Consider the following 56,945-nt stretch of genomic DNA (forward strand, 5'->3'; position numbering starts at 1 on the left):
CCTCAGAGCCATGGGTCGCAACTACGCAGCGATGGCGATGTCACAAACGTTTTATCGGGACGAATTATGGCGTAGCGCTGGATTCTCGTCACTCGAAGACTTTTTGGTCATGTCTTGGGAAGCGAACTTCCTGAAACGCGATGCCAACAATCTGTTGACGCATTTGTGGGCTTGGCAGAATGCGAACATTGCTGCCAATGAGAAATACAACGGTGATTTCAAGGCGGCGTTGCGAGCGATTACGGCTGATTCGCTGATCATGCCTGGCTCAACCGATTTGTATTTTCAAGTTCAAGACAATCGACTTGAAGTTGAGCAGATGCCTAACGCTAAGCTCTTGCCCATTGAGTCAGATTGGGGGCATCGTGCTGGCTTGCCGTCTGCCAACGTTCAAGACGCTGCATTCATTACACAGGCGATTACAGGGTTGCTCGCGAAGGTCTAACGTCAAGGCAGGAAGTGCGTTGCAATCTCTTACAAAATAGACGTTGAGTACGGATTGAAATCCAGCTACTCCATTCGTTAAAATGACTGAATGGAAACTCGCCTCAGCCGCTTAGAAGCCCTCATACCAACGCTCGCCACACGTGAAGATCTTGCACATCTTGAGGGCCGAATGAACTGCGCTATTCAAAAGGTTGAGACCACGCTTCACAAAGAGCTCACCACTCAAACTTGGCTGATTGTTAAATGGATGTCGGGTTTACTCGTTACGCTCTTGCCGAGCCTCTTTGCCGCAGTTTTTTACGCGGCACGCTACACTCACTAGCCAAATGCAAACTCGTCTCACTCGCTTAGAAGCCCTCATACCAACGCTCGCCACACGCGAAGATCTTGCACATCTTGAGGGCCGAATGAACTGCACGATTCAAAACATGAACTGCGCTATTCAAAAGGTTGAGACCACGCTTCACAAAGAGCTCACCACCCAAACTTGGCTGATTATTAAATGGATGTCGGGTGTACTCGTCACGCTTTTGCCGAGCCTCTTTGCCGCAGTTTTTTACGCGGCACGCTATACCCCTTGACGACGCCTTGAAGCTGCTTTGTCATCATTACCACGATGGTGAAATCAATTAAAGCTCAGACCTGACGTCTAAGCTATCCCAAACTGGAAGCCACGACCCGGTGCTGCTGCCAGCAACGTTTGCGTGTAGATGTGCTGAGGGTTAACAAACACCTCCTGGGTCTTACCCTCTTCTACAATCTCGCCTCGTTGCATCACAATGATGCGATCACAAATCTGACTGGCAACCCGCAAGTCATGCGTGATAAAGAGAATACCGATGTTCAATCGTTGCTGTATTTCGGCGAGCAACTCAAGAATCTGTGCTTGCACCGACACATCAAGGGCAGATACCGCTTCATCGGCAATCAATACTTTAGGTTTGCAAGCCAGCGCTCTTGCAATTGAAATCCGCTGTCGTTGACCGCCTGAAAACTCGTTAGGATAACGGTGCAGGGCATCGGGACTCAACCGTACAAGATGCATGAGTTCTTCGGCCTGCTTCCAGGCCTCGGCATGTGGCACACCAAAATTCAACGGGCCTTCAATAATCGCCTCGCCCACCGTTCGACGAGGATTCAATGAACGATAAGGATCTTGAAACACGATTTGAACAACTCGCCGAAACGGATAAAGCGCACGCCCTGTGACTTTCGCGATAGATAAACCATCTGCAAAAATCTCACCAGCGCTGGGATCGATGAGCCTGGCGATACAACGAGCGACGGTCGATTTACCTGACCCGGACTCGCCCACAATACCGACGGTTTCACCGGGCAACACTTGCAGTGAAATATTTTTGGCGGCATCGACACGATGTTTGCGCTTAGGCCAAGCGCCTGTCCAATAAGTCTTAGACAAACCCACGGTCTGCAATAAAGGGTAAGCCTGCGTCACCGGCTCGCGATGTTTGGGCACTAACCCTGGCACCGCCGCTAAAAGCATTTGTGTGTAGGGTGCTTTCGGCTGTTGCAAGACATCGAGCCGATCCCCTTGCTCGACCATCTCGCCGAGCTTCAGCACAACCACACGATCAGCGATTTCTGCCACCACCCCTAAATCATGCGTGATGAACAACACCGCAGTATTGCTCTGCGCTTGCAGCTCTGCAATCAGACTGAGAATCTCAGCTTGTGTGGTGACATCGAGCGCAGTGGTTGGCTCGTCGCAGATCAACAACGCCGGTTTCAGAATCAGCGCCATCGCAATCACGATGCGTTGTCTTTGCCCACCAGACAACTGATGCGGATAAGAACGAAACATACGTTCTGGGTAAGGTAATTTTACCCGTGCAAAAATGTCCAAGACTTTTTGTCGGCGTTCGCTTGTCGATAATTTGGTATGTTGCCAAAGTTGTTCATCCACTTGGTCGCCACAGGTCATGATAGGGTTCAAGGCCGTCATTGGCTCTTGAAAGACCATCGCCATTTTTTCGCCGCGCAACTGTCTAAGACGCTCGCCACTTGCCTGCACCACAGACTCGTCTAACAGAGAAATATCACCCGCTGTCGTCAACAAAGTTCTAGGTAACAGGCCCATGATTGCCTGAGCTATCACCGACTTACCCGACCCCGACTCACCCAACAAACAGACAATCTCGCCTTGCTTCACATCAAAGCTGATGTCATGCACGGCATAAGGTCGATCAGCCGTTGCGGGCAAACGAATACTCAAACCCTTTACCGATAATACGAGAGAGCGACGCTCAGTCATGTGCTTACCTTAGCCTGTGCGCTTATTGAACTTTGGATCAAGTGTGTCTCGCAAACCATCACCCAGAATATTCACGGCCAGCACCGTTACCGCAAGGAAAGCCCCCGGAAACAAGACGGTTTGTGGATACTGGTTGAACTGCGTTCGGCCGTCAGACATGATGTTGCCCCACGTCGGAATCTCTGGCGGCAAACCCACCCCTAAAAACGACAAAATCGCTTCCACCAAAATCGCAGAGGCACAGACGTAAGTCCCCTGAACCAGCAAGGGTGCAATTGCGTTGGGCAAGATATGGCGCCACAAAATATTACCCGTTGATGTGGCAAGCGACACGGCTGCCTCGACATAGGGTTCTTCGCGAATGGTCAGCACGATAGATCGAACAAGTCGAGCCACGCGGGGGATCTCAGGGATGGTGATTGCAATGACCACGGTGACCACTGTCGGGCGCCAGATGGCCATCAGCGTGATGGCAAACAGAATTCCAGGGATAGCCATCAGACTATCCATGACTCGCATCAGGACGTTATCGAGACGCCTGAAATACCCTGCAGCCACACCACAGCAAGTCCCGCCAATCAGAGCTAGCACGGCCACACACAATCCCACGGTCAATGAAATGCGTGCGCCGTAGGCCACTCTGCTCCAGGTGTCACGCCCAAGACTGTCTGTTCCCATCAAAAAATAGTGCTCGAAGGTGTCGCCTGATAAATCAGAAAACTCTGCTTGAGTACCTGGCAGTATGTTCGCACTCGATGGGTCCATGGCGGTGGGCTCAATGGTATAGAGCCAGGGGGCAAAGAGAGCCATACCCAGCAACAACACCAACGCCACTAAACCAATGCGTACTGACGTATTGTTGAGGATTTTGTTTTGCTGCTTGCGCTTGGCCATGAGTTTTTGCGCCACGTTAATAGCGGATACGGGGATCAAGCAAAACATAGCTTAAATCCACGAGTAAATTAATTAAGACATAAGCAAACGAGAAGAACAAAGTGATCCCCTGAATCAAGGGAAAGTCTCGTCCCAACACGGCGTCAACCGTCAACTGGCCAACCCCTGGTATGGCGTAAACCGTTTCTGTCACCACCACGCCCCCAATCAGCAAGCCGATTCCAATGCCGATCACCGTCACAATCGGCACCGCTGCGTTGGTCAAGGCGTGCTTGACGAGTATTCGTAACTCACTAATCCCTTTGGAGCGAGCCGTTCTGATGTAATCCTCTGTTAGCGCTTCAGCAACAGAAGCACGGGTCACTCGGGCGATCAAGGCGAGGTAGACAATCGACAGCGTCAGCGCGGGTAAAAAGAGATGTGACAACCACCCCCCGAAGCTCTCGTTCATGGGCACGTAACCCTGCACCGGAAAAATCTTCCAGTGCAGCGCAACGGCCCAAATCAGGAGGTAGCCGATGACGAAAGTTGGGACTGAAAACCCCAAGACAGAAAAACTCATGAGAGACCGATCTAACCATCCCCCATGCCGCCACGCTGCCAAAATCCCCAAAGGGATTGCAATCAATAACGTCAGCAGCATCGTGAGCGCAGACAAAGAGAGGGTCGGGCCAATCCGTTGCGCAATTAAATGGGTCACGGGTTGTTTCATGTAATAGGATTCACCCAAATCACCCATCAACGCTTTGCTCGCCCAGCTTGCAAATTGCACGGGCAGAGGCTCATCCAAACCAAGGCTTTTACGGATACGCGCAATATCCTCGCTGTTGCTGTTATTACCAACCAAGGCTGCCGCAGGATCGCCCGGTGTCAGTCGCAACATCGTAAAGACAATGACGGCAACGATGAGAAGCACGGGTACCGTGGACAGCACCCGTCTGAGAATAAACAGCATCAGTTCTTCTTTAAATTCCAGAACGCATTGACCGTTGAAGGTACTAAGCCCGTCACAACGCCTTTACGAACAACCGTCAGGTAATCGAAGTCACCGACTTTGGCAAAGATACCTGTTTTATAGGTTTGCATCTGAAGTTCTGCTGCAATCTTTTTGCGCTGCTCGTCAGTTGAGGCTGCCATGAAGTCTGCTTTCAACTGCTCAAGTTTGGCGTCTGTTGTCCAGCCGAACCACCCTTTCTCACCATTACCTGTGAGCGGGGGGAAGAACAATGGATTCATCATATCGCCAGGACCCCAACCCGTAATAAACATGTTCCAACCGCCTTTGTCCGCCGGCTCTTTACTCGTGCGACGGGTGACCAGAGAGGCCCAATCCATGGTTTGCATATCTACGTTAAAACCAGCCTGTTTCAACAGCTGAGCAAGCACCGGTGGGAATTTATTCAACACCGCAAAATCTGCAGGAAACAACAGCACAACAGGCTTGCCGTCGTAACCGGCCTCTTTCAGCAGCTTCTTGGCGGCTTCAAATTGTGGCTTACCGGTGAAATAACCTGTTTCAGTCGATGCTAATGGCGAATCGCATGGGTAGATAGAGACGCAAGGACGGTAAAGATCCTTGTTCACCATTTGCGCCTTCATCAACGCCTCTTGGTTCAGTGCCATGATTGCCGCTTGAGCGATTTTTGGATTATCAAACGGCGGTACAAAATGATTCAAGTGCAAATCAAATGAACCTGCCGGGGTTGGTTTGATCAGCGCTATCTTCGGATTGTCTTTAAGCGCCGCATATTGATCAGCAGGCATCCATTCGATCATATCGACTTCGCCGTTGGCAATGGCATTTGCTTGTGTCTGAGCGTCTTTCAAGATGACCCATTCAACGCGATCAACAAAGACGCGCTTGCCGCCGGCAGTGCCCGAAGGCTCTTCTGCGCGTGGGACGTATTTCTCGTTCTTAAGATAAACGATCTTTGCGCCTGGTTTGTACTCATCCATCTTAAGGACGTAAGGGCCAGAACCAATGTATTCAGTGATCTGCTGATCGGCGGGTGTCATCGCCACACGCTTAGGCATGATGAAGTTTGCATTGCCGGAGGGCTTGGACAGCGCATCGAGCGTCATGGGAAACGGCGTTTTAAAGGTCATTTTGAACGTGTTCGAATCAACGGCCTCGAACTTGTCGAGCGCAGTTGCCATGACTTGACCAAACACATCGCGTTTGGCCCAACGATTGACCGAAGCGATTACGTCATCAGACGTGACCGGCTGCCCATCACTAAAACTTAGCCCTTTGCGAAGGGTAAACGTCCATTCTTTGAAGTCAGCACTCTTGGTGTAGGTATCGACCATCTGCGGTTGGATCTTACCGTTGGCATCAATACCAAATAATTGGTCGTACACCATATAGCCGTGATTGCGGCTAACAAATGCTGTCGTCCAGATGGGATCCAGTATTTTTAAGTCTGCCTGTGGGACGATGCGCAAGACTTTCGAATCGTCTTGAGCGTGCGAGTTGCCAGCAAAACCGATCATTGCAAAAGACACGGCGACTAACAAACGACTCATCGACCACTTAACCATATACACACCCCGTCAAGACCGTGATTCAAGATTGATATTCGATCATATACGCAATCATCATGCCAAGTTTTCAGGGTTTACCTGATTGAGTCGACCAGATGCCAGAAAAAACGCCACCGATAGACGTAAAAAAAGGCGCAAGCTTAATGCTTGCGCCCTTAACTTAACGAACAGCTAAAACTTACTCAGCCTGAACTGCTGGCGCCTCGGCCTGAGGGGCTGCTGGCCCGCCTTGCTCTTCAATACCACCAATGGCCTTTACCGAAAGACGCAAACGACCTTTGTCGTCAGCCTCGATCACTTTAACGCGCAAGCTTTGACCGACCTTGATCACGTCATTGATGTTGGCAATTCGGTAATTGGCAATCTCAGAGATATGCAGCAAGCCATCGCGGCCTGGTAAAACTTGAACAATCGCACCAAAATCGAGCAGACGAAGCACGCTGCCTTCATAGACCTGCCCCACTTCGACATCAGCTGTCAGCTCAGTAATACGGCGCTGTGCCTCTTTCGCTTTGTCCAAATCCGCACTAGAAATCACGATGGCACCATCATCCGAAATATCGATTTGGCAGCCGGTCTCTTCGGTTAAGGCACGGATGGTTGCGCCACCCTTGCCGATCACGTCACGGATTTTCTCTGGATTAATCTTCATCGACAGCATGCGCGGTGCGAAAGCAGAGAGTTCGCCACGACCACCATTGATGGCTTCGCGCATTTTTTCGAGAATATGCAAGCGACCATCACGAGCCTGGGCCAACGCGACCTGCATGATTTCTTTAGTAATGCCCTGAATTTTGATATCCATTTGCAAGGCGGTGATCCCGTTTTCGGTACCCGCTACTTTGAAATCCATATCACCCAGGTGATCTTCGTCACCCAGAATGTCGGTCAAGACAGCAAATTTACCGTCATCAAGGATCAGACCCATGGCGACGCCAGCGACGTGATCTTTCACCGGTACGCCAGCATCCATCATAGCCAATGACCCACCGCAAACCGACGCCATTGAAGACGACCCGTTCGATTCAGTAATCTCTGACACCAGACGAATCGTGTACTGGAAATCAGCAGCAGCTGGCAGCAAAGGCACTAGTGCACGTTTAGCCAAACGGCCATGACCGATTTCACGACGCTTAGGCGTGCCCACGCGACCAGTTTCACCCGTCGCAAACGGAGGCATGTTGTAGTGCATCAGGAAACGGTCACGGTACTCGCCCATGAGCGCATCAATGACTTGCTCATTTTGCTTGGTACCCAGCGTCGCGATAACCAGCGCTTGCGTCTCACCACGGGTGAACAAGGCACTGCCATGGACACGGGGCAATACACCGAGACGGATGCTGATTGGACGAACGGTGCGAGTGTCGCGACCGTCAATACGCGGCTCGCCACTGAGAATCTGGCTACGGACGATACGCGCTTCGAGGTCGAACAAAATATTGTCGACAGCAACGCTATCGGGTGCTGGGGTACCAGCCGCAGCCGCTTGCTCAGCAACGGCAGCATGCACCGCGCTGTAGACATGTTTGAGTTGAGCCGTACGCTCTTGTTTCTGACGAATTTGATAGGCTGCGTTCATGCCTTCTTCACCCGCCGCTTTTACGACAGCGATCAAGGCTTCGTTTTTTGCTGCGGGCTGCCAATCCCAAGCTGGTTTACCCGCTTGGCTCACCAAGTCATTGATGGCGCTGATAACGGTTTGCATTTGGGTATGACCAAATACCACACCACCAAGCATCACTTCTTCAGAGAGCTGATCAGCCTCTGACTCAACCATCAATACCGCAGCTTCAGTACCAGCAACAACCAAATCCATTTTAGAGGTCAGCAGTTGGCTAGCCGTTGGGTTGATGACGTACTGGCCGTCAATGTAGCCCACGCGTGCGGCACCGATCGGACCGTCAAAAGGAATGCCAGAGATGGCCAGCGCTGCCGAAGCGCCAATCATGGCGGGGATATCGGGATCGACCTCTGGGTTCACTGACAAGACGTGGATCACGACCTGAACTTCGTTATAGAAACCCTCTGGAAACAGCGGACGCAGAGGGCGGTCAATCAGACGCGAAGTCAAGGTTTCTTTTTCGGAAGGCTTGCCTTCACGTTTAAAGAAACCGCCGGGAATCTTACCAGCTGCGTAAGTTTTTTCAATGTAATCGACTGTCAGTGGGAAAAAATCCTGACCGGCTTTCGCATCTTTTTTTGCGACAACAGTCGCAAGCACAACGGTGTCGTCAACAGACACCACCACAGCACCGGAAGACTGGCGAGCAATTTCGCCGGTCTCAAGGGTGACGGTGTGCTGACCGAATGAGAACGACTTAGTAATTTTATTAAACATGGCAAATAATCCTTACAAATGAAAAACCGTGCTCGACGCGACCAAAATGGCGCATGCGGCACGGTTGATTCACGGGGTAACTGCCCCACAAATTGCGATCACTTACGCAGACCGAGTTTTTCGATCAGCGAACGATAGGAATCTGGGTTGCGGCCCTTGAGATAATCGAGCAGTTTGCGGCGACGGCTAACCATACGCAACAAACCACGGCGTGAGTGGTGATCTTTCATGTGTGTTTTGAAGTGACCCGTCAACTCGTTAATACGAGCAGTTAACAGTGCCACTTGAACTTCTGGGGATCCGGTATCGCCTTGAGCGCGTTGATATTGCGCAACGATGTCGGATTTATTGATATCAGCTACAGACATTATGGCCTCTCATGAACATGCGTTGGGGCCGAGGTGCCCGAACGTGGTGGAAAAAAAGTATAACCCTGCTAGTATAACTGAATTGAGCCAATAAAGCCCGCTTGCTGTGAATAGGGATTTTTATCATGAAGCGTCGATATCCTTTGAACCTAACCGCCTTTTTTGCAGCGCGACGCACCAGCTTGTTGACGGGCCTTGTCTTAACTGTCAGTTTCACCCTAACGGGCTGTGCGCTGGTTGATACCGCTAAGCCGGGTACCCCGCTCAATGAGGTCATCGCGAAATTCGGCAAACCATCGACCGATTGCGCAAACACGGACGGCACCCGACATCTCGTTTGGACCCAGCAACCGCTTGGGCAAACGGCCATGGGCACGACTGTCTCGAAGGAGGGATTGATCGGCGAGGTGACTCAGCTGCTGACAGACGCCAACTTTAATCGCCTTGGCACTGGTCAATGGACACCTGAAAAGGTGATTTGTGAATTCGGGCCGCCCGAACATGCTGGCGAATCAGGGATGTATGAGCTTCGCAGCTATGTTCTGGATTATCGCTACAAGCAATACGGCACCTGGAACACCCTGATGTACATTTACTTCGATCTGAACACACACACACTCACCCACTTCAATGCGGGCCCTGATCCTCTATTCGATATGGGCAGATCTGGCAGACGCTAGCATTCGCTTGGCTTTGCGAACCCGAAAAAGCCAAACACCCCAGCCAGACAGCCCGTAAACGATAAATAGACCGAACAAGACCACTGGTGGGTCACTTGAAATAAAGACAAAACTCGCCACAAAAACCAAAATCGCCCAGAAAGGGACGCTTTTACTCAGGGCGAAACTTTTTCCGCTGTAAAAAGGCAGGTTCGTGACCATCGCAATGCCGGCATACAGTGTCAGTGTGAAGGCCGTCCAGGACACCATTTTTGGTGACACCTGAAGCCGGTTATCGACCACCAACCAAAGGAATCCCGCCACCAGCGCTGCCGCAGCCGGGCTGGGCAAGCCTTGGAAGTAGCGCTTGTCGACGACCGCAATATTAGTATTAAATCTTGCCAAACGAAGTGCTGCGCCGCTGACGTAAACAAAAGCAGCCAACCACCCCCAGCGGCCTAGGTCTCGCAACGCCCATTCGTAGACCACCAAAGCAGGCGCCACACCAAAAGAGGTCATATCCGAGAGCGAATCATATTGTTCGCCAAAGGCCGATGTGGTGTTTGTCAACCGTGCGACCCTACCATCCATCCCGTCGAGCACCATGGCGGCAAAGATAGCAATCGCCGCCATCTCAAAGCGCCCGTTCATGGCTTGAACGATGGCGTAGAAACCAGCGAAAAGAGCTGCGGTCGTGAAAGCGTTTGGCAGCAGATAAATGCTACGCCGCTTTAAATCTGGATCGCGAAGCGGACTAGTCGGCATAAATGTCCTCAGGATATTTCAGTCGGCAATTCAGCCAGCACGGTCGAAGTGGCCGAGACCTTATCACCAATTGACACCCGTGGGGTCGCGTCAATCGGCAAATAAACGTCAACACGAGAGCCAAAACGGATAAACCCATAACGCTGCCCCCTCGCAAGGTGGTCACCCGCCTTGGCATAGCACAAGATCCGCTTGGCAACCAACCCTGCCACCTGAACGGCAGTGACGGTATGACCCGTCTTAGCGCGCAACACCATCGCGTTGCGTTCATTTTCGAGTGACGCTTTCTCTAGTGCGGCATTAAAAAACTTGCCTGGGAAATACGTTGTGCTGAGAACCTCGCCATCGACAGGTGACCGATTACTATGAACGTTGAATACATTCATAAAAACACTGATCTTCAGCGACTCTCGGCCTGCATAAGGATCTTGTGCACGCTCAACCACCACAATGCGACCATCGGCGGGGGATAAGACGGCGTTGGGTTCTGTCGAGCCCATCCTGGGCGGATCTCTGAAAAATTGCAGCACAAAGAGCGCAATAATCCAAAGCAGAATCGACCACGAAGGGAACCAATACGTTGCTAACGTAGCAAGAATGACTGAGCCAGCCAAAAATGGCCAACCTTCTCTCGCAATAAGCGGATGGGGATAATGAGGTGTATGCATAGTGGATGAGAGGTTAACCCAAAAAAAACGCCCCGAAGGGCGTTTTCGACTGAGCGTTCAAAGCCAAGGCTTAGTTCTTGCTCTTGTCGACCAATTTATTGGCTGCAATCCAAGGCATCATCGCGCGCAATTTGCCACCGACGACTTCGATCTCTGACTCAGCATTGATACGACGACGCGAAGTCAAAGTAGGTGCACCTGCCTGATTCTCTAAGATAAAGCGCTTGGCGTACTCACCGTTCTGAATGTCAGCCAAGACTTGACGCATGGCAGCATGTGTCTCGTCAGTGACGATCTTCGGACCTGTCTCGTACTCGCCAAACTCAGCGTTGTTCGAGATCGAGTAATTCATGTTGGCAATACCACCTTCATAAATCAGATCGACGATCAATTTCAGTTCGTGCAAGCACTCGAAATAGGCCATTTCAGGTGCATATCCCGCATCCACCAAGGTCTTGAAACCAGCCTTGATGAGTTCAACAGTACCACCGCACAAGACCGCTTGTTCGCCGAACAAATCGGTTTCAGTCTCTTCACGGAAGTTCGTTTCAATCACGCCCGCACGACCACCGCCGATCGCGCAAGCGTACGACAGAGCCACATCACGGGCGATGCCTGACTTGTTCTGATGAACAGCGACCAAACATGGCACACCGCCACCCTGGGCATACGTGCCGCGCACGGTGTGGCCAGGTGCTTTGGGGGCTACCATGACGACATCGATATCTTCGCGCGGGACCACTTGACCGTAGTGAACGTTGAAGCCGTGTGCAAACGCCAGTGCCGCACCTGCTTTGATGTTGGCGTGCACGCTTTCACGGTAGACCTGGGCGATGTTCTCATCGGGTAACAACATCATCACGAGGTCAGCCGACTTCACGGCGTCAGCCACTTCAGCGACTTGCAAACCGGCGTTGGCTGCTTTAGACCAAGACGCGCCGCCCTTGCGCAGGCCCACAATCACTTTAACGCCTGACTCATGAAGATTCAGCGCGTGTGCGTGGCCTTGTGAACCATAACCAATGATGGCAACAGTCTTGCCCTTGATCAGGGACAAATCACAATCTTTATCGTAAAAAACTTTCATATCGGACTCCGTCTTTTATATATTGGATTCAGAAAATCAAAAAATTAATGGGTATTAACAAGTCTTCAAAACAATCAATCTCAATCCACTCGGATTTCAATCACCTCACTGCGGACTAAACCTTGAGAATCCTCTCGCCTCGCCCGATACCAGATACACCAGTTCGGACTGTTTCAAGAATGGCACTACGATCCAACGCATCGATAAACGCTTGGACTTTATCTTGATCGCCTGTCAACTCAATCGTGTAAGACTTGTCAGTGACATCGATAATGCGTCCGCGAAAGATATCGACCATGCGCTTGACCTCTTCGCGCTCTTTACCTACGGCGCGAACTTTAATCAGCATCAACTCACGTTCGATGTGAGGTCCATCTGATAGATCGACCACCTTGATCACTTCGATCAGGCGATTCAAATGCTTGGTGATCTGCTCGATGACATCATCCGAGCCCGTAGTGACCAGCGTCAACCGCGACAGGGTGTTGTCTTCAGTTGGCGCCACCGTTAATGTGTCGATGTTGTAGCCACGTGCCGAGAACAAACCTACGACGCGTGACAATGCGCCGGATTCGTTTTCCATCAAAACCGAAATAATATGTTTCATCTGGATCTCCTTACAGGTCTTCAGCGCCAAGCAGCATCTCGGTCAAGCCGCGACCTGCTTTGACCATGGGCCAGACGTTCTCTGATTGATCTGTGATGAAATCCATAAACACCAAGCGGTCTTTGAGTTTGAAGGCTTCAATCAATGCCCCCTCAACGTCTGCCGGCTTGTCGATTCGCATCCCCACATGCCCGTATGCCTCAACCAGTTTGACGAAATCCGGCAGAGCATCCATGTAAGACTCTGAGTAGCGCGACGAGTAATCAATCTGTTGCCACTGCCGCACCATCCCCAGGTAGCGATTGTTCAAACAAATCACCTTGGGCGTCAGATGGTATTGCTTACATGTAGACAGCTCTTGAATATTCATCTGTATCGAGCCTTCGCCCGTAATACACGCCACGGTTGCGTCTGGGTTTGCCATTTGCACCCCCATCGCATAAGGCAAGCCTACACCCATGGTGCCAAGACCACCTGAATTAATCCAACGCCGTGGCTTGTTAAAGCCATAGTACTGGGCAGCCCACATCTGGTGTTGGCCCACATCAGACGTAACAAACGCCTCGCCTTTGGTGATTTCGCACACCTTCTGCACGACCCATTGAGGCTTGATTAGCTCATCGGAGTTTGCAAAGTGCATGCACTGTTTACCGCGCCAAACGTTGACTTGATCCCACCACTTGGCCAGTGCCTGTGTGTTGGGCTTGGTCTCAGCCGACATCGCGGTATATTGGGTAATCAAGTCATCCAACACGTCTTTGACATTACCCACAATCGGCACATCGACCTTGACGCGCTTAGAAATTGACGAGGGATCGATATCAATATGAATGATCTTGCGCGGATGCGAACAGAAGTGCTTCGGATTGCCGATAACTCGGTCATCAAAACGTGCACCGATGGCCAACAAAACGTCGCAATGTTGCATCGACATATTGGCTTCATAGGTGCCATGCATGCCAGGCATACCCAGATATTGCTCATCTGAAGCTGGGTAGGCACCAAGACCCATCAAGGTATTCGTGATGGGTGCCCCGAGCATTTTGACGAACGTCTGTAATTCTGCGGATGCATTCGACAAAATAACGCCGCCACCCGTATAAATCATAGGACGCTCGGCTTGCAACAACATCTGAACGGCTTTTTTTATCTGCCCCTGATGTCCTCGTTCAACCGGCGCATATGAACGCATCGAGATCTCAGCTTTGGGCGGGGTGTATTTGCAGTGCGCAACCGTGATGTCCTTGGGGATATCGACTAGCACTGGTCCCGGACGACCGGTACGCGCAATGTAGAACGCGCGGCGCATGGTCTCTGCTAAATCTTTGACATCACGAACGAGGAAATTGTGTTTGACACAAGGCCGTGTAATGCCAATCGTGTCGCACTCTTGGAAAGCATCTTCACCAATGGCGTGCGTTGGCACCTGACCACTGATGATGACCATGGGAATCGAATCCATGTAGGCCGTTGCAATCCCGGTAACCGCGTTGGTTGCCCCCGGACCGCTGGTGACCAGACACACCCCCACTTTGTTCGACGAACGCGAATAAGCATCAGCCGCATGCACAGCCGCTTGCTCGTGACGAACCAGGATATGTTTGAATTTGTCTTGCTTGTAAATCGCGTCGTAAATATAAAGCACTGCCCCGCCGGGATAGCCGAAAACGTGTTCTACGCCTTCGTCGGCCAAGCAACGCACGACGATGTCTGCGCCATTGAGTTCCATGAGTAATGTCCTTTCATAACAGGCAAGGCCCATCTGACTGCATTTTTATTGTTAGACAAAAATGCTGAATCGCAACATATTCAGCAACATAATTCGGCGTTTTGAGACTCACGGAGCCTCTCCACCCAAACACATTGCTGATCAGCTACGCATTCGCCATCAGGCGATGCACGCACCCATCAGGGATGCACTGGATCGAAACGGAGTCGCTAACCACGGCTTGTGGCCTGGTCAGCAGCAAAGTTATGGCAAGAGCACTAGGGAGGGGTTTGCCCCAAAGTAAAAAAGCCTCGAACAGCTCGGCGGTAACCAAAGCTTGCCCGAACCCGCAACTTTAACCTTAGTTTTGCGCTTGTGCAAATCGGACTAAAATAAAGTTGGGCTCACGATTTGAGCGCTTCAGAGTTGCCGCATGGACATTAGCATTCCCCAACTACAACGTTTTTTATTCGGCCACCACTTCTATAGCGGGATCAGACGAGCCGCCGGTGCCCTACTTCCTGTCCTCGTTTTAGGCCTGGGTTTTAATTTATTTGCCGAAGGTTTGGTAGCCAGTTTCGGGGCACTTTGCATCGCTTTCATTGACCAGCCCGGTCCCCACCAGAACCGTCTGGGTGAAATGCTTCGTGGCGCGCTGCTGAGTTCACTGGCCGTCATCATCACCGGCCTGGCAAGCGCAAACATCTGGGCAGAAAGCATCGCCGTCGTTGCGCAATGCTTTGGGTTTTCTCTGTTGTCCGTCTACGGCAAAAAAGGGACCTTGATCGGGTTTGCCTGCTTGTTGCTGATGACAGTCACCTTGCACTCACCCCTCTCGCACCATGAGGTCTGGACGCACACCTTGCTATCCCTCGGTGGCGCGCTCTTCTACGCTATTTTCAGTTATTTCACCAGTCGCTTGATGAGTATTCGCGAAAAAGAGCAGGCGCTGGCCATTGCTTTGTTCGCGACCGCCGATTATTTGATTAGTCGCGGCAACATGTACAGCACAGAGCAAGAACTCGACGCCAACCATCGCCAGCTGATTCGGCGTCAAGCCGACATGATCGACAAGCATCAAGGTGCCCGAGACATGGTACTCAGGGGGCTTGCGAACCTCAATGGTACCGGCGACCCTCGTCGCATCATGCTCTGGAACCTCTTTATCGAGATGCTTGCCATTGTTGACACCATGGTCGCCACGCAGGCGGATTACGCACTGCTACACAGCAAACTAGCCGGTAAGGACATCTTGTTATTCATGCACGATGCGCTATTCAAAATGGCCCTCGATCTCGACCGCATCGCGCTTGCTGTGGTGCGTAACAAAGCGGCACGTAACAAGAACAGTGTGAAAGCAGAATTACGTGCCATCGAGTTTGAGGTCAAAACGATGCAACAAAACGGCTTTTCAGTCAGAGAGCCTGATGCCTACAGCGTTTGCCTGCAAATCTTGAAGCGATTGAGACACAATGCGAATCTCATCGAGCGCATGTACGTCTACACCCGCAGCTCTGAAGACATGAAAGCGCTTGAATCAGCAACTATCAACGATTCGTTGAGCGCTTTTTTATCGACTCAAAAGTTTAATCCCCGGCAGATCACCAGCAACCTGCACCTCGCTTCACCCTTTTGCAGATATGCCCTTCGAGTCGCTTTAGGGAGCATCATCGCTTTAACCATAGCCCATCTGATCCCTGGTTTGGCGCCGCAAGGTTATTGGATTCTGCTCACGGTAATTATCATCATGCGACCAGGCTTTGCGCTGACCAAGCAACGTAATAGCGGACGTTTGGGGGGTACTATCATTGGATGCGGCATGTCCCTGGCAGCCGTTTACTTCGTTGAGTCGCACCAAATCCTCGCCGGCATCATGGTGATTGCTTTGATCATTGGTTGCAGCTTGATCCTGGTCAATTTGCTGGCCGCGGCGGCGTTCAACACGCTAGCGATGTTGATTGCCTTCTTTTTGCTTAACCCGGCCGACACTAGCATCATTGGCTTTCGAGCGATCGACACGCTGATTGGCTGCGCCATCGCTTATGGCTGTAGCTACTTCCTTCCCTGGTGGGAGGCTCAATTCATGCCGGCGTTAAGCCGAAACGTCATTGCGGCAAACCAGCAATACTTGAGCAGAAGCCTGGCACTTGTCGCGCTTAAACAGGATGCCGAACAAGGGACCACGACTGCTTCGCTAGCGCAGGCGGATCTCGAATGGCGACTCGCTCGCAAAAGCCTCCATGTAGCGCTGAGTAATTTTGCACAAGCGTTTTACCGAATGATGGCCGAACCCAAGTCACACCAGCATGGGGTCTCTTTTTATAATGGCCTGATGATCCAGTGTCACATGCTGGCATCGCAAACGACCTCATTGATGACGATCCTGACTGCTCTTGGCTCAACGCCTGAGTCAGTGAAGACGCACGTCGATAAGCTTTTGCAGACGTTGAAAAAAGAACAACATGAGGTGGTCGGTCTCACTTCCCCCCCCGTCTTTGCGCCAGCTGGTTTGTCTGACTTGAATTACCCGCTCAACCAGATCCACAAATCTATTCTCGCCATCGTTCGGTTCAGGGCTAGCCTCGCTGAGGCAGGTGTGTCAGCCGTTAAATAGCGTGCCTGACTGTCATCATGCCACTCATACTTTCTGTGTATGATGTGTTGACTAAGTTTGCGTTGGCACAAGTCATTTTTTTTGAGAATCCGTCTCAACAAACAAAGGATTTCATATGTCGTTAAAAGATAAAGTTGCTCTGGTCACTGGTGCGGCCAGCGGTATTGGCAAGGCATGCGCTCTCAAGATGGCTGAGCAAGGTGCTGCTATTGTGATTGCCGATCTCAATCTCGAAAAATCACGAGAGGTGGCCAATCAAATCATTGCGGCTGGCGGCAAGGCCATCGCGATTGCGATGGATGTCACCAACGAGACTGAGGTGTTTGCAGGCATTGATTCAGCAGTTGCTACGTTAGGTAGTATCGACGTGCTGGTTTCAAACGCGGGCATTCAAATCATTGCGCCTATCGAAGACTACAAATTCTCCGACTGGAAGAAAATGCTCGCGATTCATTTGGATGGTGCGTTTCTGACTACCCAAGCAGCCATTCGCCACATGTATAACAGCGGTCGCGGTGGCGCAATTATTTATATGGGTTCGGTTCACTCGCACGAGGCATCAAAGCTTAAGTCTGCCTACGTCACCGCTAAGCACGGGCTACTCGGTTTAGCGCGCACTGTGGCAAAAGAAGGTGGCACGAGAGGCGTGCGCGCGAACGTGGTTTGCCCTGGTTTTGTTCGCACCCCATTGGTCGACGCGCAGATCCCTGAGCAAGCCGCTGCATTGCACATCACCGAACAAGAAGTCATCAAGAACGTCATGCTCAAAGAAACGGTAGATGGCGAATTCACGACCGTTGATGACGTGGCCAACACCGTTGCCTTCTTGGCTGGCTTTGAGACCAACGCTTTAACAGGCCAATCGATTATTGTGAGCCACGGCTGGCATCAGCAATAACAAGGTTAGAATCAAGACCCAAAAAAGGCGCCAGGGCGCCTTTTTTACATTGACCGGCTTCGTTCTTGACAAGTTTTGCCGCGAACTTTACACCGAACGCGCCCTATGAGCCCAAGATTCGCGATGAACATCGAACTGCGTGAACGTTTCGCCTTTAGGTGGCATGTTCAAACACGCAGGATGATCGAGGGTGAGTCGGATATCAGATAGCCCAGAAGCCCAGTGATACTCTTTGGTTTCGTGACTGAACTCAACGTCTTTATACGACCCTTCGGTCTGCTTGTTCTGATAGATCAAGTGAATGCAGTTGTACCGAACGCCTTCGAGCTTGGCGGCAAGTTCTTTAAAGAATGGATCTTTCGCACGCACGGCGGGTGGGACTTTCGCAATCGTTTCATTCAATAAATCTCTCAGTCGCTGCATTTCTTTCACAGCTGTCGTGATCGATCGCGTACGACTCGAATACTGAATATCCTTCATCCGTGTCATCACTTCGCCGATCGTTTCGGGCAAATTTCCCTTCGCCGACCACAAGTCAATTTGAAACACTAACGTGTCTTTTCGATTTGGGCCTGCAATCACGTATTCAAGTGGGGTATTCGAAACGCAACCACCATCCCAATAAAACTCTCCGTCGATTTCGGTTGCGGGGAATCCCGGTGGCAACGAACCAGATGCCAAAAAGTGATACGGTGTCAGCGTAATTTCGGTGTTATCGAAATACACAAAATTACCATTGCGGACGTTCGTTGCCCCCAATGACACCCGCATTTCACCATCGTTGATGCGATCAAAGTCGCACAAGCGCTCAAGGGTCGAGATCAACGGACTTGTATCATAGTAACTGATCTGCGCTGGGTTACCCATGCCAGGTGCCATTGAGCGGGGTACAAAAAAGCCCTTCTGCCCAGCCAGTATTGCTTGGCCAGCCGCTAAAGTCCCGAAAAAGGTTTCTGTCATGTCCTTAGATCGTTCATTGAACATGCCCACGGTAGAGTTCATCATGTCGATCATCGAGGTCATCACGTTCGCCACCGGGGATGGGGGATGGCAAATCGTCTCCCAAAACTCTTTCAACTTCGCCACCCTGTCTTCGGGCTTGTTGCCTGCAATGATGGCGCAATTCAACGCCCCGATCGAAATGCCGGCCACCCAATTCGGATTGACATTGGCCTCGATCAAGCCTTCGAAGACGCCCGCTTGATAGGCCCCCAAAGCACCGCCGCCTTGAAGCACCAGCGCGACACGGGGATACTGGGCAATTTTTTCTTGTGCAATCGAACGCTGTTTGCGAGCAACCATGATTAATGCTGTCTCCGAAAAACCAATTTATCCGCTGTGGATACTTCAGGAACAAAGGCATAGCCCTCGCGATCAAACTGCGTCAGTTGCTCAGGCCTTTTCAGCCGGCCCTCAATGGCAAAGCGAGCCATCAAGCCGCGTGCTCGTTTGGCATGAAAACTCACCACTTTAAACACCCCCGCTTTACCATCTTGAAATACGCACTGCACGATACGAGCTTTTAACGCTTTCACATCCACTGATTTGAAATACTCTTCGGAGGCGAGGTTAATAATGACGGGATCTTTCGTCTTAGCCAGACGTTCGTTCAAGTAGGGTGCAATCGTTTTGGCCCAAAACTGATAAAGCGTCGTGCCTTTCGGGTTTGCAAGCCGCGTCCCCATTTCAAGTCGATAGGCCTGCATCAGATCCAGGGGCCGTAAGACGCCATACAAGCCACTCAAAATGGCTACGTGCTCTTGAGCCCACTTCAAATCTGCCGTCTTCAGAGTAGCGGCATTGAGCCCTTCGTAAACATCGCCATTAAAAGCAAGCAAGGCTTGGCGTGCATTGTCTTGATTAAATGTGGGCGTCCAAGTCGCGTAACGATCAACGTTCAACTTGGCCAAGGCAGGGCTTAGTGCCATCAATTCAGCGACTTCCGCCTCAGATTTCGCTTTCAGCACCCGGATGAGCGTCGCCGCTTCTTTGACGAACAGCGGTTGAGTGTGCTCAGTTGTCGGCACAACCGAGTCGTAATCAAGCTTTTTAGCTGGGGATAATAAAAAAAGCATCGCGATGACCGTGTATGAGAGTGAGGATTTTTGCTTAGTGTACCGGCACCCGCTTGTCATGTAGCGCCGGCAATCTTCAAACACAACAGATTCTGCTAGAATGTTGGGCTTCGACGCAATCGCTATCGACTGTGCCTCACTTGATCGCCTCGTGATGCGCAATCAAACCGGAGAGGTGGCAGAGTGGTCGAATGTACCTGACTCGAAATCAGGCGTGGGTGCAAATCCACCGTGGGTTCGAATCCCACCCTCTCCGCCAAAACTATTTCGAACTGATTACAAGTCGCTCGAACAATTTCCAACCCGTTAGGGGTCATCTCGGGTGCGCTCCTAGAATACCTTCCGGATCAAACAGGCTTCTTCATAGGCCTCAATGTCTTTAAGCCGGTACAAGACCTTCCCCACGATTTTTAAGTACTGCGGGCCCTCGCCGACGGTGCGCCAGCGCTGAAAGCGTGCGACTGAACACACCCAACGATCGGCGAGCATTATTTCGGTCAGGAGCTAGCGGGTAGCTTCGGCCGGGACCTCTGGAGCCAACCGTTTGGGCTCGGGCTTGGGTTTGCTGGCTGCGGTTTTGGCGATGCCGCTGGACAAGGCGTCCAGCACGTCACCCATGTTTTCAGCCCGTGGGTTCGAAGATGAGGTCTTGTTAGTAGCCATGGATTTGCTCCTTGATGCTTGTATGCAGTGTTCTCATACAGGTTCATACCGGTTGGCCAGGCATTTTTTCTCAGCGGGGTGGGTTGGTGCATCTCACGGGCAAGCATTTACTTGTGGCGATATTTCGGATTTCCAATCCATGGCTCATGTGCCGAGGACCCTACCTGGGTCATGGAATAAGTCTTTGTGACAGTCTCTACGGAGTCTGCTTTGGGCCAGCGGTTACTGGCCGACCCTTGCCGCAGGAGCGCAATGGGCTGAGATCTGCGTTGCGGTTTGCCGATCTGCCTGCTACATACCTGCCGTTCAAGAGGGCGACTCTGAGTATTTACGCATAGCGCACTGTGCAATGGCTGCGGCATGAACTTCAGCGCAATCGAAAACTCTGAAGCCGGGATCAAACTTACTGTTGAAGACCAAAGCCAAATCCGTCCCCGCCAACATGACGGATTCGCACCCCAACTCTTTGCTCAACACGTTGCCTGCCCGGACAAATACCTCGCGATGTTGTTCAGTGGCAACCCCCAAACTAGCCATTGAAACGTAAGCGTTGTGAACTTCAAGAAGCTCTGTAGTCGGAGGGATAACTTCCACACCTTCTAGAACACCGTAGAAGTGAGACTCCATGACGACGCGAGTCCCGAGCAAACCAACCCTCTTGTAGCCGAGCCGATGAATTTCCGCCCTGACCGTCTCCAGCAAATCAATAACAGGAACCGGAGATACTTTTTTGAACGCCTCTATGCAGAAGTGTCCGGCGATGGATGTAACTGCGATGCGTTCTATGCCGCAGCGCTTTAATCGCACGGCAAGTTGTAAGTAGATTTCGACCTGTGCCGCTTGATTGTTCTCCGTCTGGTGGCGCAAAAGCGTCGGAGTATCAGCATGAGCCATTGTCAGTTGGAGATCACACCCCGCCTTGGCCATCGCTGAAATCAGGTATCTGTAGTAGTAGTCGGTCGCGGCCGGGCCAATGCCAACGATCATGCCAATATGCATCTAGATACTCCAGTGTAATTAAATCAAACTGCGCGATCATTTTTGAATTATGCAGGAACCTGACCAACCTGACTGTAGAAACTACACACCAAACGGGTAACTTCAGTTGTTGGTAAGTATCCGTGTTGCAGATCAAAAGCAACAAACCTGACATTGCAGCACCTTCGACAGTGTGACTGCACATATAGATACTTTTATGTTACCATTAAGCATGGCCTTTCAAGTACTCGAACTACTGCTCGATGACGGACTCAGCCCGTACGCACAATGGTTCGACGGGCTGGCACCCGATATTGCCGCTAAGGTTGCTACTGCGAAGTACCGGATGCAGCAAGGAAATCTGTCCAGCGTTGAGTGGTTCCGTGGCATCGGTGAATACAAAATTAATTACGGTGCAGGCTGGCGGATTTATCTGGCAAAGGATGGTGTTGAGATTATTATGCTCTTGGGCGGCGGCTCCAAAAACGGACAGCAACGAGACATTGATCAAGCAGTTGAATTGTGGAAAGAATACAAGCGTGCAAAAGCAAATTTACTAAAAAAAACCAAATCAATAGTGGCGGCTAGCAAACGCAAAAGGTAATGAATATGGCACTCACCAGAGACTTTAAAGAAACGGTTTTGGCACGCGTTGAGCGGGATCCTGAGTTTGCCTGTGCCATGCTGAATGAGGCAATCATGCTTTTTCTGAACGGTGAACCCGAGACCGCGAAGCTTATCTTGCGCGATCTTGTCAACGCAACGATGGGTTTCGAGGGTTTGGCAATTTCCGTTGAAAAGCCGGCAAAAAGCATTCATCGGATGTTGTCCTCAGCAGGCAATCCGACCATGACAAACTTGGCTGCAATTTTTTCTGCTCTCAAATCAACGATGAAAGTAGATATCCAAGCTCGCTGCGTCAGCGTCGCTTGAGCGGTTAGTATCCCTCGTGCAGACCAAAAGCAAAAAACCTGAGATTTCAGCACCTCAGGAGGTTTGTGATGTTCTCTGTTCTGCCCCGCCTGTATGCCAGCAGGCGCTAAACCGCATCCCTCATCGACTTAACCTCAGAACTTAAAGGTGGCCCCAGCGGCAATCCCCAGATAGTTCAGGTTGGTCGTGATGCCTTGACTTTTTTGACTGTAGTACAGGTCTTTGACACCGATCTGCGCATCCCCCCAATCGAAGGCGCGACCAATGCCCACGAACGACTGACTGGTCACTTGTGTGTTGCCACCGCCGCCACCCACGTCAGCATAAAACGGGATGAAGTAGTCGGCATCAGCAATCCTGATCCGGCCTTTTAAGCCGATGATGGGATCGACTGAGGTGTTATTGATGCTTTGGCTGTAACCCAGCTGAAAACCATTCACCGAGAAATTCGTCGTGCTGTTCAGATTGAAAATCCTTGCACCAGCCAATGCATCGAGATAAACATCTTTATTGTTAAACAAGGTGTAAGTGCCCGCTAACGTATAGACACCTTGAGAGAGATTGGTTGAAGAACCCAAGTCAACGAAATTGTCTGGTGCGCGTGAACCATTATTGCCCAGACTAGCGTACATTAAATCCATCGAAAAACCGAAGTTACCCTTGTGTACTTCGGCATCCAGCATCGCGCCAAACTTAAGCGCCTGAAAGACGGACCTCGAGGTAATGTTCGTTGAAGCGATCTGATTGCCACCATAGCCCACGCTACCCGAGATGCCAGTGGCCCAGAGATATGGGGTCAGCGTCAAGCGCCACGAGTCTGACACTTGCGGGATGGCGACCGCTTGACTAGCGGTCTGCGCAGAAGTGACTGGGCTGATACAAGAAACCGCCAAAACGACAAAAGCCACGCAAAGTACCCGGTTGACGTTAATCATGATTCGGCAGTTGCTCCGTTGAATTCAGTTGACTGAAGTATAAAGATTTCAGGTTATCCTCGGTCAACTCATTTAACCATCGCGTGTTGTTTATCAACGTTTTCATAGCCTAGTTGGACGACGAATTTATCTTGAATACCCCAGCACTCACTTTGCCGCCGCTGCCCTCTGGTCGACACTATCGTTTTCACACCATGGCAAAGCCTTCAGGGGCCGCATGCAACATCGATTGCGACTATTGCTTCTATCTGCACAAGACAGACTTGCTTGAGCAGCCTAAACAACCTCGGATGGATCAGGCCACGCTTGAACAGTATGTCCGTCAATACATCGAAGGACAAACCGGTGAGGAAATTGTTTTCTCTTGGCAAGGTGGCGAACCAACCTTGATGGGGCTCGCGTTTTTTCAAGAAGTTGTATCACTACAAAATAAGCACGCGAAGCCCAATCAGAAAATTCAAAATGACCTTCAGACCAATGGCATCGCCTTGGATGATGTTTGGGTGACGTTTTTAAAAACCAACCATTTTCATGTTGGCCTATCCATCGATGGCCCACGTGAACTACACGATGCCTACCGCAAAACCGTTAACGGAAAGCCCACCTTCGATTTTGTGATGACGGCTGCTAAGCGCTTAGCGGACGCTCAGGTTCCCTTTGCGGCGTTGTGTGTGGTCAATCGCCGTAATGCGGCGCACCCCAAAGAGGTCTATCGCTTTCTTGCTGATGAAGTGGGCACTTGGCGCGTGCAGTTCAACCCTGCAGTCGAACCGCGCAGTTTTAAACACAAGGCGCCTGGCAAAATGGATTTTTCAGGGGCACCCCTGCAAGACAGCCCTCGCGCGAAACCTGGTCACCCGCTCTCTGTGGTGACCGATTGGTCGGTTGATCCCGATGACTATGGTAGCTTTCTATCGGGCGTGTGGGACGAATGGCTTGCCACCGACTTCGGCCGCATCCATGTCAATCTCTTCGAGACGGTTGTTGCGCAAGCAGCCGGGATGCCAGCACAAACCTGTACGCAAGCAGAAATCTGCGGCAAGGGTTTGGCCTTAGAGCACGATGGGGGCGTGTTTTCCTGCGATCACTTCGTCTACGCTGATTATCAGCTTGGCAACATCAAGCAGAGACATTTAGGTGACTTGGCATTTTCACCAAGGCAGATAAAGTTTGGCTTGGATAAGCGAGATACGCTACCGAAGCAATGCAGAGACTGTGATTACTTGAAGCTGTGCTGGGGCGAATGCCCGAAAAATCGATTGATCAAAACGCGAGATGCAGAACCGGGGCTTAACTACCTATGCTCTGGATTACTGCAGTTTTACAAACATATTGGCCCAGACGTCATCAAAATATTGAAACATCTGGGCCATTTATAGCAGGCTTAATTGTTTGCCGTTTGGGTGATTGACTCCATCACCCGATCCAAGTTGAACGAACCTGGCTTCATGCGCGGTGGAAACTCTTTGAAGCTTTGCAACCACTTAGCGACATACGTGATACCAGGCGCAATCGCATACATACGCTCAGCGTACCAGCGCTGATAACCCATCGCGTTTTCTGCTTCCGCCCGCTCAAACGGATCCATCCGCAGATTCGTCAGCAAGGGTGCACGCAATTGAACGAACGGTTGTTGCCACACGCGCAAGCCAACGGCCTGTTGCTCTAGAAAGGTCATCTTCCAGTTGCCATAGCGAAGCGCTGCAACACTGCCATCGTCCGTCCAGTAGATGAATTCCTTTCTCGGCCATTCGCCTTTGCCTTGAAGCGCTGGGCCAAGATCGTAACCGTCAAGATGAACCTTGTACGTCATCTCACCAATCTTACGCCCCTTCAATAGATCTTCCTTGGCTGTGGTGTCACCCGCCGCGGCGGCGAGTGTTGGCAGCATATCCTCATGCGACCCGATCTCGTTGACGACGGTGCCCGGTTTGACGACCCCTGGCCACTTGATCATCGCAGGCACGCGATAGCCACCTTCCCAATTCGTGTTTTTCTCGCCTCTGAACATCGTCGTACCGCCATCTGGCCAGGTGAAGGACTCCGCACCGTTATCCGTGGCATACATGACGATGGTGTTCTCATCGACACCTAACTCTTTAAGCTTGTCTAACAGTTGACCGACTTGCTTGTCGTGCTCAACCATACCGTCTGCATAGAGTCCCAGACCTGTCACCCCTTGAGAACTGTCTTTGAGGTGAGTAAAAATGTGCATCCGCGTTGAGTTAAACCAGACAAAAAATGGCTTTTTATCTTTCTTAGCACTATCGATGAAACTCAAGGTCTTGGTCATCACCTCGTCATCGATGGTTTCCATCCGCTTGCGGGTCAAGGGCCCCGTATCTTCTATCTTCCCACCAGCAAAACTGTGAATCACGCCTCTTGGGCCAAATTGCTTTTTGAAGGCAGGATCTTTTGGATAATCCACATTCTCTGGTTCTTCTTCAGCATTCAAGTGATACAGATTGCCAAAAAACTCATCAAATCCGTGGGCAGTCGGCAACATCTCATCACGATCGCCCAGATGATTTTTGCCGAACTGACCGGTTTTGTAGCCTCGGGCTTTGAGTAGTTCGGCCAGCGTAGGATCTTCTTTCTTGATGCCTTCAGGTGCACCAGGCAACCCAACCTTGGTCAGGCCGGTACGAATCGGCGATTGCCCGGTAATAAATGCCGCGCGACCTGCGGTACTGCTCTGCTGTGCGTACCAGTCGGTAAACAGAACACCCTCTTTCGCGATGCGATCAATATTCGGGGTTCGGTATCCCATCATGCCGTTGTTGTAGGCGCTGATATTGAATTGGCCGATATCGTCACCAAAAATCACAAGGATGTTTGGCGCGTCTGCCGCGAGCGCCTGCCCAGCAAATAACGTGCTGGCAATCGTCGCGGCGAGTAAAGTCTTTTTAAAAGGTCGTATCAAAGCAAATCTCCGAAAGCACAAACACGTTAATCAAAAAAATTTGCGGCACATTAACAGCGGTTAATCACGACCGTCTTTTGAACGCTGATCGTGCTCTCTGAATTTAGCGTACTCGACACTATCATGCCCACCGCTCATTTTTAGCATGAACGAAGGCCACTGTATTATTTTTTCAAACCCGCGTGTTTTGACAACGGCAGCAACCAATCGCTCGCCTCTCATGACGTCAGCCGTCGCACGTGATGGTATCGACGCGATGGTATAGACTAGCAAGCAACAAAAACACTCAGGAGACTGTGCATGATTCAAACCCGTCATATTTTCAAGATCGCTCTGACAGTGCCCAACATTGTTGACCTCGGACAAACCCCAGTTGGTGGCAGACGAATCGCCACCGTCACGGGTGGTACGTTTGAGGGCGATCGCATCCGCGGGACGGTGACAGCAGCCCCTGGCGGAGACTGGCTGCTCATGCGCCCCGACGGCGTGTTGACATTAGACGTACGCTTAATGCTTGAAACAGATGATCAGCAACTGATTTACATGAGCTACCGTGGTCTGCGGCACGGACCGAAACAGGTCATGGATCGCCTGGGCAGAGGTGAACCTGTGAATGCTAACGAATACTATTTCCGTTCAACCCCTGTTTTTGAAACAGCCTCTGCCAAATACGATTGGCTAAATCGCATCATTTGTGTCGCGACCGGAAACAGAACATCGACTGGGCCAGTGTACGAGGTTTTTGAGGTACTGTGAAAATTCAGAGGGCAGTCTTGGTTAGCTAGCAAAACGCCAAAAGACCGAAACAACTTTTGGCAACGTCTAAGACAAGCAAAAACCTTGCATTAATAATGCTTGGGGTAACACCCAAGCTCGGTAGAGCCCAAAAAGCCCTGACCCGATAAATAGAGAGGCCGCTAAGTATCGTACCCAAAGATAGCGCCCCACCTGCGCAACATAGGCAGAAAATTTAGTGATCAACAGCAAGTTGGGCAAAGTGCCCAAACCAAAGGCCAGCATCAGCAATGCGCCATCCACGACATTACCCGACAAGAATGCCAGTGGTAAAACACCGTAGACGAGTCCACACGGAACCAAGCCCCAGAGCATGCCGCTAAACCAGCGAGCGGGCGAGCTACCGAGACGACCAAAGCACGTTGCCCATAGGCCCGCCAGACGGGTACTGAACCACTTTCCCACAGACAAATATTGGCCGCTTCGTAGCAACACCAAACGAACACCCAAATAGATCAACAACAACGAGGTAAGCGCAAACAAGGGTCGTTGAATATTGACTATATCTTGTTGCCAAACAGACATGCCCGCCCAGGCCGCAATACTGCCGAGCATCATGTAAGTCACGATACGACCAAGATGCATGGTCAGCTCAAGAGACTGCCGTTCTCGTTTAGTCTGAAAGCGGATCGTCGTCAAAGACCCTTCGATTGCCGCTGAAATGCCGCCGCACATTAATGCGCAATGCCAGCCGCTGGAGAGCGCCCCCAAAAATACGCCCAACAACAGACTAGTCGTTAACATCTGCCTTCATCGGAAAAACATAGATGGTTAACATGCTTGAGACGGCACAAAAAAGCCAGATGAACAAAAAGCCCAACGTATAGACGCCTTCATCATCAATATGCGGTGGATGCCCGAAAAACAGCACATCCTCGGGGTGTACAAAGCTGAACAATAATCCCACCGCTGGGATCGAAACCAGAAACGAAGGCCACAACGCCCAAACAAGCTGACGTGTTTTCATTTCTTGACCTCATCAACTTTTAGGCCTCGGCTCATCACGCCCTCATGAAGTTGCAGATCAGGCCAGGAGTAAACCGCCAACCAGATCGTGATTGCACAGGCAACGACTGCCGCAGCGGGACCGCTGATTAAAAGCCAGGGCCAAAGTTGCTTCCACCAAGGTTTGTTGATTTCTTGTTTCGTCATCTTCATTCTCTGAATATATTTTTCTCAACGAGGAATAATAAAAGTCGATTTCTCACGCCGCGTTCGGATCACTGTTTTATGATCGGACTGCTCTAGTGCCTCCACGTCGAAAACAAAAGGGTAGTTGCCTGGTTGCAACTCACCGATGAGGGTTCTGACTTTGACGGGCAATAGTTGATTTGAAGAGGCATCAACGTGCACTTGATCTATTTCATTTCCTCGTGAATCAAAAATCTTGGCATTGTTTAGGCCTTCGACTTTGATTGATATCGTCATTGGATCTTCTGACGAATTCATGATTTGAATTCGGTAGATGTTCTCTAAACTCACGCCTTCCACTTCGCGGGCAAGCGCGCCACGATCCCTCATGACATCAACTCTCAAAGGATTGCGTGACCAAAGCGAAAATGCAAACAACGAAATCAACAAGGCAACAATGACCCCATAAACGATGATACGTGGCCTGAGGATACGTCGCCACGTGGGCAGAGTGCCTTGATGATTCTCCATCGCATTTTCGGACGTATAGCGGATGAGACCCTGCGGGTAATTCACCTTGTCCATCACTTTGTTGCAAGCATCGATGCAAGCGCCACAGCCAATACACATGTATTGCAAGCCATCCCGAATATCGATGCCAGTTGGGCAAACCTGCACGCAAATGCTGCAATTGACGCAGTCGCCAAGCCCTTTGGCAGTGTGGTCTTCTGCCTTATTGCGACTGCCTCGCGGTTCGCCCCGAACTTTGTCGTAGGTAACAACAAAGGTGTCTCGGTCAACCATCACACTTTGAAAGCGCGCGTAAGGGCACATGTATTTGCAGACTTGTTCGCGCATAAAGCCTGCATTGCCCCAGGTCGCAAATCCATAAAATACCAACCAAAAGGTTTGCCAGGGGCCCAAAGTGAAATCAAGCACATGGTCTTTAAGGTTCGTGATTGAAGTGAAATATCCGATAAACGTAAACCCTGTCACAAACGCAATGAGCAACCCAATGCTGTGCTTGGTGAGCTTGAGACGCAATTTTCGAAAACTCCAGGGCCACTTTTCGCCATCCAGACGAATCCTTGCAAAACGATCTCCCTCCACCCTTCGTTCAACCCACATAAAAATCTCGGTGTACACCGTCTGCGGACACGCGTACCCGCAGAAAAGCCTGCCCGCAATGGCGGTAAACAGAAAGAGAGACAAGGCTGAGATGATGAGTAACAGCGTCAAGTAAATAATATCTTGAGGCCACAGGACCAAGCCAAAGATATAAAACTTGCGATGAACCAGATCAAAAAGAACCGCCTGACGTCCATTCCAGTTGAGCCAAGGCAAGCCGTAAAACAACAGTTGTGTAAAAAACACCAACCCCCAGCGCCAGCGAGCGAATACGCCGGACACGGATCGAGGTTGAATCTTGTTACGAATTTCGTAAAGCGATTCTTCGATGATTTCAATCGAGACGGGCTTGCCGGTCGGGGACGAGACTGACATCACTGCTTGACTGCGGGTTGCGGCTCACTGTTCGACAAGCCCCACACATAAGCCGCCAGAAGATGTATTTTTTCAGGGCTCAATACATTCTCTTGCGCAGGCATCATGCCTTGCCTACCATTTTTTAACGTTTCAATGATGGTCGCCTGCGAGCCACCATACAACCAGATCTTATCGGTCAGATTAGGGGCACCGAGCAACTGATTTCCTTTGCCGTCAGCACCGTGGCAGGCGATGCAATTATCGCTAAAGACAGCTTTCCCTTTGGCGATTCTTACGCTATCGCCAGACAGCCCTGACAGGCTTCGCACATAATTTGCAACATCAAGGATGGTCTCGTCCCCGAGATGAGCATACGAAGGCATGACACCGCCCCGGCCTTGAGTGATCGTCTGTTTGATCGTTTCAGGTGCGCCACCATAGAGCCAGTCATGATCGGTTAAATTTGGAAAACCTTTGGCACCACCTGCGTCAGAACCATGACACTGTGAACAGTTATTCAAAAACAGACGTTGCCCCATGATTTTCGCTTGAGGGTCGGCGGCCACTTGTTCAACCGTCATGGCAACGTACTTATCGTATAGCGGCTTGAGTTCTTTATTCGCAACAATCAATGACTGTTTTAGATCGCCTTGAGTCGAATACGCAAAAGCGCCTGGATTCGAGCCGAGGCCGGGGAAAACATACAAGTAGCCTACGCCAAAGAGGCAAGACAAAACAAACATCCACATCCACCAACGTGGCAAAGGATTATTTAATTCACGTAAATCTTCATCCCAAACGTGCCCCGTGTCCTTCGACACTGAGCCGTCTTTATCCCGCATGACCGCGATCTTTCGTTGACTGAATAACAGCCAGAGGCAGCAAGCGATGCCAACCAGGGTGACAATCGTGATGTAGGAACTCCAACCAGCGCTGACAAAATCACTCATGATTGATCCTTGATAAATTCATCAGGTAGCTCGAAAGGCAGGCGTGCCGATTCTTCATTGGCGGCTTTTTGTTTGGCTGACCACGCCCACCAGACGATACCCAAAAAAAATACAATGCCTAAAATCGTTGAGAGTGCTGAAAGATAAGGTGCGAGGGTTTGTATCATGGCTGATCAGCCTATTTGTTAGCATTGATTTCGTCGATTTTGAGGTATCGACGGTTAACACCTAATCCCTGCAAATACGCGATTAACGCATCGGCTTCTGTTTTGTTCTCTAAGGTTTTCGGTGCGCTGGCGATATCGTCATCGGTGTAAGGAACACCCAAACGCCTGAGTGCTTGCATATGCGCTTGAATCGTCTCTTTGTCAGCCTTGTTTGCTTCGAGCCATGGATAAGACGGCATATTGGATTCAGGCACCACCGACCGCGGGTTATTTAAATGAACTTGATGCCAAGCATCAGAGTACCGCCCGCCCACACGTGCGAGATCAGGGCCCGTCCTTTTGCTACCCCATAAAAATGGATGGTCATACACCGACTCACCCGCAATCGAGTACGGGCCGTAACGTTCGACTTCGGACCTTAGCGTGCGGATCTGTTGAGAGTGGCAACCAACACAACCTTCGCGCTGATAAACGTCACGACCGGCAAGTCTCAGCGCCGAGTAGGGCTGGATGCCTGCACTTGGTTCTGTCGTCGAGTGTTGAAAAAACAGTGGCACAATTTGTACCAAACCCGCGATAGCCACAACAAAGATCGTCGCCGCGATCAGCCAACCCACGTTGCGCTCAAGGGTGGCATGTGAGAAAAATGCATGCTTTTGCTCTGACATGTTCTGCTCCGGATTAGGCTGCGACAGGCGCTGGGGCTGCGCTGGGCAACTGAGGAATAGGCGCATCAATAAACTTTTTAAGCGCAACGGTCTTGAACACGTTGAAGGCCATGAGTAGCATCCCACTCAAGAAGCATAAGCCCCCCAGCAAACGAATGACATAGAAAGGGAAGTTGGCTTTGACACTTTCAACAAACGAATAGGTCAACGTACCATCCGCCTCAAACGCTCTCCACATCAGCCCCTGCATGACCCCTGCAATCCACATTGCAGCGATATAGATCACCACGCCAATGGTTGCGATCCAAAAGTGGATCTCGATCAAACGTTTGCTGTACATCTCTTTTTGACCGACCAAGCGAGGGATCAAATAGTACAAAGAGCCAATCGAAATCATGGCCACCCAACCCAAAGCACCCGAGTGAACGTGACCAATCACCCAGTCGGTATAGTGAGACAGGCTATTGACGGTCTTGATCGACATCATTGACCCTTCGAAAGTCGACATCCCGTAGAAGGACAACGCAACCACCATAAATTTGAGAATCGGATCATGACGTAACTTTTGCCAGGCACCGGATAGCGTCATGATCCCGTTGATCATGCCACCCCACGAGGGAGCTAACAAAATGATCGAGAAGACAGTACCGAGCGACTGCGTCCAATCTGGCAATGAGGTCAGTTGCAGGTGGTGAGGGCCCGCCCACATGTACGTGAAGTTCAGCGCCCAAAAGTGCACGATCGACAAGCGATAAGAGTAAATCGGACGCTCAGCTTGTTTAGGAATAAAGTAATACATCATGCCCAGAAAGCTGGTCGTCAAAAAGAAGCCAACCGCATTATGGCCATACCACCACTGAATCATGGCATCTTGGGCGCCTGAGTAGGCCGAGTACGATTTAAACCATCCTGCGGGCATCTCTATGTTGTTCACAATATGCAGAATGGCGATAGTCAGAATATAGGCACCAAAAAACCAGTTAGAAACGTAAATATGTTTCGTTTTACGCTTCATCAACGTACCAAAAAATACGATTGCATAAGCGACCCAGACGACCGTGATCAGAAGATCGATTGGCCACTCAAGTTCGGCATACTCTTTTGATGTTGAAAGCCCCATGGGCAACGTGATGGCGGCAGAAACAATAACGGCTTGCCAACCCCAGAACGTAAACGCGGCCAACTTGTCACAGAACAATCGAACCTGGCACGTTCTTTGCACCACGTAATAAGAGGTCGCGAATAAGGCAGACCCACCAAACGCAAAAATAACCGCATTGGTATGCAAGGGACGCAAACGGCCGTAACTGAGCCAGGGAATATCAAAGGTAATTTCTGGCCATACCAGTTGAGCCGCCAAAATAACGCCCACTAGCATCCCGACGATGCCCCAAAGAACCGTAACGATGGCAAACTGGCTAACAATTTTGTAGTTGAAAAACGCCTGTTTATCGCCCGTAGACATCAGCATATTGTCCCCTTTAGGTTGACCTATAGGGGCAAGACTACTGCACTTTTTATTTTTTACAGGGCATAGCAAACTAAATCAGTAGGCTATTCACTCAGCTTCTTTGAGACGTCGTCGCCCAATGATGTGGGCGCATCATCATCTAGCAGAATTGCTTCGCCCGGCCCTTGCAGATCATCAAACTGATCGCTTTTGATTGCCCAAGATAACACCCAAGCAATCAAACCGATGAAGGCGATCGATAAAGGGATGAGGATGTATAGGCTTTCCATTGACTTAGTCTACGCCTTTCTCAGACGCCATGCGTTTAACGTCACCAGCAAAGAAGAGAGTGACATACCAATGCCCGCAATCCACGGATTAATCAAGCCAAGCATTGCGATCGGAATCATCACGCCGTTGTACGCGCAAGCCCAAATGATATTTATTTTGATAATTAATCGCGTTTTGTGTGACAGGTCAATGATTTTTGATAAAGGTGCTAAGGAAGCACTCGTCAAGATGGCGTCAGCGCCGGCGCTAGCTAATGGGACACCCGTCCCAACGGCGATCGACACGTTCGCTCGGGCGAGCAACGGGGCATCATTGACCCCATCGCCAATCGCCAACACAACGCCCTCTGCCTGCTGCAGCCGCCGAACATAGTCATACTTGTCTTCAGGCCTACAGGCCCCTCGATAGATATCGATACCGACGTGTTCAGCCCAGCCGGCAACAGTCGTCGGATGATCGCCTGAAATCAAATGGACGTTGACCTGATGAGATCGAGTTGCACCGAGCAATTCTGCAAGCCCGGGGCGCACTTGATCAAGAAAAATAAAGCTCGCCATTCGACCACTTGCATCACACAAGTGGACTTGGCCGTACTGCCTATCGATATCGAGTTGCGTGAGGCCGAGCCAATCAGAGGCACCCATCCGATAGTTTCCAGACGCAAGTCCTCTTCCGATGTCATTGGTAACGGGCTCTGAAAAGCTTATCGCTTCGATCTGGCGGGTCTTCGCCGCGCGTAAGACTGCCAACGCCAAAGGATGTTGTTGCTCAGCTTCTAAGGCGGCGGCAATGCTCAGCACATCCTCTTCTGTGAGCCCGGGTCGTAGATTTTTTATTGCCATCAATTCGGGGACACCGAGTGTGATGGTTCCCGTCTTATCAATGACCAAGTCTGTTACCGTTGAGATACCTTCCATGACGTGATTGCGCACGATCAGCAAGCCCAATTTTGTCGCCGTGCCCTGCGAGGCCGCAAGCGCGGTTGGGATCGATAGCGACAAGGCACAGGGGCAACTCGCCACCAAGACTGCCATCAACACGGTCCACGATCGGCTGGGATCAAAGACCAGCCAAGCGGCAGCAGACAAAAAAGCACTCAACATTAAAAGCACCACAAATGAGCCGACCCAGTTCTCGGCTTTTCTGTGCAAAGCAGGCTTTGCTGCTAACGCTTGATCGAGCAGGGACGCGATACTCGCAATGCGTGTCGATTGCCCGAGCGCAACAATCTTAAGGACTAAGGGGTTAACGATGTTATGCGTGCCCGCATAAACCATATCGCCCGACTGTTTAAGGACCGACTCAGACTCACCCGTCAATAGGGCTTCATTGACTGAGCTTGTGGAATCAATCACAACAGCATCCATCGGAATAATCTCTCCGGATCGAACTCGAATGAGCTCACCAACCCGGCAATTGACCACTGGGACGACCTGCATCTCTAGAGAATCAGGATAGGCAACATATCGTTCACACGTTGCAGGCAATTGCTTGGCCAGTGCCTCAGCACCACTTTGCGCATCTTGTCTGGCCAGCAGTTCAACGTAGCGCGCGAGCAATACGAAGGCGACAAACATCGTAATCGAATCAAAGTAGCTTGGCCCGGTTCGCAACATGGTATTGATCGTCCCGACGACAAATGCGAGCCCAAGTGCCAACGCGATCGGAACATCCATATTCAATTGACGAGTGGCGACGAACAAGCCAACACTTCGCCAGGCTGATCGAAAAATGGGCGCCGCCGAATAGAGCATGACGGGCACAGTCAGCAGCCAACTGGTCCACGCCAAGAGCAAATTGAAATCAGCGGCCAAACTCGTCGTGCCAACGTAAGACGGCCAGGCATACATCATCACTTGCATCATGCCAAGCAATGCGACACCTAGTCGGGTGAGCAATTGTCGACGTTCTTTTCTGGCTCGCTCGACGGATAAAGACGGTTCAAAGGGCCAAGCCTCATAACCAATTCGCTCTATCTCAAACAGCAACCGAGACAGACGGATAACGCTTGGAGTGAAGATGATGCTGGCTTTTTGAGTGACGTAGTTGATTTGAATATCTTTAACGCCCGGTTGCTTGCGAAGATGTTGTTCACACAACCACACACACGCGGCACATCGTATTTTTTCTAGCTTTAACGTGGTCTCGAGATCATCGCCATGAGCTGCAGGTCGAGTAAACCTGCTTAGCAGCGACGGGTCGTCGTACGCCAAAAGTAGAGCAGACAACTGATCGTCAACCATGGAAGAAGAAGGCTTGACGTTCGCCTCGCGCCTTCTCGAGTAAAAGATATCCAATCCTTCCCGATGGATTGTCGTTGCGATAGCAAGGCAGCCCGAGCAACAAAAATGCCGCAAGTGCCCCGCCAAATTCTCTTCAAGCGAGTCCTTGGGATTGACTGGACTGGAACAGTGATAGCAGAGGTCGTGAGGTGTGCTGTTTGCCATGGGTTGATTAGACCCGACTTTGGGGCATAAATAAAACCTGTCCAACAGCAATCGGAGAATTTGATAACATCAATGGGCAGCCAACTGCCCTATGATAAAAATCTATGACAAGAATAGAGACAATATGTCTGAATTGATTAATTCATTAACTCAGCGAGCCTACCGCATCCGTCGTTTTTCTTTGCAAATGGGCGAAGTGCAAGGACAGGGCTACATCGGCCAAGCGCTTGGATGGTCAGATGTGTTGGCCGTGGCGTATGGTCATGCGCTGAAATATCGAGCAGACGACCCGCACTGGGAAGATCGTGACCGCTTTCTGCTGTCGCACGGCCACTATGCCATTGCCCTCTACGCCGCACTCATCGAAGCCGGCATCATCGAAGTCGATGAGCTCGAGACCTACGGCGGTGACGATAGTCGACTGCCGATGTCAGGGATGGCCACTTACACCCCCGCCATGGAAATGTCTGGTGGCTCATTGGGTCAAGGGCTGACGATCGCCGTTGGGATGGCACTTGGCCTAAGACTTAAAAGAAATCACGCCTTCGTTTACAACTCTATGTCTGATGGCGAACTTGACGAAGGGGCGACGTGGGAGGCTGTCATGGGTGCGGCTCATCACCGGCTATCCAATCTGATCTGTTTAGTCGATATCAACAATCAGCAAGCAGATGGGCAATCGAGCAAGGTGATGGGATTTGAGCCGTTGGCAGATAAGTGGGCGTCATTTGGCTGGCATGTCCAGCGCGTCGACGGCAACGATCTGCCGGCCGTACTGCACGCGTTCGATACGGCGCGCGGCGCACAAGAAGAAAAGCCACGCGTCATCTTGTTTGACACCCTGATGGGCAAGGGGGTGCCGTTTCTTGAGCAACGCGAAAAGAATCACTTTATTCGTGTGGATCCGCCAGAGTGGCAGCGTGCGATTGAGATTCTGGATCAATCCCAAAAAACAGGATTCGCCGCATGAACCCATCAGATAAAAAGACCAAAGCTCGCCTGACAACCTCAGCGATGATAGCCTCCATCGCCTCGGAAGGTCAGCGAGTACGGTCGGCACCTTTCGGCCACGCGCTGGTCGACCTGGCAGAACATCGAAGCGACATCGTTGGCATCACCGCTGATCTGGCGAAATACACCGACCTTCATTTGTTTGCACAAGCCTATCCCGAACGATTTTTTCAAATGGGCATGGCTGAACAATTACTGATGGGTGCGGCCGGGGGACTAGCGAAAGAGGGCTTCGTGCCCTTTGCGACAACCTACGCCGTGTTCGGGACTCGACGTGCATATGATTTCATTCATCAAGTGATCGCAGAGGAAAACCTCAACGTCAAAATTTGTTGCGCCCTGCCCGGCTTAACGACAGGTTACGGGCCGAGCCATCAAGCGACTGACGATATCGCCATGATGCGGGCTATCCCAGGCATGACGATCGTTGACCCTTGCGACGCGCTGGATATTGAGCAAGCAGTCCCCCAGATCGCAACACATCAAGGCCCTGTCTACATGAGACTGCTGCGAGGTAGCGTGCCTCTGGTGCTGGACGAGTACGATTACCAATTTGAACTCGGCAAAGCAAAAATGCTTTGTGAAGGGAACGACGTCTTGATGATCTCAAGTGGTTTCATGACCATGCGGGCGCTCGAGGTCGCTCAGTTGCTCAAGCACGACAACATCGGCGTTGCAGTCTTGCACTGCCCGACGATCAAGCCACTGGATGAGGCCACGATTATCAACGCAGTGCGTGCGCGCCCCAGAATGGTGGCGGTATGCGAAAACCATTCGGTTGTGGGCGGGTTCGGTGAATCTATTGCGAGCGCGTTGTTGCGTCGAGCTATCCAGCCTGCTGGCTTTCAAATGGTCGGTTTGCCAGATGCGTTTCTTGACGCAGGTGCCCTGCCAACGCTGCATGATCGCTACGGCATCAGCAGTGAAATGCTGGCACTAAAAATCAAAAACTCACTTACTTAAAACAAAAAAGGCACGGGAGACTTAACGATGCTGCTCAATGACAAAGTTGCAATTATTACTGGGGGTGCCGGTCCAAATGGATTAGGTTTTGCCAGTGCTCGCATGATGGCCGAACACGGTGCACGCGTCGTGATTCTGGATTTGGCTCGTGCAGACCCAGCAGCTGCCGCTGCAAAGCTTGGCCCAGAACATCTGGGCCTCGTCGCAGATGTTACCGATAAGGTGTCTTGCCAACGAGCTGCGCAGGCGGTGATGACTCAATTCGGTCGAATCGATATTCTGGTCAATAACGCCGGGATTACTCAACCTCGAAAAACATTAGATATCTCTGCTGACGATTATGACGCGGTGCTGGACGTCAGTTTGCGCGGAACCTTGCATATGTCGCAAGCGGTCTTGCCAGCCATGCAAGCCGCCCGATCGGGATCAATTATCTGCATCTCCTCAGTCTCTGCCCAGCGAGGTGGTGGCATTGTCGGCGGCCCGCACTACTCGGCGGCCAAGGGCGGCGTCTTGGGCTTGGCTCGCGCCATGGCCCGTGAGTTTGGCATTGATGGCATCCGCGTCAATTGCGTCACCCCAGGGTTGATCGAAACCGATATCATGAAGGGCCTTATCCCAGATGACAAGATGAAACACATTCTGGATCAGATCCCGCTCAACCGTATCGGTGAACCAAGCGACATCGCCGGGTGTGTCACATTTCTCGCCAGTCCGTTATCGAAGTACTGCACGGGGATGACCCTGGATGTAAACGGCGGCATGCTTATCCATTAATGGCCGAACGTGCGCAACACCCAGGCACACGTTGTCGCCAAACCCATCAGGCTACAACCCAAAGTGACAAAGCTGATGAGATAGGTCAAGGTAATGTTTTGAAAAACTCGACCTGTGGGTTGCCAGAAATAAGCCAATCCCACACTTTTTTTCTTAAAGAAATCGGTTTGTTTTTTTGAAACGATAAAAGACAGACGAACAGGCACGGCTTGATCTCGAACGTAGGGGGTCACTATTTTTTTCGGATCCTTTTGTTTGAGCCAGTGCACTCGACAGATAAACTTGAAGGTCCCTGTCCAGTTCCCTTTGGGCTTTGCAGGATCGACTTCTGGATGAATGATAATGTCAGTGACTTGGGCTCGTGCCTTGATGGGTAATCCGCCAATCGCATATTTCAAACTGACATCAAAGCCGCACAACACTTGATCGTAAAAGGTCGGCAAGATTTCTTTGCGTGCTTTGTTTTTTTTCAAGGCCAGCGTGACTTCTTCGCTCAGATATTCTCTGAGTAAATCAACGGCAATGTCATGGATATCGGCGGCCTCACCTTTGTTGGCACGGCGAAACTTCCTCAAGGTGCGGATCAACGCGAAAGTGAGCACCAACCACAGCCCTAGCGCCCAGGGGCTCATCATGAGCACCGTGAGCCACTTGAGGTCAGTGGCAACTAAGCCACTCACGCTAAGCAATTGAAATAAAAAATAAAGGCTGATGGTTAGCGCAAGCAGATACAGCCAGCGCCGCAATTGAGTCGCCACCTTGGTTGACTGCGCAGTTTTATCCATGATGGCCATCTTATTTTTCGCGAATCTGCGTATGAATCACAGCGAACCTTCTCAATTCAAGCGTTTCAGACAGTAATCAAAATCTTAAACATAGGCAATTGATTAGCCATCTATCTTCACTAATTACTTGAAGTTAAAGCGTAAATTGTAAATATTTTTTTAGGTAAATGTTAAAAAAATTTACAATTTTGAGAGGTCAAAGATTAAACTCTCAGCCTTGGATAAACTTGTTGTCATCTACTCAGGATAAACCAATGTTTGGTTCCAAAAACAATAAGCTCGGTCAATCCATTGAGCAATTCGATACGATCCTCGGCGAGTCGTTGCGTGTTGAGGGTGATCTGATTGTCAATCAGGCGATTCGAATCAATGGCTTCGTCAATGGCAACATTTTTCAAGCCGACGGTGCAACAGCAACTGTGGCCATCGCCAGCGGCGCTTCGGTTATTGGCGACATTCGCGCGGGACAAGTCATCGTCTCAGGTAGAGTCAAAGGCAATATTTTTTCGACCGATAGAGTCGAGGTATTGGAAACCGCTGACATTGAAGGTGACATTGTTTATAAGACCATTGGTATTGCCTTGGGCGCAAAGGTCACGGGCCAGATTGGTTCGATCGAAAAAGGTGAGCCAAAGCTGGTTGTCGAAAAAATCATCAAGTTGGCCAGTCAGCCGCTGAGTGCTTAACGGCTATGCAAATATTCTGGGTGTCTAGTCCCGTTGGGGAAATCAAAAGAATCAACCTCACCTTACAGACCTTGATTGGGTGGCTCGGGGTCGCCATGCTGTGTTTTGTGAGTGTAGGGGTGGTGATCGAGTTTGTGCGCCACCGCATCACGCCCGAGGGCGATTTAGATCTTGAAGCGGCGTCGACCACGAGCAACCGAAAATCTGAAATTGAAAACCTGAAAGACGAAATTGCTGCGCTCAAAAGGATATACCAGACGCGTTTGGCAAATGCCAATAAGCAGGCCGAGGCGACTCAGCATCAAATGAAAGAACAGCTTGCGCTCATTCAAAAGCAAGCCACCCTCAGTTTTCAAAAGGTCAAAGAACTTGAGCTCGCCAACCAAAAGTTGGTGGCAATGGCCAGCCCCCCGATTTTCCAAAAAGACAAGCAAAAAGCCGTTGGTTTGGGTGGCCCTTTCTTGCCAGAGAACAAGCCAACCATTCAGACAAATCTGCCTGACGTATTGACGCAGACATTGGAAGATTTCACTGAAAAGAACCAGCTCATCGACGCATCCACCGCCAAGTGGCATCAACAGATCGATTGGTTGGCACACAAGCCGATTGGGATTCCAGTTGACAACAATGTCTCGATTTCGAGCCCCTTTGGGACGCGGATAGATCCGATTACCAACGCCTGGAGCCGGCACCTTGGACTGGACTTTCAAACCTCGATGGGTACACCGATTCTTGCCTCTGGGGCTGGTGTTGTTGAAAAAGCTGGCTGGGATCCAGAATACGGCAATGAAGTCATCATCAATCACGGCGAGGGCATTTTCACGAGATATGCCCACTCAAGCCAGCTGCTCGTCAAAGCAGGTGACGTCGTCGAGAGATTGCAGATAATCGCGAAAGCGGGTCGCACGGGCCGAGCGACTGGACCACACTTGCACTTTGAAGTGATTAAAGACAATCAGGCCATCGACCCCAGCAAAGTGCTCGTTGGTATGGGGCGCTAAGCACCGCTTGGTTGAACAGAGCCACCCTCTAACCCCATAAATGTTGTTAAATTGAGGGTCGCTCTGGTCAGCTGTCTTGGCCATGCTGGCAGCAGTAACCTATCGCCCGCGTCCAACCCTTCCAACCAGTCAAAGAAATCGCATGTTGAATCATATTGTTCCTGCCGATCGCACACCGATGCTGCTCGCGCTCACCGCGCTGGTCGCTGGCGCTATTTATCTGGCGCAAGCGGTTAGCCCAACGCAGGGCGCCTTGTGGATCGTCGGCGGATTAATGGGGGTTTCGCTTTATTTTGCCTCTTTCGGATTCACTCACGCATGGCGTGTTTTTGTGGCAGACAGGCGAGCTGCGGGCTTAAGGGCGCAGATGATCATGTTGGCGCTAGGGGTGCTGCTGTTTTTCCCGGTGCTGAGTCAGGGGACCTTATTTGGGCACGCAGTGATCGGCAATGTGTCGCCACCGGGTATGTCAGTGGTGATCGGCGCATTCCTGTTTGGCATTGGCATGCAACTCGGAGGCGGTTGTGCCTCGGGCACCTTGTTCGCCGTGGGCGGTGGCAACACGCGCATGATCGTCACGTTAGTCTTTTTTATTATTGGCTCTGTGGTCGGCGCTTATACGTTCACTTGGTGGTCTACGCTACCCGCGTTCAAACCCTTCTCGTTTGTCAAAGCCTGGGGGCTTGGGCCCGCATTAGCGGTTAATTTGGTCGTCTTCGCGGTGATTTACTGGTTTATCTCGCTTGCCGAGAAGATGCGCCATGGCAAGTTGCAACCGATCGGGCATATTGAAGGCGGCCATGCATCTTTGCTTCGTGGGCCGTGGCCTGTGGTTTGGGGGGCGGTCGCTTTAGTCATCTTGAATTTTGCGACGCTGGCTCTGGCTGGTAAGCCATGGGGCATCACATCCGCGTTTGCCCTTTGGGGCGCGAAAGTGCTGTACCTGTTTAACGTCGATGTGACGCAATGGGCGTATTTTGCCAAGACGCCACAAGTCATCACCAATGCGTTGACGCATGACGTAACTTCAATGATGGATTTTGGCATCATGCTGGGCGCAGTCGTTGCAGCCTGTGCTGCGGGCAAGTTTGCACCTGTCTGGCACCTACCGCTCAAATCATTGTTAAGTGCCGTGGTGGGTGGTCTGCTGATGGGTTTTGGCGCTCGTCTCGCCTACGGTTGTAATATTGGTGCATATTTCAGCGCCATTATTTCTGGCAGCGTGCACGGGTGGTTGTGGCTGGTCGCCGCTTTCATTGGTAGCGGCATCGGGGTGAGGATTCGCCCCTGGTTCGATTTGGCTGTTGAGAAAACACCCAAACTAGGCGCTTGCTAAATCGATGAGACATCTGTCCGGCAGTACCGATCCGCGGGTAGCGGATTCCGTCGCGTCCGCTGACAAGCAACGTGCAGATTGGCGGGTAATTAAAGACCTGCTGCCCTATTTATTGAAATATCGGGTAAGGGTTGTTTTAGCGTTGTCCTGTATGTTGGCGGCCAAGTTCGCCAACCTTGGGATCCCGCTCTTACTTAAACATGTCATTGACGCTCTCGACCCCAAAGTAACTCAGCAAAGTACTGCCTTGCTGGTGGTGCCAATCAGTTTGATCGTGGGTTACGGTGCCTTGCGCTTCTCTGCCTCGATGTTCAATGAGTTGCGCGAATTTCTATTTGCACGCGTGACGCAACATGCCGTGCGTCAAGTGGCCCTTGAGGTCTTTGAACACCTGCATGCCTTGTCGCTTCGCTTTCACCTTAGTCGTCAAACCGGGGGCGTCAGCCGCGACATTGAGCGTGGCTCGAGGGCGATACAGTCTTTGGTGTCGTACTCTCTCTATAGCATCTTGCCCACGATCATCGAATTCAGTTTAGTTCTGGGCTATTTTGCTTATTCTTACGACATTTGGTTTGCCGGCATTACGATTGTCGCCTTGATCGTGTACATCACTTACACCATTGTCGTGACTGAATGGCGGACGCATTTACGTCGCACCATGAATGATATGGATTCCCGTGCTAACCAGAAAGCGATCGACTCCCTGCTCAACTACGAAACGGTCAAATACTTTGGCAATGAAGCCTATGAAGCAAGCCGGTACGATCAAAACCTGATCACTTACCAATCCGCTGCTATTAAGTCTCAACAATCATTGACCCTGCTAAATCTGGGTCAACAGGCCATCATATCGACGGGTCTGGTACTGATTTTGCTTCGCGCGACCATCGGGGTCACCAATGGCACCATGACCTTAGGTGATTTGGTGCTGGTCAACACACTGATGTTGCAACTCTATATTCCCTTGAATTTTTTAGGCGTGATTTACCGCGAAATCAAGCAATCCATCACGGACATGGATCGCATGTTCAAGTTACTCGAAACCGATCGCGAAGTGGCAGATGACCCCACCGCAAAGGCGCTCAAACTGTCTGATAGCAACTTAGGGCCAGAAGTGAGGTTCGATCATGTGTTCTTCCATTACGATCCAAACCGCGAAATCTTGAAGGACATCAGCTTTGTTATCCCACCCGGCACGATCACTGCGGTGGTCGGTCAGAGTGGTTCAGGTAAAAGCACGCTCGCGAGATTACTGTTTCGTTTTTACGATGTGCAAAAGGGATCCATTTCACTTGACCAGCAAGATGTGAAAAACATCAAGCAACAGAGCCTCAGACAGGCGATTGGTATTGTCCCTCAGGATACCGTCTTATTTAACGACACGATTGCCTATAACATTGGCTACGGCAAACCAACGGCGACACGTGCGCAGGTTCAAGCCGCAGCAGAGGCCGCGCAAATGGGATCGTTTATCGAACATCTTCCAAACGGATACGATACCCCTGTCGGCGAACGGGGCCTCAAACTGTCGGGGGGCGAGAAACAACGCGTTGCGATTGCACGCACATTGCTCAAGAACCCAGCCATGCTGATTTTTGATGAGGCCACTTCTGCGTTGGATTCAAAAACCGAGAGAGCGCTTCAGGCTGAACTTTTCGGGCTAGCCAAGAGCCGCACGACCTTGATTATTGCGCATCGTCTATCGACCATTGTGCATGCCGACCAAATTCTTGTCATGGAGCACGGTCGAATTATCGAACGGGGCACCCACGAGGCGTTGCTCGCCTTGGATGGGGCCTATGCGCAAATGTGGTCCATTCAAGAGCAGCAAGTCGATCACGACACCGGTTCAGCAACCCTTCATTGAAACGTCACTGAACCGTGCTTGACCTGAGCTCGTGCGCCTTACTTCAACTCAAAGCCGAGATTCTTTAAAGCGGTCGCGAGACGATCACGACCGGTCATGGCCTCGGGGCCACTAACGCGTTTCAATGAGTGTTCATCCCACTCGCCCTGAGGCTTCATTGCGTTGGTTTTATAAAACGCATCCATAACGACGTTATACGAAGCCGTTGCAGTCGCGAAGGCGGTGGCATCATATTTCTCGCGGTGCAAAATTGCCTGCTGGGCTAACCGGGGACGAACCGCTGCAGGTCTTGCTGCGTCTGGATAACCGAGACACATCCCGAATGTGGCAAATATTTTGGGTGGCAAACCGAGTTCTTGAGCGACATTCTCGGGTTGGTTGCGAATCCCGCCAATGTAGACCACGCCCAGTCCCAGAGACTCCGCCGCGACAGCCGCATTTTGGGCCGCTAAGGCGGCATCAATCGTTGCCATCAACAGCATTTCAATGTAATTCAGGCTCTCAGTTGGCACTGCCCGCTTCTGTCCGAGTGACTCCATCCGGGCTAAATCTGCCAGCCAAACGAGAAACACTGGGCAATTTCTCACCCAAGCTTGATTACCGGCATATTGCGACAAACGGTCTTTACTGGCTGGATCAGTCACCGCGACAACGCTCCAAGTTTGCAGATTGGATGAGGTCGACGCAGATTGCGCCGCAGCAATCATGAGTTCAAGGGCGTTGTCTGGCAAGGGTTGATCCGTGTAGGCACGGACCGAGCGATGGGTGAGCATCGTCGCAATCGTTTCATTGACAGCGTCTACCGTGATTGGTCTGTCGCCGTAGCGTGCATATAGCAGTTTGGTGAAATCAGCGTGCGTGGCTTGAGTCATGTTGAAGCGGTCCGAGGTATCGACAAAGCCAATCATAAGGCACGGCGATGGTTTTGGGGATCACCCTGCGGCCACGTCGCTTTGCGCACGCCGCGCGATCTGGTTAAATAGACCGATAAAGATCGTACCGAGTCGCTCAAAACCTGACAGCTACCGTGTCAAGTGACCGAGCCCCTACCTCACCACCACAGGATGTTGTCATGTCTACAGATCATCTCGTACTGGATACCGACCAAGTGCTCGCCGATGTCAGCCAGGCGTGGGACGAAGAGTTGATTGCCGAAATCAGCGACTATATTGAGATCCCCGCCAAATCCCCAGCCTTCGACCCAGACTGGGCCAAGACGGGTTACTTGGAAACCGTTATCCAGCGCGCAGCCAACTGGGTGCTGGCACAAAAGGTGGCTGGCCTGACGCTCGAAATCATCAGACTGCCTGGCCGGACCCCCGTGCTGTTTTTTGATGTGGCATCGACTCGCCCGCTATCACAAGGCAGTCAGACCGTGCTCATGTATGGCCATTTGGATAAACAACCTGAGTTTGATGGTTGGCGCGCAGGTCTCGGCCCTTGGACTGCAAAATTAATTGATGACAAGCTTTATGGTCGCGGTTCTGCTGACGACGGTTATGCAACCTACGCCAGTATGACAGCCATTCAGGCCTTGAAGGCACAAGGGGCACCCCATCCTCGTATCGTGGGCATCATTGAAACCTGCGAAGAAAGTGGTTCGCCAGACTTGTTGCCTTATGTGGATCTGTTACGCCCCAGGCTGGGCGACGTGGGCTTGGTTATTTGTCTTGACAGTGGCGCGGGCAACTACGATCAGCTGTGGCTCACCACAAGCCTTCGCGGGATGGCGTCTGGTGTGCTGAAGGTTGAGATTCTGACCGAAGGCGTTCATTCAGGCGATGCATCGGGCCTCGTGCCGTCGAGCTTTAGGATCATGCGACATGTGCTTGACCGGCTTGAGGACAGCAGCACCGGGCAACTGCTTCCTGATTCGTTTCACTGTGAAATCCCCGCTGAACGGCAGGCTCAAGCACTGGTCACGGCCAACATTCTGGGCGACGAGTTGTACAAGCGATTTCCTTGGGCGCATCACGATTGCGGCGGTTCTACCCTGTTTGCGTTACCGACCACTCTTGACCCTGTTGAAGCGCTGATGCGTCGTACTTGGAAGCCCACGCTGAGCGTCACGGGCGCAGAGGGTTTCCCGAATCTGCGGGATGCGGGTAATGTTCTGCGTCCCTATACCGCCTTTAAACTCAGTTTGAGGTTACCCCCGCTGGTAGATGCTGCAGAAGCGGTGCAAGCACTCAAAACACTGCTTGAAGACAATGCCCCCTATCAAGCAAAAGTGACTTTCGATTCGCAAGGGGCTTCAAGCGGCTGGAACGCACCCGATACCGCGCCCTGGTTTGCCCATGCGCTTAATCAAGCCAGTCTCGCCCACTTCCAAGCACCCGTCGGCTATATCGGCCAGGGCGGCACGATCCCGCTGATGAATTTACTCAGCGAGGGGTTTCCTACCGCACAGATGATGGTGTGCGGGGTACTCGGGCCGAAATCCAATGCGCACGGACCAAACGAATTTTTGCATATCCCCTATGCGAAAAAACTGACGGCTGCGGTGGCACAGGTGATGCTGAGCTTGCCTTGAGTCCAACAGACAAGGGATTGAAGAGGCAGGCTCAGCCTCTGCTCTTGCATTGCCTTTGACTGACTTACGCCTTTGACTGACTAACGCCGCTGGCGATAACGTTCGCGGGCGGTTAGTTTGATCACTTCGGGGTGATGACAACCGATTTGGGTCAGAAACTGCATTTCTTCTTGCTCATTCAGCGTTTCAACCCACCAACATTTGGCTAACGATGCGTCACCTGGATGCCAGCGATAACCTCGCGCTTTGGCGATTTGGCTACTGTCAAAAGGCAGCCCGATGGCATTGATCCGCCAGCTCGGTAGACGTGCTGATGCCAATAACACTGATAGCACAGTCGTCGATCCATCAGGCGTTTGCTGCGCCAGTAATGCGGCAAGCATATCTACGTCCGCCCGGGCTCGGTGACCCGTATGAAATAGACGGAACACAAATCCCAGGTAATCGAGCTTGCTGCTGTTGATGCCCCAACTGCGCCAAGGCACTTCATTCAGCGAACACCCAAATGCCAAATCTCGGAAGGCCGCAAAGCGGGCCTCGAGGAAGCCACGGTCAAACGCAGCGTTATGACAAATGACCAAGCCAACCCCCGTCATCACCTGGGCAACCTGTTCATCATCGATTCGCTGGTCCTTGACCATCTCGTCGGTAATCCCGGTTAATGTCACGACTTCGGCAGAAATCGGCTGTTCGGGATCTTCAAGGCCTTCAAAGCGGTCGACGATCCGATACAACTGACCTGACGCTTTGCCGTATTCACACACGGCGATTGCCAAGTCGATGATCCTGTCTCCCTCTTCAGGCCGAAAACCTGTCGTTTCAGTATCAACGACCGCAAGACGAGCACAAGGCTCACCAGATAGATTTTCAGCAAAAACATGGCCTTGCGCCAGCTTGACCCGTCTTAGCAAGCGAAAATCAGGGTGTTGCTCGATCTCGGCGACCGCTGTCTGAATATCCAATTAACGCCCCTGAAAATTGGGGATGCGCTTTTCCATAAATGCCCTGCGCCCCTCCTTAAAATCTTCGCTGGCGAAACAAGCATCCACCCTCTGTTGAGCCCCAACCATATCGGCTTTGTCGGGGTCCGTGACGTTCTGGCGAATCTCATACTTAGCCGCTTGAACGGTCAACGGCGCATTCTCAGCAATCATCGTCGTATATTCATCCACCGCAGCTTGCAGATCAGCGACAGGCACGACCTTTGAAACAAAACCCATCCGCAAGGCTTCAGCAGCATTCCAGCGCCTTGCTGTCATGAAAATATCGGTCGTATTGGCCATGCCGATCAAATTTTGAAACTGTTTGATACCCTCTGCGCCGTAACCCAGGCCCAATCGGGCCGCTGGCATTCGAAAGGTGGCATCCTCAGCGCAGATTCGAATATCACAGGCAGCAGCTAAACCAAGCCCCCCCCCAAAACAATAGCCCCTAATTTGGGCAATCACCGGCTTGCGACACACGGTCGGGTATTTCATCGCCACAGCCAAGTGATCTTCGTAAGCCTGATGACCTTCTGGTGTTGAACGTAGGCTCTCGAACTGCGAGATATCAGCCCCTGAGATGAAAGCTTTTTCTCCATCGCCTTTCAGCACGATCACCCGTATTGCCGCATCAGACTCAAACTCTTTTAGTGCTTCGGGGACGCCCATCCACATCTCGTAGGTCATGGCGTTCATTTTGGTCGGATTAGAAAACACAATTGTCCCGACAGCGCCGTTTTTGCTGATAATGAGTTGTCCCACTTTGTCTCCTCGGTATTAAGTGATAATGTGCAAGCCGTTAGTATGGCTTGCAATAAAGCCCCAAGCAACCTATATTCCCCCTTTTTGTTCGCTATAAAATCATGCCAAAAATCCAAGCGTCAACAGCTCTAAACCAATTTAAAGTACTCGACTTATCACGCGTCCGGGCGGGCCCTAACTGCGTGCGTGTGCTTGCAGATTTCGGCGCCGATGTCATTCGCATCGAGCCTCCTGCTGGCGTCGACCCCAATGAAGGGATGTTCGCCGCCAACCGCCACGGGGGTGACTTTCAGAATTTGAACCGCAACAAGCGTTCGTTAACGTTGAATCTGAAAAAGCCCGGCGCGCTTGAGATCATGATGCGTCTGGTGAAAACAGCCGACGTGGTCGTCGAAAACTGGCGCCCTGACGTCAAGAAGAAGCTGGGCGTCGACTATGAGTCGCTCGCAAAGGTTAACCCGCGCATTATTTTGGCCAGTATCTCTGGTTTTGGACAAGAAGGCCCCTACGCCAAACGACCCGGCTTTGACCAGATTATGCAAGGCATGGGCGGGCTCATGTCGGTGACAGGTTTCCCTAGCACTGGTCCTGTGCGGGCTGGCTTAGCTGTCGCGGATATGAGTGCTGGTCTGTACACTGCCTTGGGCATCCTGACCGCGTTGATCGAACGTGAGAAATCGGGCAAAGGGCAATGGGTGCATGCTTCGCTATTGCATTCCCAAATCGCCATGATGGATTTTCAAGGCGCACGCTACCTGAACGAAGGCGATATCCCCACGCAGGCAGGCAATGACCATCCCACCAGCAGCCCGATGGGTCTGTTCGAAGCCAGTGATGGCGTGTTCAATCTCGGGGCTTCAGGCGAAGGCAACTGGCAGCGTCTCATCGATGTGTGCGAACGCCCTGAGTGGCGCGAGAAAGAGGCGTTCAAATCAGATAAGCTTCGCCGCGCCAATCGGGTCGAGCTCAACGCCGCGTTGAACGAAGCCTTCAGAACGAAACCGGTCGCCTACTGGGTTGAAGAACTCAATAAGGGGGGTGTTCCTGCCGGCCCAGTTTATAACGTGCCTCAGATGTTTGAAGACCCACAAGTGAAATTCAGTGGTGTTGCGACAACCGTGCACGATCCTGTGCATGATGCGGATCGTCATTTCATCACTCAGCCAATGATCTTGAGCCGCACACCCGCTCAAGTCGTGACGGTCGGACCTGATGCTGGTGCCCATACCGACGAGATTTTGGATGAAGCCGGTTTCTCAGCGGCCGAAATCGCAAAATTTCACGAGCAAGGCGTTGTCTGAACGCCCGGTATGGTGATGATGGCAGGTTGAACCCTCATCTGAAATGCAGCCAACGTTGGCTGCATTTCAACCCATCAACGCATGGCCAAAAATATCACGCAAGACGGGTCAACCAACCGTGTCTATCCGGGACTCGCCCATATTGAATGTCAGTCAGTTCTTGACGAAGCGACATCGTTAATTGACCAGCAGCCGCGGTTTCATCGCCCAATGTAAACCCAGGGCCTTTAATGGCCACAATGGGGGTCATCACGGCAGCTGTCCCGCAGGCAAATACTTCGGCAATGTCACCCGAAGGGATACCTTCGCGCAATTCGTCAAAGCTGATCTTGCGTTCTTGCACGCTGTGGCCGCGATCTCTGGCCAGCTGCAGGAGGCTCTCACGGGTCACGCCTTCAAGAATACTGCCTGTCAAACTGGGGGTCACGACGGTGCCGTCTTTCATGACAACGAACACGTTCATCCCGCCAAGCTCTTCGAGATACTTCATCTCACTGGCATCAAGAAACAACACTTGCGAACAGCCATTGGCGTACGCTTCTTTCTGCGGCAGCAATGATCCCGCATAATTACCGCCGCACTTAGCCGCACCGGTACCACCACTGGCCGCACGGGCGTAATCCGTGGCTAACCAAATTGAAACGGGTGCAACGCCCTTGGCAAAGTAAGCGCCTGCAGGGCCTGCAATGACATAGTAGGCGGCGCGCTCAGCAGCCCGCACCCCGAGAAAGGTCTCATTGGCAATCATGAAGGGGCGGATATACATGCTGGTCTCTGGCGCGCTCGGCACCCAAGCCTTATCCACCGACACCAACTGTTTGAGAGACTCAACAAAAAGGTCGACTGGCAATTCGGGCAATGCCAAACGATGGGCAGACCGCATCATTCGAGCCGCGTTGCGCTCTGGTCGAAACGTCCAGACCGATCCGTCGGCGTGCCGGTAGGCTTTCAAACCCTCAAAAATCTCTTGCCCATAGTGCAGTACCGAAGAAGCCGGATCAATCAACAAGGGGCCATAAGGTCTTACTTCAGCATTGAACCAACCCTGCTCGATCGACCAGTCAATCGACACCATGTGATCGCTGAAATACTTACCAAAACCTGGGGCAGCGAGAATAGCTTCTCGCTTTTCGTGAGAGGCCGGGTTCGCTGAGTGCTTGATGCTAAAAGGTATCGTCGTGGTCATATCGGGATGGCGTTGGCGCAAAGTTTAAATTTAATAATACTTTAGGATAGCGCATATCGGCAAGATTCTAAAAAGCAAACGTTTGGTATGGTTATTGCTGTCCTTGAAAAGAACAACTGCCAATCTCTGCCAAAACGTCGTAACCTAGTGCAATCATTTTCCACACGTTGAAGCAGCATCAACCTCAAGGATATTCATGAAGCGTCTCGTCACATTGATCAGCCTGTCTGCGCTGTTGCTCATGGCCACCAGCCTTCGCGCACAAACCCTCAGAATCGGGCTGCAAGAAGACCCGGACGTGCTGGATCCCCACCGTGCCAGAACCTATGTTGGTCGAATTGTGTTTACCTCGCTCTGCGACAAATTGGTAGATATCACCACTGATCTGAAATTCGTGCCGCAACTGGCAACCGCTTGGGCGTTAAGCGACGAAAACAAAACGCTTACCTTCAAGCTTCGTGAAGATGTGACTTTTCACGATGGCACGAAGTTCGATGCCGCGGCGGCAAAGGCTAATCTCGAACGTGCGCTGACCTTACCCGACAGTATTCGTAAGGGCGAACTTGCCTCGGTTGAGTCAGTGCAAGCGCCAGACAAGTTTACGCTCGTGCTTAAGTTAAAAGCCCCCGATGCCACCCTACTGGCGCAGTTATCCGATCGCGCTGGCATGATGCTATCGCCTGCGACTTTCGATCCGAAAGACTCGTCGAGTGTGGGCAAAAAGCCGGTTTGCTCAGGGCCTTACAAGTTCACCGAGCGGGTACAAAACGACCGTATCGTGCTGGATAAGTTTGATCAATATTACGACGCCAGCAGCTACCAGTTCAAAAAAGTCATCTTCAAAGCCATCCCCGACACCACCGTTCGGCTGGCCAATCTCAAGTCTGGTGACCTTGACTTGATTGAGCGTGCAAGCCCAGCAGATGCGCCAACCATCAAAAAGGATGCATCACTGACATTTGCACCGGTGTCAGGGCTGGGTTTTCAACAGATCTTTTTCAATATCGGCAATGGTGCTCGGGCTGACACAGCAGGCTTCAAAGACAAGCGCGTGCGACAAGCGTTTGAACTGGCCCTTGATCGTCAAGCCATCAACGACGTCATTGGTGAAGGGATTTTCCCTCCTGCGCAGCAACCCTTTCCGCCTGCCAGTCCCTACTTCAGTGATAAGTTTCCGGTAAAAGCGCGCGACGTGGCCAAGGCGAAAGCGTTGCTCAAGGCCGCTGGTGTTGAGCGGATGAAATTAGAGTTGATTTCAGGTAACAACACGACCGAAACATCAATGACGCAATTGATGCAGGCCATGCTTGCTGAGGTTGGATTCGATGTTAGCTTGCGGCCCACCGAGTTTGCAGCGATGCAAAAAGAGGCCGCCTCGGGCAATTTCGACGCCATGCTGATTGGCTGGTCGGGTCGTGCAGACCCGGATGGCAATATTTACAACTTCGTCACATGCAAAGGTGCACTCAACGATGGGCGCTACTGCAACCCTGTCGTCGACAAACTGCTTGATGCGACCCGCATTGAACCGGATACCGCTAAGCGCAAAGCAATTTACGATCAAGCACAGACCATTTTGCAGGATGACTTGCCGCAAATGTACGTGTACTACCAACCGTGGCCGTTTGCCTTGAGTAAGAAGGTCAAAGGCTTCATCCCTCATCCGGACGGTATGATCAGACTTCGTGGCGTGACCATTTCCCCTTAAGGGCCGATGACCCCATGACACAATATGATCAAGCTGATTCTTAACAGACTGCTGGTGGCGATACCGACCCTAATACTGGTGTCACTGATCGTCTTTACGTTGCAGAAAATACTGCCAGGCGATCCTGTATTGACCTTGGCGGGAGAAGAGCGCGACCCGGTCGTGTTGAATTATCTCAGACAAAAGTATCACCTCGACGATCCGCTGCCGGTGCAATATTTGGCCTGGGTAACTCAGGTCGCTCAGGGTGACTTGGGCAAGTCTTTGCGTACTGACTTGCCCGTGGCAACCCTGATTGGACAGAAATTGCCCGTCACCCTGCAACTGGCGAGTATGGCGATGTTGATGGCCATCATCATTGGGATTCCCATGGGGATCCTTGCCGCCGTTAAAAAGGGAAGCACGTTTGAGTTTGCAGCCAACGTGACGGCCCTGTCGGGTATGTCTGTCCCGGGATTCTGGCTAGGGATTCTGCTGATCATGCTGATTTCTGTTCAATGGCATTTGTTGCCGGCCTCTGGATTTGTGCCTCTGCGAGAGGATGTCTGGCTGTCGATTAAAACCATGATCATGCCTGCCTTCGTCTTATCAACAGCGATTGCCGCTTACCTGATGCGGCATACACGCTCTGCCATGTTAGAGGCGCTCTCTGCCGACTACGTTCGTACTGCACGTGCCAAAGGCGTAGCACCCGTGCGTGTCGTTCTGAAACATGCCCTGCGTAACGCCCTGATGCCTATCGTGACACTTGTGACTTTGCTGCTGGGTGAATTGCTAGCAGGCGCGGTATTGACTGAGCAAGTCTTCACCATCCCCGGGTTTGGCAAACTGATGGTAGACGCTGTTTTTAACCGAGACTATGCGGTGGTTCAAGGCGTCGTCTTATGTGTCGCAGTTGGCTTTATTGCCCTGAACTTGCTGGCAGACGTTTTATATGCCGTCATTAACCCCAAATTGAGACAAGCGTGAGCAGCCGGTCTTTTGAGAAGTTTCGTCGTAACCCCGTCGCGATGGTCGGCGCTGTCATTGTGCTGTTTTTTACGACGATGGCCATTCTCGCACCCTTGTTGACCAGCATTGATCCCTTTCAAACTAGCTTCATCGCCATTCGCAAAGCCCCTTCTGCCCTGCACTGGTTGGGCACAGACGAACTCGGTCGTGATCTGTTGAGCCGTATGCTCTTTGGGGCACGAGCCTCGCTCATGGCAGGCCTGGTCTCTGTACTCATCGCCTTGATCGTCGGCGTGCCTCTGGGGTTGATCTCGGGATATTTCGGCGGGTGGGTCGATAGCCTTATTTCACGGGCAACCGAAGCTGCCCTTGCGATCCCCTTTTTGATTCTGGCAATCGCGCTTGCTGCGTTTTTGGGCCCCAACCTCGTGAATGCCATGATTGCCATTGGCATTTCTGCTGCACCCCGTTTTATCAGAATGACGCGCGGGCAAGTCTTAAGTGTCAAAAGCGACGATTATGTCCAAAGTGCGAAGGCGCTCGGCGCCTCGAACACTCGAATCATCCTGACCCATATCTTGCCCAACATCATGCCGCCACTGATCGTACAAGCGACGATCACCATTGCAACGGCCATCATCGCCGAGGCAAGCTTGTCGTTTTTGGGGCTCGGCCTACAACCCCCCAATCCCTCTTGGGGCTCGATGTTGAATACGGCAAAAAACTTCATGACTCAAGCACCCTGGATGTCTATCTTCCCGGGAAGCGCAATTTTTTTGGTCGTGCTGGGCTTCAATTTACTGGGCGATGGATTGCGCGACGCCCTTGACCCCAGACAGCGGCAATAAATAAGCATAACGAGTCTGATAGACTATCAGATCCAGGAGAAAATTCGTCAACCAACTACGACAAGAGGAAACCATGAAGAACACACATTCGATCATGTTTGTTACAAAACGTCCCGACATTGAAATGGTTTCCGGACAAGGATCATGGTTAGTTGACAATAACGGCAAGCGATACTTGGATTTTCTTCAAGGATGGGCCGTGAATTGCCTCGGTCACAGCGACCCAGGCATGCTGGCAGCACTGAGTGCGCAAGCCAGCAAAGTCATCAACCCCAGCCCAGCTTTTTACAACCAGCCCATGATTGAGCTGGCCGACATGCTGACCGAGCGCAGCTGCTTCGACAAAGTCTTTTTTGCCAACAGTGGCGCTGAGGCCAATGAAGGTGCCATCAAGCTGGCCCGCAAATGGGGCCGCATGCATAAAAACTCGGCCTATCAAATTATCACGTTTGACCATAGCTTCCACGGCCGCACACTGGCAACCATGAGTGCTTCTGGCAAACCCGGCTGGGACACCATGTTCGCCCCTCAGGTCAACGGCTTCCCGAAGGCCGACTTGAACGACATCGCCTCGGTTGAACGGTTAATCAATGACCAAACCGTCGCTGTGATGCTTGAGCCCGTGCAAGGCGAAGGTGGTGTCATCCCTGCAACCAAAGCATTCATGCAACAGCTGCGTGCACTTACCACCGCTCACAATGTGCTTTTGATTGTTGACGAAGTACAAAGCGGGTGCGGCAGAACGGGCAAGCTGTTCGCCCATCAGTTGTCCGATATCGAGCCTGACATCATGACGCTTGGCAAAGGGATCGGTGGTGGCGTGCCATTAGCAGCTCTGCTCTGTACGGATGCCGTCGCTGTCTTTGAACCAGGCGATCAGGGTGGTACTTATTGTGGTAACCCCTTGATGACAGCGGTTGGTGTCAATGTCATTGGCCAGATCACAGCACCCGGTTTTCTGGATGATGTGCAAGCAAAAGGTGAATACCTCAAGCAGCAGTTGCTTAAACTATCCGATAAACATCACTTGGCCGGTGAGCGTGGCGAAGGGCTTCTGCGGGCTTTGCAGCTCGGCTCGGCAATGGGGTCTGAGCTTGTCGAAAGAGCCCGCACCATGGAGCCTGTTGGTCTCTTGATCAATGCACCGAGACCTGATTTGCTGCGCTTTATGCCAGCGCTGAACGTGACGCGTGCTGAAATCGACCAGATGGTTTCCATGCTGGATGAAATCATTGCCTTAGAGATCAAGTCTCGTGAAGCCGTCGCCGCTGTTCCAGCATAAGGTTCTTTCATCCCGTCTTTGCGTGAAGGCAAAGATTGACGATTGACAGCAGTGATTGAAAACGGGGATGTACTGTCGCGGTACATCCCCAGAATATCCCCATTGACTTGATAGCCAGACTAGACACCTTGGGCTCGGTCAAAGCCCCAAAGTTAATTCACTGGGTTACTTAGCTTGCAAGCAAGCCTCAACCGCCAACGCGACACCGGCTAAGCGAGCATCATCGCCGTTAACCGATGACAACATCAAACCAACGGGCAACTCATCTGCTGTGTGGCAAGGCAAACTAAAAGAACAGCCGTCCAGAAAATTAAATATCGAGGTGTTGCGCAGTAAGAGCGCATTGGCTTTAAAAAAAGCTTCTTCTGAAGCGATCAAGCCAGCAATCTCAGGTGCCAAAATCGGTGACGTTGGACACAACACCGCATCAAACCCTTGCATCACGGCCTCGGTGCGTTTGATCCAATCGCGTCTGCGACGAATCAAATCGAGATATTGCTTAGCCGTCACCGACTCACCAAGTTTGACGCGTTTGGCGACCAATGGATCAAACTTGTCTTGTGCCCGTATCAGGCGTTCATAATGAACCGCATAAGATTCTATGGGTGCAAAACCCACCGGCGAATTGATTTTAGATAACTCGGCCAGCTCGGTCACGGGGATATCGACGAGCTGGGCACCTGCCCCAGATAATAAAGAAATCGCTCGGTGATAAGCGTGAGCGACCTCAGCATCCATGCTGTCAAGCACAATCGTTTGAGGGACGGCAAACCGCATGGCAGACAAGGGACGACGGGCAACGTTCAAGGGTTCACCTGCCAAAATGCCGTCGACGAGCAAACAGTCTTCAACGCTGCGCGTCATCGCGCAAACGGTATCGAGCGAGTGCGACAACTCAAGTGCGCCAGCAAGTGGGGTACGTTGCTGGGTGTTTTTAAACCCCACGAGACCATTCAATGCCGCCGGCACTCGAATTGACCCCCCAGTATCCGACCCTAACCCCGCGACGGACAAGCCCAGAGCAACTGACACCGCGGCACCAGAGGATGACCCACCAGGGATGCGTGCCAGTTTGGTATCCGTGGGATTCACGGGCGTGCCGTAATGTGGGTTGATACCGACGCCTGAGAAGGCAAACTCGGTCATGTTGGTTTTACCCACAATCGCAGCACCAGCAGATCGCAAACGAGCAACCGCAGGGCAAT

The 56,945-nt window shown here is 51.5% G+C and carries 57 protein-coding genes and 1 tRNA gene (2 of these 58 cut by a window edge); 24 read left to right on the top strand and 34 right to left on the bottom strand.

Going from position 1 to position 56,945, the window contains the following annotated elements; translation table 11 throughout:
• The 3 genes from AC1W8Y_RS06260 to AC1W8Y_RS06270 all read left to right on the top strand — a co-directional run.
• Positions 1-445: the end of an alpha/beta fold hydrolase gene (locus AC1W8Y_RS06260; RefSeq protein ID WP_482013611.1), read on the top strand. The gene continues 572 nt to the left of window position 1, outside the view; 445 of the gene's 1,017 nt are visible here — the last part of the coding sequence; the start codon falls outside the window, past its left edge; its stop codon occupies positions 443-445.
• Positions 446-535: 90 nt separating this feature from the next.
• Positions 536-769 (top strand): hypothetical protein, encoded by a 234-nt coding sequence (locus AC1W8Y_RS06265; protein WP_482013612.1) that lies wholly within the window; start codon positions 536-538, stop codon positions 767-769.
• Between the two features lie 4 nt (positions 770-773).
• Entirely contained in the window at positions 774-1,028 is a 255-nt protein-coding gene (locus tag AC1W8Y_RS06270; protein WP_482013613.1) for a hypothetical protein, read from the top strand.
• 68 nt (positions 1,029-1,096) lie between these two features.
• On the opposite strand, the gene AC1W8Y_RS06275 is transcribed toward AC1W8Y_RS06270, so the two are convergent.
• From AC1W8Y_RS06275 to rpsO, 6 genes are all read right to left on the bottom strand, one after another.
• Positions 1,097-2,719 (bottom strand): dipeptide ABC transporter ATP-binding protein, encoded by a 1,623-nt coding sequence (locus AC1W8Y_RS06275; RefSeq protein ID WP_482013614.1) that lies wholly within the window; start codon positions 2,717-2,719, stop codon positions 1,097-1,099.
• Between the two features lie 9 nt (positions 2,720-2,728).
• Positions 2,729-3,613: an ABC transporter permease gene (locus tag AC1W8Y_RS06280; protein ID WP_482013674.1), complete on the bottom strand. Its 885-nt coding sequence runs from the start codon at positions 3,611-3,613 to the stop codon at positions 2,729-2,731.
• A 16-nt stretch (positions 3,614-3,629) separates the two neighbouring features.
• Complete coding sequence (locus AC1W8Y_RS06285) at positions 3,630-4,571, bottom strand: ABC transporter permease (RefSeq protein ID WP_482013675.1); 942 nt, start codon at positions 4,569-4,571, stop codon at positions 3,630-3,632.
• The gene (locus AC1W8Y_RS06290; protein WP_482013615.1) at positions 4,568-6,139 is read right to left on the bottom strand and encodes an ABC transporter substrate-binding protein; all 1,572 of its coding nucleotides are present in this window, start codon (positions 6,137-6,139) and stop codon (positions 4,568-4,570) included. Before AC1W8Y_RS06290 ends, AC1W8Y_RS06285 begins: the two co-directional genes overlap by 4 nt.
• A 196-nt stretch (positions 6,140-6,335) precedes the next feature.
• Positions 6,336-8,495, bottom strand: a complete 2,160-nt coding sequence (gene pnp, locus AC1W8Y_RS06295) for a polyribonucleotide nucleotidyltransferase (protein ID WP_482013616.1) — start codon at positions 8,493-8,495, stop codon at positions 6,336-6,338.
• 98 nt (positions 8,496-8,593) lie between these two features.
• A complete protein-coding gene (gene rpsO, locus AC1W8Y_RS06300; protein ID WP_482013617.1) occupies positions 8,594-8,863 on the bottom strand; it encodes a 30S ribosomal protein S15 in 270 nt (89 codons plus the stop codon).
• 125 nt (positions 8,864-8,988) lie between these two features.
• On the opposite strand from rpsO, the gene AC1W8Y_RS06305 reads away from it, so the two are divergent.
• A complete protein-coding gene (locus AC1W8Y_RS06305; RefSeq protein WP_482013618.1) occupies positions 8,989-9,543 on the top strand; it encodes a hypothetical protein in 555 nt (184 codons plus the stop codon).
• On the opposite strand, the gene pssA is transcribed toward AC1W8Y_RS06305, so the two are convergent.
• The 5 genes from pssA to AC1W8Y_RS06330 all read right to left on the bottom strand — a co-directional run bounded on the left by pssA (position 9,511) and on the right by AC1W8Y_RS06330 (position 14,378).
• Positions 9,511-10,287 carry a CDP-diacylglycerol--serine O-phosphatidyltransferase gene (pssA, locus tag AC1W8Y_RS06310; RefSeq protein ID WP_482013619.1) on the bottom strand — a complete coding sequence of 259 codons (777 nt, stop codon included), beginning with the start codon at positions 10,285-10,287 and terminating at the stop codon, positions 9,511-9,513. The genes AC1W8Y_RS06305 and pssA overlap by 33 nt on opposite strands.
• A gap of 8 nt (positions 10,288-10,295) precedes the next feature.
• Positions 10,296-10,955 (bottom strand): phosphatidylserine decarboxylase, encoded by a 660-nt coding sequence (locus tag AC1W8Y_RS06315; protein ID WP_482013620.1) that lies wholly within the window; start codon positions 10,953-10,955, stop codon positions 10,296-10,298.
• A 70-nt stretch (positions 10,956-11,025) separates the two neighbouring features.
• Positions 11,026-12,042, bottom strand: coding sequence for a ketol-acid reductoisomerase (gene ilvC / locus AC1W8Y_RS06320; protein WP_482013621.1), 1,017 nt, complete (start codon positions 12,040-12,042; stop codon positions 11,026-11,028).
• A gap of 115 nt (positions 12,043-12,157) precedes the next feature.
• The gene (gene ilvN, locus AC1W8Y_RS06325; protein ID WP_482013622.1) at positions 12,158-12,649 is read right to left on the bottom strand and encodes an acetolactate synthase small subunit; all 492 of its coding nucleotides are present in this window, start codon (positions 12,647-12,649) and stop codon (positions 12,158-12,160) included.
• A 10-nt stretch (positions 12,650-12,659) separates the two neighbouring features.
• Complete coding sequence (locus AC1W8Y_RS06330) at positions 12,660-14,378, bottom strand: acetolactate synthase 3 catalytic subunit (protein ID WP_482013623.1); 1,719 nt, start codon at positions 14,376-14,378, stop codon at positions 12,660-12,662.
• A gap of 412 nt (positions 14,379-14,790) precedes the next feature.
• Here AC1W8Y_RS06330 and AC1W8Y_RS06335 point away from each other — a divergent pair, with 412 nt between their 5' ends.
• Together AC1W8Y_RS06335 and AC1W8Y_RS06340 are read left to right on the top strand one after the other, a co-directional pair.
• Positions 14,791-16,971 (top strand): FUSC family protein, encoded by a 2,181-nt coding sequence (locus tag AC1W8Y_RS06335; protein ID WP_482013624.1) that lies wholly within the window; start codon positions 14,791-14,793, stop codon positions 16,969-16,971.
• A gap of 115 nt (positions 16,972-17,086) precedes the next feature.
• Positions 17,087-17,869 (top strand): 3-hydroxybutyrate dehydrogenase, encoded by a 783-nt coding sequence (locus tag AC1W8Y_RS06340; protein ID WP_482013625.1) that lies wholly within the window; start codon positions 17,087-17,089, stop codon positions 17,867-17,869.
• Positions 17,870-17,956: 87 nt separating this feature from the next.
• On the opposite strand, the gene AC1W8Y_RS06345 is transcribed toward AC1W8Y_RS06340, so the two are convergent.
• Together AC1W8Y_RS06345 and yaaA are read right to left on the bottom strand one after the other, a co-directional pair.
• A complete protein-coding gene (locus AC1W8Y_RS06345) occupies positions 17,957-19,171 on the bottom strand; it encodes a DUF3734 domain-containing protein (protein ID WP_482013626.1) in 1,215 nt (404 codons plus the stop codon).
• A gap of 2 nt (positions 19,172-19,173) precedes the next feature.
• Positions 19,174-19,944, bottom strand: a complete 771-nt coding sequence (gene yaaA, locus AC1W8Y_RS06350) for a peroxide stress protein YaaA (RefSeq protein ID WP_482013627.1) — start codon at positions 19,942-19,944, stop codon at positions 19,174-19,176.
• A 169-nt stretch (positions 19,945-20,113) separates the two neighbouring features.
• Between yaaA and AC1W8Y_RS06355 the strand changes: the two genes are divergently transcribed.
• A tRNA-Ser gene (locus AC1W8Y_RS06355) sits at positions 20,114-20,203 on the top strand.
• A 245-nt stretch (positions 20,204-20,448) separates the two neighbouring features.
• Here the strand turns inward: AC1W8Y_RS06355 and AC1W8Y_RS06360 are convergent.
• A complete protein-coding gene (locus AC1W8Y_RS06360; RefSeq protein ID WP_482013628.1) occupies positions 20,449-20,607 on the bottom strand; it encodes a hypothetical protein in 159 nt (52 codons plus the stop codon).
• A 306-nt stretch (positions 20,608-20,913) separates the two neighbouring features.
• Positions 20,914-21,606: an aspartate/glutamate racemase family protein gene (locus AC1W8Y_RS06365; RefSeq protein WP_482013629.1), complete on the bottom strand. Its 693-nt coding sequence runs from the start codon at positions 21,604-21,606 to the stop codon at positions 20,914-20,916.
• A gap of 196 nt (positions 21,607-21,802) precedes the next feature.
• Between AC1W8Y_RS06365 and AC1W8Y_RS06370 the strand changes: the two genes are divergently transcribed.
• On the top strand, positions 21,803-22,189 hold the full coding sequence (locus AC1W8Y_RS06370; protein ID WP_482013630.1) for a type II toxin-antitoxin system RelE/ParE family toxin: 387 nt from the start codon (positions 21,803-21,805) through the stop codon (positions 22,187-22,189).
• 5 nt (positions 22,190-22,194) lie between these two features.
• Positions 22,195-22,518: a helix-turn-helix domain-containing transcriptional regulator gene (locus tag AC1W8Y_RS06375; protein ID WP_482013631.1), complete on the top strand. Its 324-nt coding sequence runs from the start codon at positions 22,195-22,197 to the stop codon at positions 22,516-22,518.
• 134 nt (positions 22,519-22,652) lie between these two features.
• Here the strand turns inward: AC1W8Y_RS06375 and AC1W8Y_RS06380 are convergent, their stop codons facing one another.
• Positions 22,653-23,453 (bottom strand): hypothetical protein, encoded by an 801-nt coding sequence (locus tag AC1W8Y_RS06380; protein ID WP_482013632.1) that lies wholly within the window; start codon positions 23,451-23,453, stop codon positions 22,653-22,655.
• A 131-nt stretch (positions 23,454-23,584) separates the two neighbouring features.
• Here AC1W8Y_RS06380 and AC1W8Y_RS06385 point away from each other — a divergent pair, with 131 nt between their 5' ends.
• Positions 23,585-24,832, top strand: coding sequence for an anaerobic sulfatase maturase (locus tag AC1W8Y_RS06385; protein ID WP_482013633.1), 1,248 nt, complete (start codon positions 23,585-23,587; stop codon positions 24,830-24,832).
• 5 nt (positions 24,833-24,837) lie between these two features.
• Here the strand turns inward: AC1W8Y_RS06385 and AC1W8Y_RS06390 are convergent, their stop codons facing one another.
• Together AC1W8Y_RS06390 and AC1W8Y_RS06395 are read right to left on the bottom strand one after the other, a co-directional pair.
• Entirely contained in the window at positions 24,838-26,376 is a 1,539-nt protein-coding gene (locus tag AC1W8Y_RS06390; protein WP_482013634.1) for an arylsulfatase, read from the bottom strand.
• Positions 26,377-26,436: 60 nt separating this feature from the next.
• Complete coding sequence (locus AC1W8Y_RS06395; protein WP_482013635.1) at positions 26,437-26,649, bottom strand: hypothetical protein; 213 nt, start codon at positions 26,647-26,649, stop codon at positions 26,437-26,439.
• A 27-nt stretch (positions 26,650-26,676) separates the two neighbouring features.
• Here AC1W8Y_RS06395 and AC1W8Y_RS06400 point away from each other — a divergent pair, with 27 nt between their 5' ends.
• A complete protein-coding gene (locus tag AC1W8Y_RS06400; protein ID WP_482013636.1) occupies positions 26,677-27,132 on the top strand; it encodes a DUF3237 domain-containing protein in 456 nt (151 codons plus the stop codon).
• 66 nt (positions 27,133-27,198) lie between these two features.
• On the opposite strand, the gene AC1W8Y_RS06405 is transcribed toward AC1W8Y_RS06400, so the two are convergent.
• The 10 genes from AC1W8Y_RS06405 to AC1W8Y_RS06450 form a co-directional block, all read right to left on the bottom strand.
• Positions 27,199-27,915: a sulfite exporter TauE/SafE family protein gene (locus AC1W8Y_RS06405; protein WP_482013637.1), complete on the bottom strand. Its 717-nt coding sequence runs from the start codon at positions 27,913-27,915 to the stop codon at positions 27,199-27,201.
• Entirely contained in the window at positions 27,902-28,138 is a 237-nt protein-coding gene (locus tag AC1W8Y_RS06410) for a hypothetical protein (protein WP_482013638.1), read from the bottom strand. Before AC1W8Y_RS06410 ends, AC1W8Y_RS06405 begins: the two co-directional genes overlap by 14 nt.
• Complete coding sequence (locus AC1W8Y_RS06415) at positions 28,135-28,323, bottom strand: FixH family protein (RefSeq protein ID WP_482013639.1); 189 nt, start codon at positions 28,321-28,323, stop codon at positions 28,135-28,137. Before AC1W8Y_RS06415 ends, AC1W8Y_RS06410 begins: the two co-directional genes overlap by 4 nt.
• A 24-nt stretch (positions 28,324-28,347) precedes the next feature.
• The gene (gene ccoG, locus AC1W8Y_RS06420; RefSeq protein WP_482013640.1) at positions 28,348-29,805 is read right to left on the bottom strand and encodes a cytochrome c oxidase accessory protein CcoG; all 1,458 of its coding nucleotides are present in this window, start codon (positions 29,803-29,805) and stop codon (positions 28,348-28,350) included.
• Entirely contained in the window at positions 29,805-30,737 is a 933-nt protein-coding gene (gene ccoP / locus AC1W8Y_RS06425; RefSeq protein ID WP_482013641.1) for a cytochrome-c oxidase, cbb3-type subunit III, read from the bottom strand. The genes ccoG and ccoP overlap by 1 nt, the downstream gene beginning before the upstream one ends.
• Positions 30,734-30,904 (bottom strand): cbb3-type cytochrome oxidase subunit 3, encoded by a 171-nt coding sequence (locus AC1W8Y_RS06430; protein WP_482013642.1) that lies wholly within the window; start codon positions 30,902-30,904, stop codon positions 30,734-30,736. The genes ccoP and AC1W8Y_RS06430 overlap by 4 nt, the downstream gene beginning before the upstream one ends.
• Before the next feature lie 11 nt (positions 30,905-30,915).
• Positions 30,916-31,572, bottom strand: a complete 657-nt coding sequence (gene ccoO, locus AC1W8Y_RS06435) for a cytochrome-c oxidase, cbb3-type subunit II (RefSeq protein WP_482013643.1) — start codon at positions 31,570-31,572, stop codon at positions 30,916-30,918.
• 13 nt (positions 31,573-31,585) lie between these two features.
• Positions 31,586-33,043 carry a cytochrome-c oxidase, cbb3-type subunit I gene (gene ccoN / locus AC1W8Y_RS06440; RefSeq protein ID WP_482013644.1) on the bottom strand — a complete coding sequence of 486 codons (1,458 nt, stop codon included), beginning with the start codon at positions 33,041-33,043 and terminating at the stop codon, positions 31,586-31,588.
• Between the two features lie 83 nt (positions 33,044-33,126).
• Entirely contained in the window at positions 33,127-33,312 is a 186-nt protein-coding gene (gene ccoS / locus AC1W8Y_RS06445; RefSeq protein WP_482013645.1) for a cbb3-type cytochrome oxidase assembly protein CcoS, read from the bottom strand.
• Between the two features lie 9 nt (positions 33,313-33,321).
• Positions 33,322-35,760 carry a heavy metal translocating P-type ATPase gene (locus tag AC1W8Y_RS06450; RefSeq protein ID WP_482013646.1) on the bottom strand — a complete coding sequence of 813 codons (2,439 nt, stop codon included), beginning with the start codon at positions 35,758-35,760 and terminating at the stop codon, positions 33,322-33,324.
• A 124-nt stretch (positions 35,761-35,884) separates the two neighbouring features.
• Between AC1W8Y_RS06450 and AC1W8Y_RS06455 the strand changes: the two genes are divergently transcribed.
• The 3 genes from AC1W8Y_RS06455 to AC1W8Y_RS06465 are packed head-to-tail and all read left to right on the top strand — an operon-like array spanning position 35,885 to position 38,511.
• The gene (locus AC1W8Y_RS06455) at positions 35,885-36,730 is read left to right on the top strand and encodes a transketolase (protein ID WP_482013647.1); all 846 of its coding nucleotides are present in this window, start codon (positions 35,885-35,887) and stop codon (positions 36,728-36,730) included.
• A complete protein-coding gene (locus AC1W8Y_RS06460; RefSeq protein WP_482013648.1) occupies positions 36,727-37,734 on the top strand; it encodes a transketolase family protein in 1,008 nt (335 codons plus the stop codon). The genes AC1W8Y_RS06455 and AC1W8Y_RS06460 overlap by 4 nt, the downstream gene beginning before the upstream one ends.
• A 27-nt stretch (positions 37,735-37,761) precedes the next feature.
• Positions 37,762-38,511 carry an SDR family NAD(P)-dependent oxidoreductase gene (locus AC1W8Y_RS06465; protein ID WP_482013649.1) on the top strand — a complete coding sequence of 250 codons (750 nt, stop codon included), beginning with the start codon at positions 37,762-37,764 and terminating at the stop codon, positions 38,509-38,511.
• Here the strand turns inward: AC1W8Y_RS06465 and AC1W8Y_RS06470 are convergent.
• Entirely contained in the window at positions 38,508-39,296 is a 789-nt protein-coding gene (locus AC1W8Y_RS06470) for a hypothetical protein (protein ID WP_482013650.1), read from the bottom strand. The two genes, AC1W8Y_RS06465 and AC1W8Y_RS06470, sit on opposite strands and share 4 nt — an antisense overlap.
• Before the next feature lie 254 nt (positions 39,297-39,550).
• Here AC1W8Y_RS06470 and AC1W8Y_RS06475 point away from each other — a divergent pair, with 254 nt between their 5' ends.
• From AC1W8Y_RS06475 to AC1W8Y_RS06490, 4 genes are all read left to right on the top strand, one after another.
• Complete coding sequence (locus tag AC1W8Y_RS06475; RefSeq protein WP_482013651.1) at positions 39,551-39,982, top strand: bactofilin family protein; 432 nt, start codon at positions 39,551-39,553, stop codon at positions 39,980-39,982.
• Between the two features lie 5 nt (positions 39,983-39,987).
• Positions 39,988-40,983, top strand: a complete 996-nt coding sequence (locus tag AC1W8Y_RS06480; protein ID WP_482013652.1) for a peptidoglycan DD-metalloendopeptidase family protein — start codon at positions 39,988-39,990, stop codon at positions 40,981-40,983.
• Positions 40,984-41,125: 142 nt separating this feature from the next.
• Positions 41,126-42,319 (top strand): YeeE/YedE family protein, encoded by a 1,194-nt coding sequence (locus tag AC1W8Y_RS06485; RefSeq protein ID WP_482013653.1) that lies wholly within the window; start codon positions 41,126-41,128, stop codon positions 42,317-42,319.
• Between the two features lie 4 nt (positions 42,320-42,323).
• Positions 42,324-44,186, top strand: coding sequence for an ABCB family ABC transporter ATP-binding protein/permease (locus AC1W8Y_RS06490; RefSeq protein WP_482013654.1), 1,863 nt, complete (start codon positions 42,324-42,326; stop codon positions 44,184-44,186).
• Positions 44,187-44,224: 38 nt separating this feature from the next.
• Here AC1W8Y_RS06490 and AC1W8Y_RS06495 read toward each other — a convergent pair whose 3' ends face one another.
• Positions 44,225-45,058 carry a nitroreductase family protein gene (locus AC1W8Y_RS06495; protein WP_482013655.1) on the bottom strand — a complete coding sequence of 278 codons (834 nt, stop codon included), beginning with the start codon at positions 45,056-45,058 and terminating at the stop codon, positions 44,225-44,227.
• Positions 45,059-45,258: 200 nt separating this feature from the next.
• Here AC1W8Y_RS06495 and AC1W8Y_RS06500 point away from each other — a divergent pair, with 200 nt between their 5' ends.
• On the top strand, positions 45,259-46,719 hold the full coding sequence (locus AC1W8Y_RS06500; RefSeq protein ID WP_482013656.1) for a M20 family metallopeptidase: 1,461 nt from the start codon (positions 45,259-45,261) through the stop codon (positions 46,717-46,719).
• Between the two features lie 80 nt (positions 46,720-46,799).
• On the opposite strand, the gene AC1W8Y_RS06505 is transcribed toward AC1W8Y_RS06500, so the two are convergent.
• Together AC1W8Y_RS06505 and AC1W8Y_RS06510 are read right to left on the bottom strand one after the other, a co-directional pair.
• On the bottom strand, positions 46,800-47,681 hold the full coding sequence (locus AC1W8Y_RS06505) for a 3'-5' exonuclease (RefSeq protein ID WP_482013657.1): 882 nt from the start codon (positions 47,679-47,681) through the stop codon (positions 46,800-46,802).
• A complete protein-coding gene (locus tag AC1W8Y_RS06510) occupies positions 47,682-48,464 on the bottom strand; it encodes an enoyl-CoA hydratase (RefSeq protein WP_482013658.1) in 783 nt (260 codons plus the stop codon). It lies immediately after the preceding gene.
• A 101-nt stretch (positions 48,465-48,565) separates the two neighbouring features.
• On the opposite strand from AC1W8Y_RS06510, the gene AC1W8Y_RS06515 reads away from it, so the two are divergent.
• A complete protein-coding gene (locus AC1W8Y_RS06515) occupies positions 48,566-49,765 on the top strand; it encodes a CaiB/BaiF CoA transferase family protein (RefSeq protein WP_482013659.1) in 1,200 nt (399 codons plus the stop codon).
• A gap of 94 nt (positions 49,766-49,859) precedes the next feature.
• On the opposite strand, the gene AC1W8Y_RS06520 is transcribed toward AC1W8Y_RS06515, so the two are convergent.
• Entirely contained in the window at positions 49,860-50,951 is a 1,092-nt protein-coding gene (locus AC1W8Y_RS06520; RefSeq protein ID WP_482013660.1) for a branched-chain amino acid aminotransferase, read from the bottom strand.
• A 241-nt stretch (positions 50,952-51,192) separates the two neighbouring features.
• Between AC1W8Y_RS06520 and AC1W8Y_RS06525 the strand changes: the two genes are divergently transcribed.
• From AC1W8Y_RS06525 to AC1W8Y_RS06540, 4 genes are all read left to right on the top strand, one after another.
• Entirely contained in the window at positions 51,193-52,659 is a 1,467-nt protein-coding gene (locus AC1W8Y_RS06525) for an ABC transporter substrate-binding protein (protein ID WP_482013676.1), read from the top strand.
• 24 nt (positions 52,660-52,683) lie between these two features.
• Complete coding sequence (locus AC1W8Y_RS06530) at positions 52,684-53,628, top strand: ABC transporter permease (RefSeq protein WP_482013661.1); 945 nt, start codon at positions 52,684-52,686, stop codon at positions 53,626-53,628.
• The gene (locus tag AC1W8Y_RS06535) at positions 53,625-54,458 is read left to right on the top strand and encodes an ABC transporter permease (RefSeq protein WP_482013662.1); all 834 of its coding nucleotides are present in this window, start codon (positions 53,625-53,627) and stop codon (positions 54,456-54,458) included. Before AC1W8Y_RS06530 ends, AC1W8Y_RS06535 begins: the two co-directional genes overlap by 4 nt.
• A gap of 73 nt (positions 54,459-54,531) precedes the next feature.
• Positions 54,532-55,740, top strand: a complete 1,209-nt coding sequence (locus AC1W8Y_RS06540; RefSeq protein ID WP_482013663.1) for an acetylornithine transaminase — start codon at positions 54,532-54,534, stop codon at positions 55,738-55,740.
• A gap of 165 nt (positions 55,741-55,905) precedes the next feature.
• On the opposite strand, the gene AC1W8Y_RS06545 is transcribed toward AC1W8Y_RS06540, so the two are convergent.
• Positions 55,906-56,945, bottom strand: the 3' portion of a protein-coding gene (locus AC1W8Y_RS06545) for an amidase (RefSeq protein ID WP_482013664.1). The gene runs 310 nt beyond the window's last position; 1,040 of the gene's 1,350 nt are visible here — the last part of the coding sequence; its start codon lies off the right edge, out of view; the stop codon is at positions 55,906-55,908.

The sequence above is a fragment of the Jezberella sp. genome (assembly GCF_964834465.1).

Bases quoted from the DNA above. Each gene is read 5' to 3' on its own strand.
- AC1W8Y_RS06465 (WP_482013649.1), top strand. From the start codon at position 37,762: ATGCTGCTCAATGACAAAGTTGCAATTATTACTGGGGGTGCCGGTCCA.
- AC1W8Y_RS06340 (WP_482013625.1), top strand. From the start codon at position 17,087: ATGTCGTTAAAAGATAAAGTTGCTCTGGTCACTGGTGCGGCCAGCGGT.
- ilvC (WP_482013621.1), bottom strand. From the start codon at position 12,042: ATGAAAGTTTTTTACGATAAAGATTGTGATTTGTCCCTGATCAAGGGC.
- ccoN (WP_482013644.1), bottom strand. From the start codon at position 33,043: ATGCTGATGTCTACGGGCGATAAACAGGCGTTTTTCAACTACAAAATT.
- rpsO (WP_482013617.1), bottom strand. From the start codon at position 8,863: ATGTCTGTAGCTGATATCAATAAATCCGACATCGTTGCGCAATATCAA.
- ilvN (WP_482013622.1), bottom strand. From the start codon at position 12,649: ATGAAACATATTATTTCGGTTTTGATGGAAAACGAATCCGGCGCATTG.
- yaaA (WP_482013627.1), bottom strand. From the start codon at position 19,944: ATGCTTTTTTTATTATCCCCAGCTAAAAAGCTTGATTACGACTCGGTT.
- pnp (WP_482013616.1), bottom strand. From the start codon at position 8,495: ATGTTTAATAAAATTACTAAGTCGTTCTCATTCGGTCAGCACACCGTC.
- AC1W8Y_RS06380 (WP_482013632.1), bottom strand. From the start codon at position 23,453: ATGATTAACGTCAACCGGGTACTTTGCGTGGCTTTTGTCGTTTTGGCG.
- AC1W8Y_RS06480 (WP_482013652.1), top strand. From the start codon at position 39,988: ATGCAAATATTCTGGGTGTCTAGTCCCGTTGGGGAAATCAAAAGAATC.
- AC1W8Y_RS06405 (WP_482013637.1), bottom strand. From the start codon at position 27,915: ATGTTAACGACTAGTCTGTTGTTGGGCGTATTTTTGGGGGCGCTCTCC.
- AC1W8Y_RS06360 (WP_482013628.1), bottom strand. From the start codon at position 20,607: ATGGCTACTAACAAGACCTCATCTTCGAACCCACGGGCTGAAAACATG.
- pssA (WP_482013619.1), bottom strand. From the start codon at position 10,287: ATGCCGACTAGTCCGCTTCGCGATCCAGATTTAAAGCGGCGTAGCATT.
- AC1W8Y_RS06345 (WP_482013626.1), bottom strand. From the start codon at position 19,171: ATGGTTGCTCGCAAACAGCGTTCGATTGCACAAGAAAAAATTGCCCAG.
- AC1W8Y_RS06365 (WP_482013629.1), bottom strand. From the start codon at position 21,606: ATGCATATTGGCATGATCGTTGGCATTGGCCCGGCCGCGACCGACTAC.
- ccoP (WP_482013641.1), bottom strand. From the start codon at position 30,737: ATGAGTGATTTTGTCAGCGCTGGTTGGAGTTCCTACATCACGATTGTC.
- ccoG (WP_482013640.1), bottom strand. From the start codon at position 29,805: ATGTCAGTCTCGTCCCCGACCGGCAAGCCCGTCTCGATTGAAATCATC.
- AC1W8Y_RS06460 (WP_482013648.1), top strand. From the start codon at position 36,727: ATGAACCCATCAGATAAAAAGACCAAAGCTCGCCTGACAACCTCAGCG.
- AC1W8Y_RS06495 (WP_482013655.1), bottom strand. From the start codon at position 45,058: ATGACTCAAGCCACGCACGCTGATTTCACCAAACTGCTATATGCACGC.
- AC1W8Y_RS06335 (WP_482013624.1), top strand. From the start codon at position 14,791: ATGGACATTAGCATTCCCCAACTACAACGTTTTTTATTCGGCCACCAC.
- AC1W8Y_RS06500 (WP_482013656.1), top strand. From the start codon at position 45,259: ATGTCTACAGATCATCTCGTACTGGATACCGACCAAGTGCTCGCCGAT.
- AC1W8Y_RS06540 (WP_482013663.1), top strand. From the start codon at position 54,532: ATGAAGAACACACATTCGATCATGTTTGTTACAAAACGTCCCGACATT.
- AC1W8Y_RS06490 (WP_482013654.1), top strand. From the start codon at position 42,324: ATGAGACATCTGTCCGGCAGTACCGATCCGCGGGTAGCGGATTCCGTC.
- AC1W8Y_RS06315 (WP_482013620.1), bottom strand. From the start codon at position 10,955: ATGCATACACCTCATTATCCCCATCCGCTTATTGCGAGAGAAGGTTGG.
- AC1W8Y_RS06290 (WP_482013615.1), bottom strand. From the start codon at position 6,139: ATGAGTCGTTTGTTAGTCGCCGTGTCTTTTGCAATGATCGGTTTTGCT.
- AC1W8Y_RS06270 (WP_482013613.1), top strand. From the start codon at position 774: ATGCAAACTCGTCTCACTCGCTTAGAAGCCCTCATACCAACGCTCGCC.
- AC1W8Y_RS06430 (WP_482013642.1), bottom strand. From the start codon at position 30,904: ATGATACAAACCCTCGCACCTTATCTTTCAGCACTCTCAACGATTTTA.
- AC1W8Y_RS06410 (WP_482013638.1), bottom strand. From the start codon at position 28,138: ATGAAAACACGTCAGCTTGTTTGGGCGTTGTGGCCTTCGTTTCTGGTT.
- ccoO (WP_482013643.1), bottom strand. From the start codon at position 31,572: ATGTCAGAGCAAAAGCATGCATTTTTCTCACATGCCACCCTTGAGCGC.
- AC1W8Y_RS06415 (WP_482013639.1), bottom strand. From the start codon at position 28,323: ATGACGAAACAAGAAATCAACAAACCTTGGTGGAAGCAACTTTGGCCC.
- AC1W8Y_RS06470 (WP_482013650.1), bottom strand. From the start codon at position 39,296: ATGGATAAAACTGCGCAGTCAACCAAGGTGGCGACTCAATTGCGGCGC.
- AC1W8Y_RS06370 (WP_482013630.1), top strand. From the start codon at position 21,803: ATGTTACCATTAAGCATGGCCTTTCAAGTACTCGAACTACTGCTCGAT.
- AC1W8Y_RS06515 (WP_482013659.1), top strand. From the start codon at position 48,566: ATGCCAAAAATCCAAGCGTCAACAGCTCTAAACCAATTTAAAGTACTC.
- AC1W8Y_RS06520 (WP_482013660.1), bottom strand. From the start codon at position 50,951: ATGACCACGACGATACCTTTTAGCATCAAGCACTCAGCGAACCCGGCC.
- AC1W8Y_RS06330 (WP_482013623.1), bottom strand. From the start codon at position 14,378: ATGGAACTCAATGGCGCAGACATCGTCGTGCGTTGCTTGGCCGACGAA.
- AC1W8Y_RS06485 (WP_482013653.1), top strand. From the start codon at position 41,126: ATGTTGAATCATATTGTTCCTGCCGATCGCACACCGATGCTGCTCGCG.
- AC1W8Y_RS06525 (WP_482013676.1), top strand. From the start codon at position 51,193: ATGGCCACCAGCCTTCGCGCACAAACCCTCAGAATCGGGCTGCAAGAA.
- AC1W8Y_RS06450 (WP_482013646.1), bottom strand. From the start codon at position 35,760: ATGGCAAACAGCACACCTCACGACCTCTGCTATCACTGTTCCAGTCCA.
- AC1W8Y_RS06280 (WP_482013674.1), bottom strand. From the start codon at position 3,613: ATGGCCAAGCGCAAGCAGCAAAACAAAATCCTCAACAATACGTCAGTA.
- AC1W8Y_RS06475 (WP_482013651.1), top strand. From the start codon at position 39,551: ATGTTTGGTTCCAAAAACAATAAGCTCGGTCAATCCATTGAGCAATTC.
- AC1W8Y_RS06400 (WP_482013636.1), top strand. From the start codon at position 26,677: ATGATTCAAACCCGTCATATTTTCAAGATCGCTCTGACAGTGCCCAAC.
- ccoS (WP_482013645.1), bottom strand. From the start codon at position 33,312: ATGGAAAGCCTATACATCCTCATCCCTTTATCGATCGCCTTCATCGGT.
- AC1W8Y_RS06455 (WP_482013647.1), top strand. From the start codon at position 35,885: ATGTCTGAATTGATTAATTCATTAACTCAGCGAGCCTACCGCATCCGT.
- AC1W8Y_RS06275 (WP_482013614.1), bottom strand. From the start codon at position 2,719: ATGACTGAGCGTCGCTCTCTCGTATTATCGGTAAAGGGTTTGAGTATT.
- AC1W8Y_RS06375 (WP_482013631.1), top strand. From the start codon at position 22,195: ATGGCACTCACCAGAGACTTTAAAGAAACGGTTTTGGCACGCGTTGAG.
- AC1W8Y_RS06530 (WP_482013661.1), top strand. From the start codon at position 52,684: ATGATCAAGCTGATTCTTAACAGACTGCTGGTGGCGATACCGACCCTA.
- AC1W8Y_RS06265 (WP_482013612.1), top strand. From the start codon at position 536: ATGGAAACTCGCCTCAGCCGCTTAGAAGCCCTCATACCAACGCTCGCC.
- AC1W8Y_RS06305 (WP_482013618.1), top strand. From the start codon at position 8,989: ATGAAGCGTCGATATCCTTTGAACCTAACCGCCTTTTTTGCAGCGCGA.